This is a genomic window from Streptomyces sp. NPDC046215 (genome assembly GCF_040646215.1).
Lineage (GTDB): Bacteria > Actinomycetota > Actinomycetes > Streptomycetales > Streptomycetaceae > Streptomyces > Streptomyces stramineus.
Genome location: NZ_JBEYZW010000018.1, coordinates 54,462 through 105,793 on the forward strand (window position 1 = coordinate 54,462; position 51,332 = coordinate 105,793).

Annotated in this window: 44 protein-coding genes, 1 tRNA gene and 1 other RNA gene (1 of these 46 only partly in view); 10 read left to right on the plus strand and 36 right to left on the minus strand. The window is 73.0% G+C overall.

All coding sequences use genetic code 11. The features are described from left to right. A protein-coding gene (gene hppD, locus ABZ951_RS10985) for a 4-hydroxyphenylpyruvate dioxygenase (RefSeq protein WP_344095764.1) crosses the window boundary here: on the minus strand, window positions 1-1,111 show its 5' portion. 32 nt of this gene lie to the left of the window's left edge; the window shows 1,111 of its 1,143 coding nt (coding positions 1-1,111); it begins with the start codon at window positions 1,109-1,111; its stop codon lies beyond the left edge, outside the window. 121 nt (window positions 1,112-1,232) lie between these two features. On the opposite strand from hppD, the gene ABZ951_RS10990 reads away from it, so the two are divergent. The 5 genes from ABZ951_RS10990 to ABZ951_RS11010 are packed head-to-tail and all read left to right on the plus strand — an operon-like array spanning window position 1,233 to window position 5,535. After that, window positions 1,233-1,712, plus strand: a complete 480-nt coding sequence (locus tag ABZ951_RS10990; protein WP_344095766.1) for an Lrp/AsnC family transcriptional regulator — start codon at window positions 1,233-1,235, stop codon at window positions 1,710-1,712. Window positions 1,713-1,744: 32 nt separating this feature from the next. Further along, on the plus strand, window positions 1,745-2,392 hold the full coding sequence (locus ABZ951_RS10995; RefSeq protein ID WP_344095768.1) for an ABC transporter permease: 648 nt from the start codon (window positions 1,745-1,747) through the stop codon (window positions 2,390-2,392). Then, window positions 2,385-3,662, plus strand: a complete 1,278-nt coding sequence (locus ABZ951_RS11000; RefSeq protein ID WP_344095770.1) for a betaine/proline/choline family ABC transporter ATP-binding protein — start codon at window positions 2,385-2,387, stop codon at window positions 3,660-3,662. The genes ABZ951_RS10995 and ABZ951_RS11000 overlap by 8 nt, the downstream gene beginning before the upstream one ends. Beyond that, window positions 3,659-4,549 carry an ABC transporter permease gene (locus ABZ951_RS11005; protein ID WP_344095772.1) on the plus strand — a complete coding sequence of 297 codons (891 nt, stop codon included), beginning with the start codon at window positions 3,659-3,661 and terminating at the stop codon, window positions 4,547-4,549. Before ABZ951_RS11000 ends, ABZ951_RS11005 begins: the two co-directional genes overlap by 4 nt. Beyond that, window positions 4,549-5,535 carry a glycine betaine ABC transporter substrate-binding protein gene (locus ABZ951_RS11010; RefSeq protein ID WP_344095774.1) on the plus strand — a complete coding sequence of 329 codons (987 nt, stop codon included), beginning with the start codon at window positions 4,549-4,551 and terminating at the stop codon, window positions 5,533-5,535. The genes ABZ951_RS11005 and ABZ951_RS11010 overlap by 1 nt, the downstream gene beginning before the upstream one ends. Before the next feature lie 27 nt (window positions 5,536-5,562). Here the strand turns inward: ABZ951_RS11010 and ABZ951_RS11015 are convergent, their stop codons facing one another. The 7 genes from ABZ951_RS11015 to ABZ951_RS11045 all read right to left on the minus strand — a co-directional run bounded on the left by ABZ951_RS11015 (window position 5,563) and on the right by ABZ951_RS11045 (window position 13,789). Continuing rightward, window positions 5,563-6,372 (minus strand): S16 family serine protease, encoded by an 810-nt coding sequence (locus ABZ951_RS11015; RefSeq protein ID WP_344095776.1) that lies wholly within the window; start codon window positions 6,370-6,372, stop codon window positions 5,563-5,565. A 215-nt stretch (window positions 6,373-6,587) separates the two neighbouring features. Then, on the minus strand, window positions 6,588-7,229 hold the full coding sequence (locus ABZ951_RS11020) for a helix-turn-helix domain-containing protein (protein ID WP_344095778.1): 642 nt from the start codon (window positions 7,227-7,229) through the stop codon (window positions 6,588-6,590). A gap of 413 nt (window positions 7,230-7,642) precedes the next feature. After that, on the minus strand, window positions 7,643-9,430 hold the full coding sequence (locus ABZ951_RS11025) for a DEAD/DEAH box helicase (protein WP_344095780.1): 1,788 nt from the start codon (window positions 9,428-9,430) through the stop codon (window positions 7,643-7,645). Window positions 9,431-9,513: 83 nt separating this feature from the next. After that, window positions 9,514-10,983 carry an MFS transporter gene (locus tag ABZ951_RS11030; protein ID WP_344095782.1) on the minus strand — a complete coding sequence of 490 codons (1,470 nt, stop codon included), beginning with the start codon at window positions 10,981-10,983 and terminating at the stop codon, window positions 9,514-9,516. A 164-nt stretch (window positions 10,984-11,147) separates the two neighbouring features. After that, window positions 11,148-12,218, minus strand: coding sequence for a putative sulfate exporter family transporter (locus tag ABZ951_RS11035; RefSeq protein ID WP_344095784.1), 1,071 nt, complete (start codon window positions 12,216-12,218; stop codon window positions 11,148-11,150). Continuing rightward, window positions 12,218-12,772 carry a cysteine dioxygenase family protein gene (locus ABZ951_RS11040; protein ID WP_344095787.1) on the minus strand — a complete coding sequence of 185 codons (555 nt, stop codon included), beginning with the start codon at window positions 12,770-12,772 and terminating at the stop codon, window positions 12,218-12,220. The genes ABZ951_RS11035 and ABZ951_RS11040 overlap by 1 nt, the downstream gene beginning before the upstream one ends. Window positions 12,773-12,883: 111 nt before the next feature. After that, window positions 12,884-13,789, minus strand: a complete 906-nt coding sequence (locus ABZ951_RS11045; RefSeq protein WP_344095789.1) for a LysR family transcriptional regulator — start codon at window positions 13,787-13,789, stop codon at window positions 12,884-12,886. Between the two features lie 87 nt (window positions 13,790-13,876). Here ABZ951_RS11045 and ABZ951_RS11050 point away from each other — a divergent pair, with 87 nt between their 5' ends. Together ABZ951_RS11050 and ABZ951_RS11055 are read left to right on the plus strand one after the other, a co-directional pair. Continuing rightward, the gene (locus ABZ951_RS11050) at window positions 13,877-14,749 is read left to right on the plus strand and encodes an alpha/beta hydrolase (protein ID WP_344095791.1); all 873 of its coding nucleotides are present in this window, start codon (window positions 13,877-13,879) and stop codon (window positions 14,747-14,749) included. 88 nt (window positions 14,750-14,837) lie between these two features. Beyond that, window positions 14,838-14,909 (plus strand) — tRNA-Cys (locus tag ABZ951_RS11055). Window positions 14,910-14,968: 59 nt separating this feature from the next. Here ABZ951_RS11055 and mycP read toward each other — a convergent pair. The 12 genes from mycP to ABZ951_RS11115 all read right to left on the minus strand — a co-directional run bounded on the left by mycP (window position 14,969) and on the right by ABZ951_RS11115 (window position 30,834). Next, window positions 14,969-16,174 (minus strand): type VII secretion-associated serine protease mycosin, encoded by a 1,206-nt coding sequence (gene mycP / locus ABZ951_RS11060; RefSeq protein ID WP_344095793.1) that lies wholly within the window; start codon window positions 16,172-16,174, stop codon window positions 14,969-14,971. Between the two features lie 29 nt (window positions 16,175-16,203). Then, window positions 16,204-17,778, minus strand: a complete 1,575-nt coding sequence (locus tag ABZ951_RS11065; protein ID WP_344095795.1) for a hypothetical protein — start codon at window positions 17,776-17,778, stop codon at window positions 16,204-16,206. A gap of 18 nt (window positions 17,779-17,796) precedes the next feature. Continuing rightward, the gene (locus ABZ951_RS11070; RefSeq protein ID WP_344095797.1) at window positions 17,797-18,264 is read right to left on the minus strand and encodes a hypothetical protein; all 468 of its coding nucleotides are present in this window, start codon (window positions 18,262-18,264) and stop codon (window positions 17,797-17,799) included. A gap of 104 nt (window positions 18,265-18,368) precedes the next feature. Continuing rightward, complete coding sequence (locus tag ABZ951_RS11075) at window positions 18,369-20,705, minus strand: molybdopterin cofactor-binding domain-containing protein (RefSeq protein WP_344095801.1); 2,337 nt, start codon at window positions 20,703-20,705, stop codon at window positions 18,369-18,371. A 23-nt stretch (window positions 20,706-20,728) separates the two neighbouring features. Next, entirely contained in the window at window positions 20,729-23,128 is a 2,400-nt protein-coding gene (locus ABZ951_RS11080; RefSeq protein WP_361279668.1) for a 2Fe-2S iron-sulfur cluster-binding protein, read from the minus strand. After that, window positions 23,125-24,018, minus strand: a complete 894-nt coding sequence (locus tag ABZ951_RS11085) for an FAD binding domain-containing protein (protein WP_344097249.1) — start codon at window positions 24,016-24,018, stop codon at window positions 23,125-23,127. Before ABZ951_RS11085 ends, ABZ951_RS11080 begins: the two co-directional genes overlap by 4 nt. Window positions 24,019-24,313: 295 nt before the next feature. Continuing rightward, window positions 24,314-25,960 (minus strand): beta-N-acetylhexosaminidase, encoded by a 1,647-nt coding sequence (locus ABZ951_RS11090; RefSeq protein ID WP_344097247.1) that lies wholly within the window; start codon window positions 25,958-25,960, stop codon window positions 24,314-24,316. A gap of 4 nt (window positions 25,961-25,964) precedes the next feature. Continuing rightward, window positions 25,965-26,834 (minus strand): carbohydrate ABC transporter permease, encoded by an 870-nt coding sequence (locus tag ABZ951_RS11095; protein ID WP_344097245.1) that lies wholly within the window; start codon window positions 26,832-26,834, stop codon window positions 25,965-25,967. Then, window positions 26,831-27,781 carry a sugar ABC transporter permease gene (locus ABZ951_RS11100; protein ID WP_344097242.1) on the minus strand — a complete coding sequence of 317 codons (951 nt, stop codon included), beginning with the start codon at window positions 27,779-27,781 and terminating at the stop codon, window positions 26,831-26,833. Before ABZ951_RS11100 ends, ABZ951_RS11095 begins: the two co-directional genes overlap by 4 nt. 4 nt (window positions 27,782-27,785) lie before the next feature. Further along, on the minus strand, window positions 27,786-29,081 hold the full coding sequence (locus tag ABZ951_RS11105; RefSeq protein ID WP_344097240.1) for an extracellular solute-binding protein: 1,296 nt from the start codon (window positions 29,079-29,081) through the stop codon (window positions 27,786-27,788). A gap of 261 nt (window positions 29,082-29,342) precedes the next feature. Then, complete coding sequence (locus ABZ951_RS11110) at window positions 29,343-29,636, minus strand: DUF3039 domain-containing protein (RefSeq protein ID WP_116212048.1); 294 nt, start codon at window positions 29,634-29,636, stop codon at window positions 29,343-29,345. Further along, complete coding sequence (locus tag ABZ951_RS11115; RefSeq protein WP_361279672.1) at window positions 29,623-30,834, minus strand: MFS transporter; 1,212 nt, start codon at window positions 30,832-30,834, stop codon at window positions 29,623-29,625. Before ABZ951_RS11115 ends, ABZ951_RS11110 begins: the two co-directional genes overlap by 14 nt. A gap of 107 nt (window positions 30,835-30,941) precedes the next feature. Between ABZ951_RS11115 and ABZ951_RS11120 the strand changes: the two genes are divergently transcribed. Beyond that, window positions 30,942-31,784, plus strand: a complete 843-nt coding sequence (locus ABZ951_RS11120; RefSeq protein ID WP_344097233.1) for a LysR family transcriptional regulator — start codon at window positions 30,942-30,944, stop codon at window positions 31,782-31,784. 21 nt (window positions 31,785-31,805) lie between these two features. Here the strand turns inward: ABZ951_RS11120 and ABZ951_RS11125 are convergent, their stop codons facing one another. After that, the gene (locus tag ABZ951_RS11125; RefSeq protein ID WP_344097231.1) at window positions 31,806-32,408 is read right to left on the minus strand and encodes a YqgE/AlgH family protein; all 603 of its coding nucleotides are present in this window, start codon (window positions 32,406-32,408) and stop codon (window positions 31,806-31,808) included. 221 nt (window positions 32,409-32,629) lie between these two features. Here ABZ951_RS11125 and murA point away from each other — a divergent pair, with 221 nt between their 5' ends. Further along, on the plus strand, window positions 32,630-33,970 hold the full coding sequence (gene murA, locus ABZ951_RS11130) for a UDP-N-acetylglucosamine 1-carboxyvinyltransferase (RefSeq protein WP_344097228.1): 1,341 nt from the start codon (window positions 32,630-32,632) through the stop codon (window positions 33,968-33,970). 294 nt (window positions 33,971-34,264) lie between these two features. On the opposite strand, the gene ABZ951_RS11135 is transcribed toward murA, so the two are convergent. The 13 genes from ABZ951_RS11135 to ftsE all read right to left on the minus strand — a co-directional run bounded on the left by ABZ951_RS11135 (window position 34,265) and on the right by ftsE (window position 47,986). Beyond that, on the minus strand, window positions 34,265-34,546 hold the full coding sequence (locus tag ABZ951_RS11135) for an HU family DNA-binding protein (RefSeq protein WP_004951951.1): 282 nt from the start codon (window positions 34,544-34,546) through the stop codon (window positions 34,265-34,267). A 273-nt stretch (window positions 34,547-34,819) separates the two neighbouring features. After that, entirely contained in the window at window positions 34,820-36,253 is a 1,434-nt protein-coding gene (locus ABZ951_RS11140; protein ID WP_344097226.1) for an NAD-dependent malic enzyme, read from the minus strand. 420 nt (window positions 36,254-36,673) lie between these two features. Next, entirely contained in the window at window positions 36,674-39,034 is a 2,361-nt protein-coding gene (locus ABZ951_RS11145) for a UvrD-helicase domain-containing protein (RefSeq protein WP_361279683.1), read from the minus strand. A 191-nt stretch (window positions 39,035-39,225) separates the two neighbouring features. After that, a complete protein-coding gene (locus ABZ951_RS11150) occupies window positions 39,226-39,963 on the minus strand; it encodes a zf-HC2 domain-containing protein (protein WP_344097980.1) in 738 nt (245 codons plus the stop codon). Continuing rightward, window positions 39,960-40,505, minus strand: coding sequence for a sigma-70 family RNA polymerase sigma factor (locus ABZ951_RS11155; protein WP_344097981.1), 546 nt, complete (start codon window positions 40,503-40,505; stop codon window positions 39,960-39,962). Before ABZ951_RS11155 ends, ABZ951_RS11150 begins: the two co-directional genes overlap by 4 nt. Window positions 40,506-40,805: 300 nt before the next feature. Continuing rightward, a complete protein-coding gene (locus ABZ951_RS11160; RefSeq protein ID WP_344097982.1) occupies window positions 40,806-41,402 on the minus strand; it encodes an ABATE domain-containing protein in 597 nt (198 codons plus the stop codon). Between the two features lie 115 nt (window positions 41,403-41,517). Next, window positions 41,518-42,525, minus strand: coding sequence for a LysR family transcriptional regulator (locus ABZ951_RS11165; protein ID WP_344097983.1), 1,008 nt, complete (start codon window positions 42,523-42,525; stop codon window positions 41,518-41,520). Window positions 42,526-42,712: 187 nt separating this feature from the next. After that, entirely contained in the window at window positions 42,713-43,897 is a 1,185-nt protein-coding gene (locus tag ABZ951_RS11170) for a hypothetical protein (protein WP_344097984.1), read from the minus strand. Between the two features lie 138 nt (window positions 43,898-44,035). After that, window positions 44,036-44,406: a transfer-messenger RNA gene (gene ssrA, locus ABZ951_RS11175) on the minus strand. Window positions 44,407-44,517: 111 nt separating this feature from the next. Beyond that, window positions 44,518-45,018: an SsrA-binding protein SmpB gene (gene smpB, locus ABZ951_RS11180; protein ID WP_344097985.1), complete on the minus strand. Its 501-nt coding sequence runs from the start codon at window positions 45,016-45,018 to the stop codon at window positions 44,518-44,520. An 18-nt stretch (window positions 45,019-45,036) separates the two neighbouring features. Further along, window positions 45,037-46,302 carry a S41 family peptidase gene (locus tag ABZ951_RS11185; protein WP_361279677.1) on the minus strand — a complete coding sequence of 422 codons (1,266 nt, stop codon included), beginning with the start codon at window positions 46,300-46,302 and terminating at the stop codon, window positions 45,037-45,039. 67 nt (window positions 46,303-46,369) lie between these two features. Next, window positions 46,370-47,287: a permease-like cell division protein FtsX gene (gene ftsX / locus ABZ951_RS11190; protein WP_344098105.1), complete on the minus strand. Its 918-nt coding sequence runs from the start codon at window positions 47,285-47,287 to the stop codon at window positions 46,370-46,372. A 9-nt stretch (window positions 47,288-47,296) separates the two neighbouring features. Next, a complete protein-coding gene (ftsE, locus tag ABZ951_RS11195) occupies window positions 47,297-47,986 on the minus strand; it encodes a cell division ATP-binding protein FtsE (protein WP_344098104.1) in 690 nt (229 codons plus the stop codon). A 276-nt stretch (window positions 47,987-48,262) separates the two neighbouring features. Here ftsE and ABZ951_RS11200 point away from each other — a divergent pair, with 276 nt between their 5' ends. Further along, window positions 48,263-48,457 (plus strand): hypothetical protein, encoded by a 195-nt coding sequence (locus ABZ951_RS11200; RefSeq protein ID WP_344098103.1) that lies wholly within the window; start codon window positions 48,263-48,265, stop codon window positions 48,455-48,457. Window positions 48,458-48,572: 115 nt separating this feature from the next. Here the strand turns inward: ABZ951_RS11200 and ABZ951_RS11205 are convergent, their stop codons facing one another. Together ABZ951_RS11205 and prfB are read right to left on the minus strand one after the other, a co-directional pair. Further along, window positions 48,573-49,664 (minus strand): LPXTG cell wall anchor domain-containing protein, encoded by a 1,092-nt coding sequence (locus ABZ951_RS11205; protein WP_361279680.1) that lies wholly within the window; start codon window positions 49,662-49,664, stop codon window positions 48,573-48,575. A gap of 223 nt (window positions 49,665-49,887) precedes the next feature. Further along, window positions 49,888-50,994 (minus strand): peptide chain release factor 2, encoded by a 1,107-nt coding sequence (gene prfB, locus ABZ951_RS11210; RefSeq protein WP_344098101.1) that lies wholly within the window; start codon window positions 50,992-50,994, stop codon window positions 49,888-49,890. Between the last annotated feature and the right edge of the window lie 338 nt (window positions 50,995-51,332).

A 51,332-nucleotide genomic window follows, 5' to 3' on the forward strand; every position in this document is an offset into this window, starting at 1 on the left:
CGATCGCCTCGAAGAGCGCCTTGAAGTTGCCCTTCCCGAAGCCCATCGAGCCGTGCCGCTCGATCATTTCGAAGAAGACCGTGGGCCGGTCCTGCACCGGCTTGGTGAAGATCTGCAGCAGGTAGCCGTCCTCGTCGCGGTCGACGAGGATCTTCAGCTCGCGCAGGGTCTCGACGGGGACGCGCGTCTCGCCGGCCCACTCGCCGAGGGTGTCGTAGTACGAGTCGGGGGTGTCCAGGAACTGCACGCCGGCCGCGCGCATGGCCCGTACGGTCGCGACGATGTCGTTGGTCGCGAGGGCGATGTGCTGGACGCCGGGGCCGCCGTAGAACTCCAGGTACTCGTCGATCTGGGACTTCTTCTTGGCGATGGCGGGCTCGTTGAGCGGGAACTTCACCTTGCGGTGGCCGTCGGCGACGACCTTCGACATCAGGGCGGAGTACTCGGTGGCGATGTCGTCGCCCACGAACTCCTTCATGTTCGTGAAGCCCATGACGTTGTTGTAGAAGGAGACCCACTCGTTCATCTTGCCGAGCTCGACGTTGCCCACGCAGTGGTCGATGGCCTGGAAGCGGCGCGGGCCGGGCTCGACGACCGGGTCGGCGGCGGCGTAGCCGGGCAGGTACGGGCCGGTGTAGGCGGAGCGGTCGACGAGGGTGTGGCGGGTCTTGCCGTAGGTGGCGATGGCGGCGAGGACGACGGTGCCGTGCTCGTCCGTGAGCTCGTAGGGCTCGCTCAGCCCGGTGGCTCCGTGCTCGACGGCATAGGCGTACGCGGCGCGGGCGTCCGGCACCTCGATGGCGAGGTCGACGACGCCGTCGCCGTGCTCGGCGACGTGGTCCGCGAGGAAGCGGCCGTGCTCGGTCGTGGGCTTGATGACGGTGGTGAAGACGAAGCGGGCGCTGCCGGACTCCAGGACGTAACTCGCGGTCTCGCGGCTGCCGTTCTCCGGTCCCGCGTAGGCGACGCGCTTCATGCCGAAGGCGGTGGAGTAGTAGTGCGCCGCCTGCCGGGCGTTGCCGACGGCGAAGACCACCGCGTCCATCCCCTTGACCGGGAAGGGGTCGGCCTGCCGTGCGGTGTGAGGGGTGTGATCCGTGGTCTGAGTCATGGCCGCAGGTTCCCGCCGATCCACAGGTTGCGCAATAGTTCGAGTATTTCCTGGGCAATATGTAGAGCAGTTGCTGGAGTTTCCCGGGCGTTCTGTACACGATGACCACCAGGAGAGGGCCATGGCGATCGATCGTTTGGACGGCAGGCTGCTGGAGCTGCTCGCCGAGGAGCCCCGCATCGGGGTGCTGGAAGCCTCTCGCCGCCTCGGGGTGGCTCGCGGTACCGTGCAGGCGCGGCTGGACCGTCTGCAGTCACAGGGGGTGATCCGGGGGTTCGGTCCCGACGTGGACCCGGCCGCGCTCGGTTACCCCGTCACCGCCTTCGCGACCCTGGAGATCAAGCAGGGCCAGGGCGCGGACGTACGGACCCATCTGGCGACCGTCCCGGAGGTACTGGAGCTGCACACCACCACCGGCCACGGCGACATGCTCTGCCGCCTGGTCGCACGCTCGAACGCCGACCTCCAGCGTGTGATCGACCGGGTTGTGGGTTTTGATGGCATCGTGCGGGCTTCCACAGCGATCGTGATGGAGAACGCGGTACCGCTGAGGATCATCCCGCTGGTGAAGCAGGCGTCGGAGGACTCGCACCGGCCCTGACAGCGCTCCGCCGACGGCTTAAGGAGTAGCGGGTGTCCTTCTGGGAGTACGTCGGCAACCGGCACGCGCAGCTGCTGGTGGACACCTACCAGCACGCCAGCGCGGTCTTCCAGTGCATGGTCGTCGCGACGCTGATCGGCGTGGCCGTCGGGGTGCTGACCTACCGCAGCGAGTGGGCCGGCAATCTCGCCGTCACCTCGACCGCGACGATCCTCACCGTGCCCTCCCTGGCCCTGATCGGCCTGCTCATCCCCATCACCGGCCTGGGGGTGGCGCCGACCGTCACCGCCCTGGTGCTCTACGGGCTGCTGCCGATCGTGCGCAACTCCGTCGTCGGGCTGCGCGGGGTCGACCCCGCGCTGGTCGACGCCGCAACGGGCATCGGGATGTCGCGGATCGCCCGGCTGTTCCGGGTGGAACTGCCCCTGGCCTGGCCGCCGATCCTCACCGGCATCAGGGTCGCCACCCAGATGCTGATGGGCATCGCCGCGATCGCCGCGTACGCCTCGGGCCCCGGCCTGGGCAACGAGATCTTCCGCGGCATCTCCTCGCTGGGCAGCGCGAACGCGCTCAACCAGGTGCTCGCCGGCACCCTCGGCATCATCGTCCTGGCCCTGCTCTTCGACGCCGTGTACGTGCTGATCGGACGGCTGACCATTCCGAGGGGGATCCGTGCCTGAGTCCGCCGAGCCCGCCCGCGCCACCGCCGGCCGGGGAACGCTCTCCGGGGCCACCATCCAGCTGGAGAACCTGACCAAGCGCTACCCGGGCACCACGGCCCCGGCCGTGGACTGCGTCAACATGGAGATCAAGGCCGGGGAGCTGGTGGTCTTCGTGGGCCCGTCGGGCTGCGGCAAGACCACCACCATGAAGATGATCAACCGGCTGATCGAGCCGACGTCCGGCCGGATCCGGATCGACGACGAGGACGTCACCGACATGGATCCGGTCAAGCTGCGCCGCAAGATCGGCTACGCGATCCAGTCGTCGGGCCTCTTCCCGCACATGACGGTCGCTCAGAACATCGCGCTGGTACCGAAGATGACCGGCTGGCCGAGGGCGCGGATAGCCTCGCGGGTGGCGGAGATGCTCGACCTGGTGGGGCTCGACCCGGGCGAGTTCCAGGGGCGCTACCCGCGGCAGCTCTCCGGCGGGCAGCAGCAGCGCGTCGGCGTCGCCCGGGCGCTGGCCGCCGACCCGCCCGTCCTCCTGATGGACGAGCCCTTCGGGGCCGTCGACCCCATCACCCGCGACCACCTCCAGGACGAGCTGATCCGGCTCCAGCACGAGCTGCACAAGACGATCGTCTTCGTCACCCACGACTTCGACGAGGCCATCAAGCTCGGCGACCGGATCGCGGTCCTCCGCGAGCGCTCGCACATCGCCCAGTTCGACACCCCCGAAGCCATCCTCACCAACCCCGCCGACGACTTCGTCTCCGGCTTCGTCGGCGCCGGCGCGGCGCTCAAGCGGCTCAACCTCACCCGCGTCCGCGACGTCGAGGTGGTCGACGTCCCCACCGCCACCGTCGACGACCCCCTCCAGTCGATCTTCGACAAGCTGCGGTCCGGGGCCACCAACGAGGTGCTGCTGCTGGACAGGCACCGCCGCCCCTACAAATGGCTGCGCCGGGGCGACCTGATGCGCGCCCGGGGCTCGCTGGCCCGGGCGGGCACCCTCGTGCACGACACGGTCACCCGCGACGCGACGCTGCGCGACGCGCTGGAGGCGGTCCTCACCGACAACGCCGGGCGGGTGGCGGTGACCGGGCGCCGCGGCGAGTACGAGGGCGTCGTCGACATGGAGACGCTCATGAAATCCGTGCACGAACTGCTGGAGGCCGACCGGCTCGACGCCGTCGAGCACCAGCACCTGCTGGAGGAACAGCGCGCCCAGCAGACCCGGCAGGAGCAGGAGGGCACGCTCCCCGGCCACGGAGACCCCGCGTGAGCGGCCGGGACGGGCGGCCGGCCCGGCGCCGGCGGCCCGCGGGCGAGCACGAGGTGCGGGGCATCGCCTTCCGCGACGACGAAGCCCCCGAGCCCGGCGAGGCCCGCCCCGTCGAGCCGGCCCCGCCCGCGCCCGTGGCCGCGGCCCGCCGCCGGATCAGCTGGCCGCAGCTCACCGTACTGCCGGGGATCCTGCTCGCGTCCCTGCTCGCCACCTGGCTGTGGTTCCGCGGCGCCGAGCTGGACTCCATCGCCCGGAACTCCATCGCCGACGGCAACGTCTGGCTCCGGCTGCGGCAGCACATCAGCCTCACCGTCATCTCGACCTTCTTCGTCCTGATCATCGCCATCCCGCTGGGCGTCCTCCTCACCCGCCGCCGGCTGCGCCCCGCCGCGCCCGTGGTGATGGCCGTCGCCAACATCGGCCAGGCGACGCCCGCGATCGGCCTGCTGGCGCTGCTCGTGATCTGGATGGGCATCGGGACGCGCGCCGCGCTCGTCGGCATCATCGCCTACGCCGTGCTGCCCGTCCTGTCCAACACCATCGCGGGGCTGCGGGCCATCGACCCGACGCTGGTGGAGGCCGCGCGGGGCATCGGCATGTCCGCCGTCGGGGTGCTGCGCAAGGTCGAACTGCCGCTGGCCGTGCCGCTGATCCTCGCGGGGGTGCGCACGGCGCTCGTCCTCAACGTGGGCACGGCCACGCTCGCCTACTTCGGCGGGGGCGGCGGGCTGGGCGATCTGATCGCCTCCGGCATCACCAACCAGCGGATGCCCGTCCTGGTGCTGGGGTCCGTGCTGACGGTGGCGCTGGCGCTGCTGGTGGACTGGCTGGCGGGGCTGGCCGAGCTGCTGCTGCGCCCGCGCGGCCTGGAAGGGGGCGCCTGATGGCCCGGCGCACGGCACTGCCGGCGGCGGCCCTCGCCGGCGCGCTCTTGGTCCCGCTCGCGCTCGGCGGCTGCGGGCTGACGAGCGGCTCCCCCATGGTCGACGACGTCGGGCCCGGGTCGATCGGCCGGGGGCGGCCGCTCAAGGGCGCCGACCTGACGGTCACGTCCAAGAACTTCAGCGAGAACATCATCCTCGGCCAGATCATGGGCCTGGCCTTCCGGGCCGCCGGCGCGACCGTCCTGGACCGGACCAACATCCAGGGGTCGTTCGGCGCCCGGGAGGCCGTCAAGTCCGGTGGGGCGGACGCGATGTACGAGTACACCGGCACCGCCTGGATCACCTACCTCGGGCACGACAAGCCCATCCCCGACCCGGCGGCGCAGTGGCGGGCCGTGGCCGAGGCGGACGCCCGGAACGGCATCACCTGGCTCCCGCCCGCCGCCCTCAACAACACCTACGCGCTGGCGCTGAGCCGGGCGAAGGAGCGGAAGTACCGCACGAAGACGCTCTCGGACGTCGCCCGGCTGTCGAAGCGGGACCCGTCGGCGGTGACGCTGTGCGTGGAGAGCGAGTTCGCGGCGCGCAACGACGGGCTGCCGGGCATGGCGAAGGCGTACGGCATGACCATCCCGGCGGCGCGCATCCGGAAGATGGACGGCGGCATCGTCTACACCCAGGTCTCGGGAGGCGGCTCCTGCACCTTCGGCGAGGTCTTCACGACCGACGGGCGGATCAAGGCCATGAACCTCGCCGTGATGGAGGACGACAAGCACTTCTTCCCCAACTACAACGCCGCCCCCGAGATCAACAGCAAGGCGATGAAGAAGTACCCGGCGATCAAGGCGGTGCTGGACCCGATCACGGCGAAGCTGACCGACGACGTCGCCCGGGAGCTCAACGCGCGGGTCGACGTCGAGGGGAGGGACCCGCACGTGGTGGCGAAGGAGTGGCTGGTGGACGAGGGCTTCATCACCGAGGGCTGACCGGGGGCCGGTCCGGGCTCAGCCGGCTCAGCAGGAGGGGACCTTGTCCTGCTGCCCGGCGGAGAGGGCGCGCAGCGAGGCGACCGCGTCCTTGAGCTCGGTCACCGGCACCAGGCGCAGCCCCTTGGGCAGGTTGGCCTGTGCCTCCGAGCACTCGCTCTTGGGCACGAGGAAGACGGTGGCGCCGTCGCGCTTGGCGGCCTGCGTCTTCAGCGGGACGCCGCCGACCGCGCCCACCGTGCCGTCCGGCTCGATGGTGCCCGTGCCGGCGATGGTGCGGCCGCCGGTGAGATCGCCGCCGCGGCCGTCGCCGTCGACCTTGTCGATGATCCCGAGGGTGAAGAGCAGGCCGGCGCTGGGGCCGCCGATGTCACCGGAGCTGAGGCGCACCTTCACCTCGTCGGGGGACTTGCGCAGATAGCGCAGGGCGGCCTGGGTTGCGTCCCCCTGGGACGCCTTCATCTCCGCGAGGTTGTGCTCCGAGACCTCCTTGTCGGAGTCGCCGACCGGGTAGACGGAGTCGCGCGGCATGACGGCGCGGTCGGTGCGGAACCAGCCGCTGACGACGTCGGCCAGGCTCACGCTCACGTGCGGCCCGGTGGCCACGATGGTGGTCATCCGCAGCTCGCCGCTGGTGCGGCGGCTCTTCGTCCCGTCGAGGGTGATCACCGGTGCGCCCTTCTCCGTGCCCAGGACGTCGACGGTCGAACCGGGCTGCGCGAGGGAGAACGGCAGCGGTACGAACGCGGCCACCGCGAGCAGGGCGACGACGGGCACGGCACAGGCCGCGAGGGTCCGGGCGCGACGGGACCGGGCAGGCAGAGTCGGAGCTGGCATGCAGCGAATCTAGTTCACGGGGGCCCTCCGGGCTGGGTGTGGGGGTGCACCTCCGCTGCGCGGCGGTGCCCTCAATCGCCGGACGGGCTGATTTGGCTGGGCTCAGCTGCCATCAGCCCGTCCGGGGGTGCCCCCAGCGATGGCTGGGGGAGATTGAGGACGCGCCCGCAAGGCGCTCCCCGCCGCAGGTGGCAACGACAAGCCCCGCACCGCGGTCAGCGCAGCGCGTCCGCCACCTCCTTCGCCGCCTCCATCACGCGGGGGCCCACCCGTTCCGGGACCGAGTCCGAGAGCATCACCACTCCCACGCTCCCCTCGATTCCCAGGACGCCCAGCAGGGGGGCCGCCGCCCCGCTCGCCCCGGCCTCCAGCTCGCCGTGGGTGAGCGCGTAACCGGGGTGGTCCGTGTCGCCGCGGCGGGCGGCGAGTATCGCCCGGCCCGCCGCGCCGCGGTCCAGGGGGTGACGGAACCCGGCGCGGTAGGCTACGTGGTAGTCCGTCCACGTCGGCTCGACGACGGCGACCGCGAGCGCCTCGGTGCCGTCGACGAGCGTGAGGTGGGCGGTGGCCCCGATGTCCTCGGCCAGGGACCGCAGGGCGGGCAGGGCCGCCTCGCGGACCAGCGGGTGCACCTGGCGGCCCAGCCGCAGCACCCCCAGGCCGACCCGGGCGCGGCCGCCGATGTCACGGCGCACCAGGGCGTGCTGTTCCAGTGTGGCGAGCAGTCGGTAGACGACGGTCCGGTTGACCCCGAGCTTGGTGGAAAGCTCGGTGACGGTCAGCCCGTGATCGGTGTCGGCGAGCAGTTTGAGGACGCGCAGTCCCCGGTCGAGCGTCTGCGAGGTCTCCGCGGTCACGACGCCCCTCCTCCGATGAGTGGCGGCTTCCCGACGCGGTGGGGTACGCCACCGGTCCCGTCCGGCAGCGCGCGAGGAGAGGCCGCCGGCCGCTTGACGCAATGGCACCGGCTGCGCTCCGCGGCGGCGCTGCCACGGGGCGTGTGCGTGACCGGCACCGTAGCGCCGCCGGTCCGCTCAGCGGAAGAGTCTGCCCACAATCCGGGCAGCGCGTGGCGATTTTCCGAGAATCGGTGCACGTTGTCCCGGCATGCGGACACCTCAGGGGCGCTGAAGGCGCCGTGCGGGCCGGCGAACCGGTCCGCACGGCGCCTGAGCGCGCCGCTGGGAGCCGGGGTGCGCCGGCTGCGGGCACATCGCGGCTGGTCGCGCAGTTCCCCGCGCCCCTTCGGGCGCAACTGCGGCCGCGCGGCTCACTTCATCCGCGTCGCCCACTCGCGGACCTTGTTGATCCGCTCGGTCAGCTGCCCCGCCGTCGCCTCCGCGCTCGGCGGGCCGCCGCACACCCGGCGCAGCTCGGTGTGGATCACGCCGTGCGGCTTGCCGCTCTGGTGGACGTACGCCCCGACGAGGGTGTTGAGCTGCTTGCGCAGCTCCAGCATCTCCTTGTGGGTGACCACGGGCCGCCGCTCGGCGGGCAGTTCGAGGAGGTCGGCCTCCGCGTCCGGCCGCTTGCGGCTGTGCGCGATCTGCCGGGCCTGCCGCTTCTGGAGCAGCATCTGGACCTGGTCCGGCTCCAGCAGGCCGGGGATGCCGAGGTAGTCCTGCTCCTCCTCGCTGCCGGCGTGGGCCTGCATGCCGAATTCGGCGCCGTCGTAGAGCACGCGGTCGAAGACGGCGTCGGACTCCAGCGCCTCGAAGGAGAGCTGGTCGTCCTCGCCGGTGTCCTCGTCCTGCTGGCGCTCGGCCTCGGCGAGGAGCTTGTCCTCCTCGGCGTAGGGGTCGTCCTCGCCGTCCTTCTTCGGCCGGTCCAGGACGTGGTCGCGCTCGACCTCCATCTCGTTGGCGAAGGTCAGCAGCGTGGGGATGGTCGGCACGAACACCGACGCGGTCTCGCCGCGCCGGCGGGAGCGGACGAAGCGCCCGACGGCCTGCGCGAAGAACAGCGGGGTGGAGATCGTCGTCGCGTAGACCCCGACCGCGAGCCGGGGCACGTCCACGCCCTCGGACACCATGCGGACGGCGACCATCCAGCGGGCGTCGGAGGCGGCGAAGTCGTCGATGCGCTTGGAGGCCCCGGTGTCGTCGGAGAGCACGACCGTGGCCGCCTCGCCGGTGATCTCGCGGATCAGCTTCGCGTACGCGCGCGCCGCCTCCTGGTCGGCGGCGATGACGAGGGCGCCGGCGTCGGGGATGGCCTTGCGGACCTCGCTCAGCCGCCGGTCGGCGGCGCGCAGGACGTTCGGCATCCACTCGCCGCGCGGGTCCAGGGCGGTGCGCCAGGCCTGCGAGATCGCGTCCTTGGTCATGGGCTCGCCGAGGCGGGCCTCGATCTCGTCGCCCGCCTTGGTGCGCCAGCGCATGTTGCCGCTGTAGGAGAGGAAGATGACCGGGCGGACGACGCCGTCGGCGAGCGCGTTGCCGTAGCCGTAGGTGTAGTCGGCGGCGGAGCGGCGGATGCCGTCGTTGCCCTCCTCGTAGGTGACGAAGGGGATGGGGTTGGTGTCGGAGCGAAAGGGCGTGCCGGTCAGGGCGAGGCGGCGGGTCGCCGGCTCGAACGCCTCCAGGCACGCCTCGCCCCACGACTTGGAGTCGCCGGCGTGGTGGATCTCGTCGAGGATGACGAGGGTCTTGCGCTGCTCGCAGCGGTTGCGGTGGAGCATGGGCCGGACGCCCACGCCCGCGTAGGTGACGGCCACGCCGTGGTACTCGCGGCCGAGGGGGCCGGCGCTGTACTCGGGGTCGAGCTTGATGCCTATCCGGGCGGCGGCGTCCGACCACTGCTTCTTCAGGTGCTCGGTCGGCGCGACCACGGTGATCTGCTGGACGACGTGGTGGTGCAGCAGCCACGAGGCGAGGGTGAGGGCGAAGGTGGTCTTTCCGGCGCCGGGGGTCGCTACGGCGAGGAAGTCACGCGGCTGTTCCTGGATGTACTTCCCCATCGCGCCCTCCTGCCAGGCGCGCAGCTTGTTGGCGGTACCCCAAGGGGCCCTGCCGGGGAAGGCGGGCGAGAGGTGGTGATGGGCGGTGGTAGTAGTCACGGTCTCCGTCGGCTGGCTCGGCGATCGGCAACCGCGTCAGCCTACCCGCGTCACGGTTCACGCTCCGGGGTTACGCACCGCGGTCACCCGGCGGTGGGACTGACGTCACACCCCTCCCGGCTGTCCGCGACCACCCCGACCTGCGGCTTGAGGCGCGTGGTGACGTACGCGCCGACGAGGGCGACCGCCGCCATGGTGAGGAAGACCACCGCGAAGGCGGCCGGCGGCGCGGCCGCGTCCGTGGTGTGCGCGCCGGCGTCGGTGGCGCCGCCGCCCAGGGCGACGAAGAGGACGCCGCTGACCCCGACGAGGGCGATGTTGCCGAGCGCGTCGGAGATCTGCAGGGAGGCCGCGTTCGAGCCCTCCTCGCCGGGGCGGGAGAGCTTGAGCAGCAGGACGCTGCCGCTGGAGATCGTCAGGCCCATGCCGTAGCCGCCGACGACCCAGGAGGCGGCGACGGCCCACACGGGCACGCCGTCGATCAGCACCGTCGCGGCCAGCGCGATGGAGGCGGTGATCAGCAGCATGCCGAGGCCCATCAGCCGCTCGCGGTAGGGCTCCAGGCGGGCGCGGCTCTGGGTGAACGAGCCGAGGGCCCAGCTCAGCCCGCCGCCGGTGAGGGAGAGTCCCGCCATCGTCGCGGACAGGCCGCGCTCGGTGACCAGCATCAGCGGGATGAAGCTCTCCGCACCGAGGAACGCGCCCCCGGCGATGCCGCGCAGCAGGACGACGGACGGCAGGCCACGGGCGGCCCGGAAGGTGCCCCTGGGCAGGAGCCGCAGGATCGAGGGGACGAGCAGCGCGAGCCCGGCGGCGGCCGGCAGGAGCGCCGTCCAGGCGAGGTCCTGCCCGGCGAACTGCAGCAGTCCCGCCCCGGCGGCGACGGCGAGGGCGAGGAGGATGCGGCGGCGGTCCATGCTCGTGGTGCGCTCGTCGGCGGGGAGGGCGCCCAGCGCCGGGAGCATCACGGCCAGCGGCAGCAGGATCAGCACCGGGATGGAGAGGAAGACCCAGCGCCACCCGATGTGCTCGGTCACGCTGCCCGCCACCAGCGGTCCGACGATCACGGGCAGCACCCAGGCCGCCGAGAAGGACGCCATGACCGAGGGCCGCAGCCGCTCGGGGTACGCCCGCCCGACCACGACGTACAGCGCGACGATGACCAGGCCGCCGCCGATCCCCTGTACCCCGCGCCCGGCCACGAACATCCACATCTCCTGCGCCGAGCCGGCGACGACGAGGCCGGTGCCGAAGGCCGCTATGCCCGTGAAGAGGGGGATCAGCGGGCCGGCCCGGTCGCACCACTCCCCGGAGAGGGTCATCGCGAACAGGCTTGCGGTGAAGTAGGCGGAGAAGGCGAACGCGTAGAGCTCGATGCCGTCCAGCGAGCGGGCCGCGACGGGCATCGCGGTGTTGACCGCGCTGGCCTCGAAGGCGATGAGGGAGACGACGGAGATGATGCCGAGGGTCAGGGCCCGGTGTCGGCGGCCCAGGACGCCTTGTGCGGTGTCCTGGGCGGTCGGCTCGGTGGCGAGGGATTCGGCGGCAGTCATTGGCTCAGCGTAAGAGGCAAAACCGCTTTTGGCCCCTGTCGCGGGGACCAGATCGCGTCGGTCTCGCGACGTAGGCGTCCCGCTGGTTCCGGATGTCTCGCCGGCGGGTGCGTCGTGGCTGGTCTCGCCGTTCCCCGCGCCCCTTTGCGTCCCTTCACTTCCCTTTACGTCGTGAGCAGCACGCCCCCGTACGAGGCTCCCGCGATCACGACCCAGGAGCACAGGCCCAGCGCGGCGACCCGTCCACCGGTGCGCGTCAGCGTAGGCAGGTGCACCGCGCTGCCGAGCCCGAACAGGGCGGCGGCCAGCAGCAGCTCCTGGGCGTGCTGCGCGAGGTCGAGCGCGCTGCCAGGGACCCGGCCGGTGCTGCGCACGGCGACCATGGCGAGGAAGCCGAGGACGAAGAGGGGGACGAGCGCGGGGCGCTTGCCGGTGGCGGCGGCGGAGCCGGCCGGTGCTGCCGGTGCGGCCCGGCGCGCCCGTACGGACATCGCGACGGCGGCGACGAGCGGCGCGAGCATAGCGACGCGCATGAGCTTGACGAGGACGGCGTCGGTGAGGGCGGTCGGCCCGGCGGTCTGCGCGGTGGCCACGACCTGCCCCACGTCGTGGACGCCCGCGCCGACCCAGCGGCCGAACTGCGCGTCGTCGAGCCCGAGCGGGTGGTGCAGGAGCGGCAGGACGGCGATGGCGAGGGTGCCGCAGAGCGTCACGAGGGCGACGGAGGTGGCCACGTCCTCCTCGTCGCTGCCGGACACCTCGCTGACCGCTCCGATCGCGGACGCGCCGCAGATCGAGTAGCCGGTGGCGATGAGCAGCGGCTGGTCGCCGCGCAGCCCGAGGCGGCGGCCGAGCCACAGCGTTCCGAAGAAGGTGGCGGCGACGACGGCGCAGACCATCACGACCGTCGCCCAGCCGAGGCCGAGCACGTCGTCGAGGCTGAGCTTGAGCCCGAGCAGCACGATGCCGACGCGCATGAGCCGCTTGCCCGCGAGCGTCAGCCCCGGCCGGCCCGCGCCGCGCACGCGCTCCCGGACGGCGGGGGTGTGCGCGGCCGCGATGCCGAGGACGACGGCGGCGGTGAGCAGGGGAACGGCGGGGACGAGCCGGTGCACGGCCCAGGCGGCGGCGACGCCCCCGGCGGCCATGGCGAGGCCGGGGAGCTTGCCGGGGGCGGGGGCCTTGCCGGTTCGGGTCGGTCGCGGGGGGCTGGTACGGGCGGAGAGGAGCGCCATCACAGTTCGTCGGCCGGCAGGTCGTAGACGCGCCGGACGCTGGAGCCGAGCCGGGCGACGTCGGCGCCGTAGACGTGGATCGAGATGGCCTTGTCGGTACAGGAGTTGCGCACGCGGTGGATGTCGCCGGGCGGTGCGAAGCCGCAGATGTCGCCCTGGTGGTTGACCACGTCGCCGGTCGCGACGAGGCGGGCGGTCGTGCCGTCGGGGACGAGCCGGTAGCGGCGTTCGCTCTCCGTGCCCTCGTGGACTCCGGTGACGCACCACGAGACGTGGTCGTGGATGGTGGTCTGCTGGCCGGGCAGCCAGACGAGGGCCACGACGGAGAAGCTGCCGTCGCGCTCGGCGTGCAGGATGTGCTGGCGGTAGCGGTCGGGGTGGCCCTCGCGCTGCTCGGGGGTGAGCAGGTCGTCGGTGCCGAGGTGGGCCGCGAGCCGCTCGCCCACGAGGTAGGCCGTCGTGTCGGGCGGCAGGCCACGGCCTACCGCCTCGCGGACGTCGTCGACGAGCTGGCCGAGGCGTGCGGTCGTCGGAGCTGCGGTGGGTGTGGTCATGAGTGCAGCGTCGGACCGGGTGATCCATCGGTCCAACGACAGTTTGTTGACGGGTTCCCAAAGCCCGCTTATGGACGGCCGTCCGTGGGGCGCCGCCGGAGACCCCGCCCGTCAGCAGCCGACGCGGCGCGCGGCAACGGCCTTCAGCTCGTCCAGGACGAGGGCGGTGGCGGGGATGCGCAGGTGCTCGCGGAGCACGTAGGCCGAGACCTGGCGGCGCGAGGCCGGGTCCAGGGCCCGGCCGGTGATCTTGTCGTGGCGCAGGAAGGACAGGACGAGCCCCGGCATCATGGCCACCCCCAGCCCCTCCGCGACCAGCGACTGCACCACCAGGTTGTCGTCCGTGGTGAACGCGATGTCGGGGGCGAAGCCGAGCTCGGCGCACTCGTGGAGGAAGTTGGTGCGGCAGCGCAGACAGCCCGCGATCCAGCGCTCGTCGGCCAGGTCGGCGAGCTTGACGGCGCGGCGGCGGGCGAGCGGGTGGCCGGTGGGCATCAGGACCGTCAGCTGGTCCTCCAGGAGCGGCGTCTCCACCACCTCGTCCGGGATCTGTTCGTGCAGGCCGGGATAGGTGAAGGCGAGGGTGATGTCGCACTCGCCGCGCACCAGGCGGTGTATCGACTCCGGGGGTTCGCCCTCCAGCAGTTCCACGCGCACGCCCGGGTGGTCGGCGGCGAGGCGGGCCAGTGCCTCCGGTATCAGGGTGGCGCTGGCGCTGGGGAAGGCGCAGACCCGCACCCGCCCGGCGCGGAGCCGGGTGAGGGAGCTCATCTGCTGCTGGGCGGCGGTGAGGCTGTCGAGGATGGTCTCGGCGTGCCGGGCGAGCGCCTCACCGGCCTCGGTCAGCCGCATCCGGCGGCCGACCCGGATGAAGAGCGGAGTGCCCACCGACCGTTCGAGGGCCTTCATCTGCTGGGTGATCGCGGGCTGCGTGTACCCCAGCGCGCGGGCGGCCGCCGAGTAGGAACCGGCCGCGACCACCGCGTGGAACGTCTTGATGTGCCGCGAGTCGAACACCCCGGAATCATAAGCGGAATTTGGGATAGACGAGAGAGGGCGGGGGGTTGCTTTTGGATCAACGGGCATTTCAGGCAGGGTGGACTTATGACGCGATACACCTCGTACGACTCGGCCGAACTGTCCTACCGGGTCCTACGGGCGCGGGACGGCTCGGCGGGCCCGCCCCTGGTCTGCCTCGCCGGCGGCCCCGGGCGGGACGCCGCCTACCTCGGCGACCTCGGCGGCCTGGACGCCCACCACACCCTCGTCATCCCCGACAGCCGGGGCACCGGCGACTCCCCGCCGGCACCCGACCCCGCCGGCTACGCCTTCCCCGCCCTCGCCGAGGACCTGGAGGCGCTCCGCCGCCACCTGGGCGTGGACCGCTTCGCCCTCCTGGCCCACGACGCGGCGTGCGCGACGGCCCAGGCGTACGCGGCGTCCCACGCCCACCACCTGTCGCACCTGATCCTGGTCACCCCCGGCTCCCGGCTACAGGGCGAGCTGCCCACGGACGCCGAGGAGATCTTCGAGGCGCGCGCCACGGAGGACTGGTGGACGGACGCCTACGTGGCCGTCCACACCCTCCCCTCGGCCACCGGCCTGGACGAGGTCCGCGACCTGCTCCGCCGCGCGGCCCCCATGGGCTACGGCCGCTGGGACGCCCCGCAGCGCGCCCACGCGGCCGAAGAAGGCGCCCAGTTGGGCCCCGTCCCCCGCGCCGGCTTCTGGCAGGGCGTCGACGAACCGGCCCGCCGGGCCCTCCTGGAGCGCCTGCGCGAGGTGAGCTGCCCGACCTTGGTGGTCACGGGCGACCGCGACGCCCTGGCGGGCATGCGCGCGGGCGAGATCGTCGCGGCGTCCATCCCCGGAGCGATCCTGCGCCCGCTGCACGAGGTGGGCCACTACCCCTGGGTGGACGAGCCGGAGATGCTCCGCCCGCTGGTGGAACAGTTCCTGCGCACGGGGGCGGCGTGAACGCGGCGTGTCAGTCGTATGGCAGGGGACGCGGGACCGTTGCCGCGGCGGGCGGCCGACCCTAGGTTCGTGGGGGAAGGCACAACGTGGCCGTGTGCCCGAGTGGTTGAGGGGCTCGCCTGCAAAGCGAGTTACGCCGGTTCGATTCCGGTCACGGCCTCTTGGCGATGACGGGGACGCCTTGACTACCGGCATGCCCATCGGGCCGAGACCATGTGATCAAGGCCTGCGGCGGCGGATGACGACCAGGGGAATGACGACTGCCGCCGTCGCTGCGCCGCCGATGCCGATCCACATCAGTGTGTCGTCGTCGTCCGCATTCTTGCCCCTCGGTGGCATGCCGCCCGTGGCCTTGGTCGCGGAAGGCTGCGGCGCACCGGCACCCAGCAGGCCCGGTTCCGGCAGCGGATTCACGTCGGCCGGGCCCGGGTCGCCCGGGTCTTTCAGGGCGATGCGGGGGCGGACGACTCCGTAGCCGATGTAATCCGTGCGCTCCTTGCCGCTGCGGGGGCCGCCGGCCGTATTGATGAGTACGCGCGTCACCTGGTTCGCGGTCCAGTCGGGGTGCGCGGACCAGATGAGGGCGGCTGAGGCGGAGGCGAGGGCGGTGGCATCGCTCGTGCCGTGCGTCTTGCAGAGCTCGGTGTCGCCTCCGCAAGCGGAGACGATCTCGTCGCCGGGTGCCGCCAGGTCGACTTGGGGGCCGTGCACCGATTCGGCGGTCGATTTGTTATCCCGGCCGGTGGCCGCTACGCCGATTACTCCTGCGGTCGCTGACGGATACTGAGCCGTGTTGTCCTTGTCACCGCGGTTACCCACGGCGGCAAAGATCAGCTTCCCCTTCGCCACGGCATATCGCACAGCGTCCACGAGTTCCTGGCTCTCGCTGTCCTGTCCCATCGAAATGTTGAGGATCTTCGCATCCGTATCGGCCGCGTATCGGATAGCGGCACTGAGTTCCGTCAAGAAACTCTTAGAACCTTCGACATCATTCTTGGCCAGCTCCCAATCCGCCACTCGCAAGGGCAGGATCTTTGCCCCGGGCGCCAGGCCGAACGACCCATTTCCCCCCGTGCGCTTACCTGTGGCTGCGATGATCGCCGCCATCGAGGTCCCGTGGCCGGGGTTGTCAGCGTGCGCCCCACCCTCCTGATGCGAGAAACTCTTTCCTTCCAGCACCTGGCCACGGAGATCCGCCAGCGTCGGGTCCACGCCACTGTCGATCACCGCCACGGTGACGCCCTGACCGGTACTGACCTGCCACATCTCGTCCGCACGCATGGCGTCTAGGTGCCACTGCTGTTCACGAATCGATGCCGCGTAGGACGGTGAGGCCGTCACACCGACCAGCAGGCAGGCGAGTGTCCAGCCCGCGCCCCGCACCGTCCACGTCCGCTGACGATCTGCCCTGACCCGCATGTTCATTCCCCTCGAACGTGACCTCAGCCGCGAGGTCACTCGATGACCGGCGGGACCACCCGGCGGCTGCTCTGGCTCCATGTCTCCTCGTCCTCGACGAGGTAGGCGGGCCTCTGTCCGCCGTTCCGCCGCTGAGGAGTTGCGCCTGCCGCTCCGTGCACAGGGCCCATGCCGACCGCGCCGCCCCCGGCCACCGGGTGGCCGGCTCGCGGCAGACCAGTGCCACCCGGCGTGAACGTCCCGCCCGACGACGCTCCGGGACGGCTCCCGGGCCGTCCGCCCACCACTCCACCGGGCTCCGAAGCGAAAGTCCGGCCTCGTGCGCCGGCCGGCGGCGCGGCAGGGCTCGCTCCGCCGAAGCCCCCGACAGGACCGGGGCCGTGCCCCATGGCCGGATTCCGATTCCCCGCGTGACCCGGCTGCTCCGTACCGATGACCGTGCCCCGCGGGACCGGTGCAGTGGGCCCGTTCGCACGTGGGGGCAAGGGCTGCCCGCCGACGATGCCCGGGTCGTGCGGGCGCGGCAGCGGCAGGGAGGGGCGCGTGCTCGACGGGCCCTGCCGGGGCGGCACGGACGGTCGCGCCTCCCCAGGGAGGCGGCCGCCGATGACCGGGCCTGTGCCTGAGGGACCCGGGTACGGGAGGGGCGGTACGGGATAGCGCTGTGGCGGTGCGGTGTCCCCTACCGGACCACCACTGGGTGGGCCGGTAGGCACCGGGGCCGGGGCCGTAGGAAGCTGCGGGCCGCTGTCGATCCCCGTGCCGACGTGACGGTCGGGAGAGGGTTGCACAGCACCCCTCGAAGGAGATCCCGGCAAGTCAGGCACCTCAGCCCGGGGTGACGCCACCCCGGGCCCGCTCCCCGGCGACACAGACGCGCCGGGGAGCGCTACGGACTCACCTTCCCCACCGTTCCCCTGGGCACCCCCGGCTCCGACAGGCTGAATGTGCTCCACATCCGAGTACCAACCGTCATGCCGCGGCATCATCTCCCCCGGCACCACCGGAAACTTAGGCCGCTCCGCCTTGGCGATCTGCACCCCCGACTCCTGGTACGACTCCGCCAGCGCCTTCATCAGCTCCGCCGCCGCCGCGTGGTTCTTCTCCAGGCGCTGCTGGGCGTCGTACGCCTGCTTCTGTGTCGGGCCGCCCAAGTTGATGCCGTGGTCCACATCCGTCACGAACGGCGACGGGACCTTGCCTACCAGCAGAGGGCGGTTCTTCAGGTACGCGTCCACCGTCGCCTGGTCCGCCGCCGAGTGCTTAGGCATCCGCGTCGCGCCGCCCAGGGTCGTCGCCGCGTAGTTCAGCCACGTTCCCGCCGTCCCCGCGTACTCGCTCAGGCGTATCGTCGCCAGGCCCATGTCGTCGCCCCATTTGCGGAACGCCTCGCCGCCCTGGCCGTCCCACGTGACGCGCTTCATGTGCCGGATGAGGTCGTCGCCGATCTTCTTGATCGTGGTCGACGCCTCGTGCAGCTTGAGAGCCGTCACCGTGACGCGGTGGACGTCCGCCCGCGCGACCATCTGCTCCAGTTGCTGGTGCGGGAACGCGTGGAAGTCGTTCGCGGCGAACCCCGGGGTGCCCGCCGGTCGGGACGCTTCAGCCATCGGTGCTCCTGCTCCTCGTCACAGAGAACCCTGGTCGTCACCGGACGCCTTGACGCGTTCACCGGGCCGCCGTACGACCGGGGCCGGCTGCGCGTGGCGGTCCTTGTGGGGGTCGTGGTGCTGCCGCAGTTTCTCCTGGATCGCCCACATGCGGTCCCGGACGTCGGCGTCGGTGCCCTCGTAGCCGCCGTGGGCGTCCCGCACCGCCACGGTCAGCGCCTCGATCTGGTCGCCCAGCAGCTGAGAGAGCGTCATCAGATCGGCGTGCACGCCGTCGTAGACGTCGTAGAAGCGCTTCGCCGCCGTGAAGCCCTCTCCGAGGTGCGCCTGTTCCAGGCGGTCGTCGGCGATGCGGGTCGGCGTCGCCTCCGACTCGCCGAAGGTGGTGAGCAGTTCGTCGACCCGGCCCTGAAAGACCTTCAGCGAGGCCAGTTCGGCCTTGATGCGCTCCCGCTGGGATGCCGGTGCCGATGCGTTCTCAGCCACGTACGCGCCTCTTCACTGCCTTCGCCCCCACCACTCCGACCCCGGATGTAACTTCACGCTACACACTACTGCCGGGCAGTGACACGACGCCTGAGTACCCCTACTCAGGCCCCCGTCGCCACCGCCGCCTGCGGCCGGATCGGAAGGCGGTTGCAGGGGCGGCCCGTTGCCGCGCGGACGGCCGCGGCCACGGCCGCCGGGGACGTCACGACCGGGACCGCGCTGATCGCCTTGGCGCCGAAGGGCGCGACCACGTCACGCTCCTCGACCAGCTTCACGATGCGGATGTCCGGGGTGTCCAGCGACGTCGGCAGGGCGTAACCGGTGAGGTCCGGGCGGCGGACGAGGCCCGCGCTGGTGCGGAGGTTCTCCGAGAGGGCCGCGCCCACGCCCTGGGTGATACCCGCCTCGATGCGGGTGCGGGCCTGGCCGGGGTTGAGGACGCGGCCGACGTCCTGGGCCACGGCCATCTCCACCACGCGCACCGAGCCCAGCTCGACGTCGACGTCGACGACCGCCCGTACGGCGCAGAAGGCGAGGCCGACGAACGCGTCGCCCTGGCCCGTCTCGTCCAGGGGCTCGGTCGGGTGGGGGCGGCACTGGGCGGTGGCCCAGAGTTCCTTGCCGGCCAGGGCCTCGGCGACCGTGGTGCTCAGCACCCCGTCGTACGACGTGATCTTGCCGTCGGCGATGGTCAGGAGCTCGGTCGACATGCCGAACTGGTGGGCCAGCGGCTGGAGGAGCTGGGTGCGCACCATGCGGGCCGCGCGCTCCACGGCGCCGCCGGAGACCCAGGTGTGACGGCTGTGCGCGCCGGGTCCGGAAGGCGGCTGGTCGGTGTCGACCGGTGCGACGTAGACCTCTTCGAGGCCGAGGATCTCCTGGACGATCTGGCGGGCGAGGGTCGCGAAACCCTGCCCCGTCTCGACGGCCGCACAGATGACCGTGGCCACCGGGCCAGTCACCTTGACGGTGGCCGTGGACACCTCGTCCGCGCCCTCCGCGCCGAGCATGTGGACCATGCCGAGGCCGTAGCCGACGCCGCGCCGCACGGCGCCGGGCTCCCCCGCGCCGTCGAGGCCGCCGGGCAGCAGCCACTGCTCCTCCGGGTCGCTCATGGGGAGCGGCGGGAGGGGGAAGTCGCGGACGGAGCGCAGGAGTTCGGCGACGGGGGCGGGACAGGTGACCGTCTGGCCGGTGGGCAGCAGGTCGCCGGTGGCCATGACGTTGCGCAGGCGCAGTTCGGCGGGGTCGAGGCCGAGCCGGGCGGCGAGCTTGTCCATCTGGCCCTCGTAGGCCGCGCAGACCTGCATGGCGCCTTCGCCGCGGACATGGCCGGAGGGGGGGTTGTTGGTCCGTACGGCCCAGCCCTCGATGAAGGCGTGCGGGACGACGTAGGGGCCGCAGGCGAAGGACACGGCCGCCGCGAGGGCCTCGGAGGAGGAGTCGGCGTAGGCGCCGGCGTCCAGCAGGATCTGCGCCTCGACCTTGACGAGCTTGCCCTCGGCGTCCGCGTGGTGGCGGTAGCGGAGCAGCGTCGGGTGGCGGTGCGGGTGGCTGAGGAAGGACTCCTCGCGGGTGGCGGCGAGCTTGACGGGGTGGCCGGTGCGCAGGGCGAGCAGGCCCAGCGGCAGCTGCATGCCCGGGTCCTCGCGGTCGCCCATCGCGCCGGGCACGCCGGTGACGACGACCTTCACGCGCTCGGGCTCCAGGCCGAAGCAGGCGGCGGCCAGGTCGCGGTCGGCGTGCGGGTCGGTCGAGGCGGTGTAGATCTCGACGCCGCCGTCGGGGCGGGGGACGGCGAGCCCGGCCTCGGCGCCGATGGGGGCGGGGTCCTGGCGGCCGATGCGGTACAGGCCCTCGACCACGACGTCACCGGTCGCCTCGGGGTCGCCGAAGCGCAGCGGGATGTGGCGGATGAGGTTGCCGTCGGGGTGCAGCGGCTCGGCCGAGAACGCCTGTTCGGGGTCGGTGACGGGCTCCAGCACCTCGTACTCGACGGCGATCGCGGCGGCGGCGAGGCGGGCGGTGTCGGGGTGGTCGGCGGCGACCGCGGCGATCGGCTCGCCGTGGTGGCGCACGATGTCGGAGGCGAAGACGGGCCGGTCGGCGATGCGGCGGCCGTGGGCGGCGTCACCGGGGACGTCGGCGTGGGTGATCACGGCGTGGACGCCCGGCATGCGGGCGGCCTCGGTGGTGTCGACGGAGCGGATGCGGGCGTGGGGGTGCGGCGAGCGCAGCACGGCCGCCCACAGCAGCCCCTCGGCCCACAGGTCGGCGGCGTAGGGGTAGACGCCCTGGGTCTTGGCGGGCGCGTCGGCGGGGGTGAGGGTGACGCCGAGGCCGTGCGGTGCCGGTTCGGCGGAGCCCGCCGCGGGGGGCGGGGTGAGGGTGGGCACGGTGGCGGCCCCGTGGCTCCCGGCCGTCCCGGCCGTGCCCATTCCGCCCATGCCGCCCGTTCCCGTCATGCCGTTGCCTTTCCGCTGCCGCCGCCGTGCGGGCCCGCCTGGTGCGGGATGCGTGCCTGGTCCGCGTCCGGCTGCGCTTCTTCCTGTGCTGCGGCGCTCTCCGCGCGCTCCTCGACGACCTGGCGCACCGCGTCGAGGACCCCCCGGTAGCCGGAGCAGCGGCAGAGGTTGCCGCAGATGGCCTGGCGGGTCTCCAGCTCGGTCGGGGCGTGGTTGCCTTCGAGGAGGTCGTGCATGGTCATGGCCATTCCCGGCACGCAGAACCCGCACTGCACGGCGCCGCAGTCGACGAGCGCGCGCTGGACGTCCGAGGGGCAGCCGTCGGTCGCGAGGCCCTCGACCGTGCGCACCTCCGCGCCGGCGGCGGTCGCGGCGGGGACGAGGCAGGAGGCGACGAGCCGCCCGTCGACCTGGACGGAGCAGGCGCCGCACTCGCCCTGGGAACAGCCGTCCTTGGCCCCGGCGAGGCCGAGGCGCTCACGCAGGACGTAGAGGAGGGACTCCCCGATCCAGGCGTCGGTGACGGGCCGGTCGGTGCCGTTGACGCGCAGGACGTACGAGGCACAGGGGTGCTCGGTGTGGGGCGCGCCGAGCGGGTCGGGCCGGGGCTCCGGTTGCGGCTCCGGCCGGGGCTCGCCGGCGTCGCCGGCCGGGGCCGCGGCGGCGGGCTCGGTGAGGGGTTCGGCGGCGGCCCGGGGCTCCGGCTCGGGGGCGGCCGCCGGTTCGGCGGGCTCGGCCTGGTGCTCGTGGTGGCCCGGGGGGTACGCCCGGTCCTCTTCCGCCGGTGGCTCGGCGGGCTCCTCGGCCGGTGTCCACGCGTCGGCCGGGGTGTCGCCCGTACCGGTGACGCCCGTGGGGTGCTGCCGGCCGGTGAACGGCTCCCGCGCGTCGACGGGCCCGGCCGGGGCGGGGGTGCCGGAGGCGGCGGGAGAGTCTGCCGCGGGCACGCCCTGGGCCGCGCCGGGGAAGGCGGCACCCAGGGTGTACTCGCCGGACTCGTCGGGCGCGTCCTCCGCGATGACGGGGATCGACCACTGGCCGGTGGAACCGGTGTCGTCGGCCCGGGGGGCGTCCGCGGCGGGCTGCTCCCACGCGTGGCCGGCGTCGGCGGCCGGCTGCTGCCACTGGTCCATGCCGTGCAGCCCGCCGTGGCCGTGCGGGTCGGTGTGGATGTGCAGGCCGTCGTGGACGTGGTGGTCCGCCGGGCCGTGCGCGGGGTATCCGCCGGACGCGTCCGGCGTGCCGTCACCGGAGGTCGGGACGGTCCAGTGCCCGTGCGCCCGGGCCTGACCGGCCGGGTCCTCGTGGAGCGGGGTGCCGGACGTGCCTGCGGCCCCGTAGACCGGGGTGCCGTGCGCGGGCGTGCCGTGTGCGGCGGGCTCCCGCGCGTCGTGGGCCTGGGTGCCGCCGCCGTCGGCGGACGCGCCGTGACCGGCGGACCCGTAGAGCGGCGTGCCGTGCGCGGGCGTGCCCTGAGGCGGCATGCCGTGGGCGGCGGAGTCCCGCGCGTCGTGGGCCGAGCTGCCGGACGTGCCCTCGGGGGCAGCCCCGTAGAGCGGGATGCCGTGCGCCGGCGTGCCGTGCGCGGTGGCCTCCCGCGCGTCGTGGGCCGAGCTGCCGGACGTGCCCTCAGGGGCAGCCCCGTAGAGCGGGATGCCGTGCGCCGGCGTGCCGTGCGCGGTGGCCTCCCGCGCGTCGTGGGCCGAGCTGCCGGACGTGCCCTCGGGGGCAGTCCCGTAGAGCGGCGTGCCGTGCGCCGGCGTGCCCTGGGACGGCACGCCATGCGCCGCGGAGTCCCGCGCGTCGTGCGCCGGGCCCCCGTCGCCGGACGCTCCATGGCCCGCCCCGTAGACCGGCGTGCCGTGCGTCGGCGTCCCATAGACCTGCGTGCCGTGCGCGGGCGTGCTGTGCCTTGGCCGGGACTGGTCCGTTCCGGCCGCCGGGACCCCCTCCGCCGGCGTGGCGGAGCCGAACGGCATGGCCCACTCCGCCGTCGCCTGCGGATCCGCGCCGGATTCCCGGGCCTGCTCGTGCGAGGCCTGCCCGTGCAGCGGATGCTCGTGAGAGAGCTGCCCGTGCGACGGCTGCTCGGGCTCGTACTCGTAGGACGCCGCCGGGGCGCCCCACTCCCCCGGCCACTGCTCCGGCGCGGGGGTGCCCGCCGGTGCGGGGGCGGGCTGCTGCCACGCCTCGACCGTGGGCGGGGTGTAGCCGCCGGCGCCGGTCGCGGCCAGCGGGTCCCAGGTGCCGCTGCCGGTCAGCGCCACGCCCGGGTGGGCGAGCAGCTCCGGCGGCAACTGCACGAACGCCGTGCCCTCGTCGTACTCGCCACGCGGGATCGGCTGCCAGCCGCCCTGGCCGGCGGCCCCGGCGTGTCCCTGCTGTTCGTCACTCACGCGAGTGCCCTCCCCAGTGCTCGGCGGGCCAGAGTCGCCACCGTACGACGCAGGTGCAGGGCGGCGGGCGGCAGGGTGCCCGGCGCGCCGTCGAGCGTGGGCCCCGGGTCGGGGATGCAGGCCGCGGCGACGTAGTCGCCGAACGCGGCGCACGCCTCCGGCGCGAGCGTGCGCTCGCCGTCCCAGTCGATGAGCGAGGCGACCCAGCCCTCGGCGTCGAGGGGGCGCAGCGGCATGGGCGCGACGGCGCCCACCGCGCAGCGCACGTTGCGGCGGGCCGGGTCGAGGACGACGGCCACGGAGGCGACGGCCCGGCCCGGGCCCGTGCGGCCGGTGGCCTTGAGGAAGGTCTGGGGGGCGTGCAGCAGCGGCACGCGGACGTAGCCGATCAGCTCGCCGGGCCGCAGCATGTCGAAGCCGGTCAGGAGGTGGCCGATGGGGACCTCGCGGCGCGTGCCGCCGGGGCCCGCGATGACGAGCGTGGCTTCGAGGGCGGCGAGGACGGGCAGCGCGTCGCCGGTCGGGGCGGCGGAGGCGATGTTCCCGCCGAGGGTGCCGGCGTTGCGGATCTGGGGCGGGCCGGCGGCGCGCGCGGCGGTGGCGAGCGCCGGGATGAGGGCGGCGAAGTCGGGCCTGCCCATCCGGGCGTGGGTGAGTCCGGCGCCGAGCAGGGCGTGGCCGTCCTGGTACTGCCAGCCGCGGATCTCGTTGATGCGGCCGAGGCCGACGAGGGCGGCGGGCCGCAGCAGCCCGGAGTTGACGGCCGCCATCAGATCGGTGCCGCCCGCCACGGGCACGGCGGCGGGCATGGCGGCCAGCGCCGCCACGGCCTCGTCGAGCGAGCCCGGCAACGTCACCGTGTGCGCCGCCTGCGGTGCGTGCGTGGTCAACCCAGCTGCCCCTTCCCCGGAAGGTCCCGGTGGTCCGGCTGTTCCGCCTGATCCCGCCGTACGGTACGTGCTGTCGGCCCGGACGTGGCAACTCTGGCACATCTTCCGAGTCCGCCGTCGCGAGGGTCCGCGAACCGCCGGTCCGTCCCCGGCATGGCGAATGGTCCGATTCTCCCGCAGAGTCGCCGCTGTGTGCGGATTGCCATTGTTCGGTAGTCCTTGCGCGGCTTACGGCGTTGTGTGAACGACCACCGTGTCAGGGAGGCGTCCTGACGGCGCGCAGCTCGGCCGGGCCTCACACGATCGGGGGCGGCCCCTCGATCGGGCGTCCGAGGACCCCGGGGCGGCGCTGCCAGGGGTGGGGTCCGGCGGGCGGGCGGTAGTCGACGCCGAGGGCGTCAAGCCGGGCGTAGTGGGCGGTCATTCGGCGGGAGAAGTCCTGGTAGTCGCGGTCTTCGGGGGCGGGCAGGGCGGACCAGGCGACCTCGGCGAAGGCGGCCAGGCGGGGGAACGCCTGGTAGTCGACGCGCTGCTGGGTCTCCGTCACCTCGGACCAGAGGTTGGCCTGCGTCCCGATGACGCGGGCGGCCTCGGCCCCGGTGAGCTCCGGGGGGACGGGCTCGAAGCGGTAGACGTCCTCCAGGGTGCGGACGTAGCCGATGGGCACGGGCTCGTCGGCCCCGGCGGCCTGCCGGTGGTCGAGGTAGACCTGCTGCTCGGGGCACATGACGACGTCGTGGCCGGCCCGGGCGGCGGCGATGCCGCCCGCGTAGCCGCGCCAGGAGGAGACGGTCGCGCCCTCGGCCAGGCCGCCCTCCAGGATCTCGTCCCAGCCGACGAGGCGCCGGCCGCGCGCGGCCAGCCACCGGTCGAAGTGGCGGATGAACCAGCTCTGCAGCTCGTCCTCCCCGGCGAGGCCCTCGGCCGCGATGCGGGCCTGCGCGGCCGGGGACGCCTTCCACTGGTCCTTGGGGCACTCGTCGCCGCCGATGTGGACGTAGCGCGAGGGGAAGAGGTCGAGGACTTCGGTGAGCACCTGCTCGTAGAAGGCGAGGGTGTGGTCGGTGGGGGCGAGGACGTTCGGATTGACGCCCCAGGTGTCCCAGACGGTGAGCGAGGCGGTGTCGACGACGTCGGTGTTGCCCAGTTCGGGGTACGCGGCGATGGCGGCCTGCGCGTGGCCGGGAAGGTCGATCTCCGGGACGACGGTGATGTGCCGCTCGGCGGCGTACGCCACGATCTCGCGGATGTCGTCGCGCGTGTAGTAGCCGCCGTGCGGCCGCTCGTCCCACAGCGGGGAGGCCCGGTGCCCGTGTTTGGTGCGGGCGCGCCACGCCCCGACCTCGGTCAGCCTGGGGAAGGCGCGGATCTCCACGCGCCAGCCCTGGTCGTCCGTCAGGTGCAGGTGGAGGACGTTGAGCTTGTGGGCGGCGAGCAGGTCCACGTAGCGCAGGACGCCGTCCTTGGGCAGGAAGTGGCGGGCCACGTCGAGGAGGACGCCGCGCCAGGCGAAGCGGGGCGCGTCCTCGACGGTGGTCGCGGGCAGCTCCCACGCGCGCCCGCCGGTGACGGGCGCCCGGCGGAAGGCGGCCGGGCCGAGCAGCTGACGGAGGGTCTGCGCGCCCCAGAACACCCCGGCCGCGCTCGCGCCCTGCACGCTGACGCGGCGGTCGTCGACGTGCACCCGGTACGCCTCGGGGCCGTGCTTCTCCCCCAGCGCGGGGAGGACGCGCAGTTCGACGGGGTTACCGCCGGTGCCGTGGTGGGGGTGCAGCGGCAGGCCGGTGGCCGCGCCGACGGTGGCGCGCAGCCAGCGGGCGACGCCCTCGGTGCCGGGGCCCGCGTCCAGGGTGGTGTGTTCGTCGAGCGTGCGGCCCGCGCCGGGCGGTGCCTGGCCGGTGCGGCGCGGCGCCGGGATCAGGTCCGTGCGGAAGTCACTCATGGCGTTACTCCTTTACCGCTCCGCCGAGGCCCGAGACGAGCCTCCGCTGGACGAGGACGAAGAAGACGAGCACCGGGAGGGTCATGAGGGTCGACGCGGCCATGATGCCTCCCCAGTCGTTGCCCTCGTCCTTGAAGAAGACGAGGAGCGCCATCGGCAGCGTCGAGTTCTCGGTGGCGCTGATGATGAAGGACTTCGCGAACAGGAAGTCGTTCCAGGTCGAGATGAAGGAGAAGACGCTCGTCGCCACCAGGCCGGGGAGGACGAGCGGGAAGAGGATCTGCCACAGGAAGCGGGTGCGGCTGGCCCCGTCGAGGTACGCGGCCTCCTCCAGGGATTCCGGCACGGCCTTGACGAAGCCGCGCAGCATCCAGATCGCGAAGGGGAGGGAGAAGGCGAGGTGCGGCAGGATCAGCGAGCCGAGGGTGTTGAGGCCGACGCCGGGCACGGTGTCGCCGAGGTCGCGCATCAGGAAGAACAGCGGGATGGTCAGGGCCTCGACGGGCACCATCTGCGCCACCAGGAACATGACGAGCAGCGTCGTGCGGAACCGGAAGCGGAAGCGGGTCACGGCGACGGCCGCGAGGAAGGCCACGAGCGCGGAGGCGACGACCACGACGGCCGCGACGAGGAGGCTGTTGAGGAAGTACCGCCCGAAGTCCTGCTGGCCGAGGACGCGCCGGAAGGCGTCGAGCGAGGGGTGCAGGGTCCAGGGGCGCGGCCTGGCCGACTGCACCTCGCCCGCCGGCCGGAAGGCGGAGAGGACCATCCAGTAGAGCGGGAAGGCCACCACGGCGGCGACGAGCAGGGCCGCGGCCTCGGCGGCGAGCCGCCACGGCCTGCGGACGCGGGCACGGGTGCGGATGCCGGTCATATTTCCTCCCCCTGACGCTTCAGCAGCCTCAGGTAGCCGAGGGTGACGGCCAGCAGGATCAGCAGCATGACCACGCCGATGGCCGAGCCGAGGCTGTACTGCGAGGAGGCGAACGCCTTCTGGTAGGCGTAGACGTTGAGCGTGAGGTTCTGCCCGGCGACGCCGCCGCCGTTGGTCATCACATAGATCTGCGTGAACACCTTGAAGTCCCAGATGACCGACTGGATGGTGACGACGACCAGGATCGGCCGGAGCATCGGCGCCATGACACCGCGCCAGATCCGCCACTGCGAGGCGCCGTCGAGGGCCGCCGCCTCCAGGACCTCGCCGGGAATGGCCCGGATCCCGGCGTAGACGGTCACCATGACGAAGGGGAATGAGCACCAGACGACTTCGAGGAGGACGAGCGCGAAGGCGCTGTAGCGGTCGTAGGTCCAGGAGTGGCCGGCGAAGCCGGACAGCCCGGCCCACGCCAGCACCTTGTCGACCGGGCCGAAGTCGGGGTCGAAGAGGAAGAGCCACACCGTGGAGCCGGTGACCGCGGGCGTCGCCCAGGCGCCGAGCGCGGCGACCGTCAGCGCCAGGCGCGGCACGGCCCGGACGCGCGTCAGCAGGACGGCCAGCGCGCAGCCGACGGCCAGGGTCGCCAGGACACAGGCCGCGGCGAAGACGACCGTCGCCGCGAGGACCTCCCGGAACTGTCCGTCGCGGAAGAGCTCCGTGTAGTTGGCGAACCCCTGGAAGGACGTGGGTTCGCCGCCGCTGACCTGCGCTTGGGTGTACTCCAGGAAGGAGATGAGGCCGAGCTGGTAGACGGGGTAGACGAGCAGCCCGCCGAGGACGACGAGCGCGGGGGCGAGGTACAGCCAGGGGGTCCAGCCGCCGTGCCGGGCGGGACGCGTGCGCCGCGCGGGGGCGGCCGTGGCGGGGTGCGGTGAAGAGGCCATCGGTTCAGCCCGCCGCCGCGAAGGCGTCGTTCATCTTCCGGGCCGCGCTCGCGGCCGCCGCGTCGACGCTCCTGCGGCCGCTCACGACCTCCTGGAAGAGGGTCGGCAGCACCTGGGCGGCGTCGATGGCCGCCCAGGCGGGCGTGGCGGGCACGGACCGGGCACCGGCCGCGAGGGTCCGCACGAACGGTTCGACGAAGGGCTGCTCGCGCGCCGCGTCCCGCCGGACGTCGGTGTAGGTGGGCAGGAACCCCATGGCGTCGAAGAACTCGGCCTGGGCGCGCTTGCCGCCGAGGGTCTTCATCAGGTCCACGGCGAGGGTGCGGTGGGAGCTGCTCTTGAGGACGCCGAGGTTGTTCCCGCCCGCGAAGGCCGGGGCGATGTCCCCTTCCTCCACCCCGGGGAGCGGCACGACCGCGTAGGAGCCCTTGACCTTGCCGCTCTCGACGGCCCGGTGGCTGAAGTCACCGCCGATGGCCATGGCGGCCTTGCCCGCCGCGAACGCTTCGACCGTGGCGTTGCCGCCCAGCTGCGCGCAGGTGCTCGCCGGGCAGTTGTCGTCACCGAAGAGGGCGGTGTAGGCCGCGATGCCCTTCTTCGCCGCCTCGCCGGTGAGCCCGGAGGCGTACGTCCTGCCCTTTTTCTCCGCCAGTGCGCCGCCGTGGGCCCAGAGGAAGGGCAGGGCGCCGTAGGTGTACGCGCCTCCGACCGCGAGCCCGTAGAGCTGCGGGCGCTCCTTGCGGATGTGCCGGGCCGTGGCGGCCAGCTCGGCCAGGGTGCGCGGGGGCCGCAGGCCGAGCTCCTTGAAGACGTCGGTGCGGTAGTACAGCGCCCGGACGCCCACGAACAGCGGTGCCCCGTAGACCTTCCCGTCCACGGTGACCGAGCGCCGGGCGACCGGGTCGGTGTCCTTGGCGTCGGGCCACGCCGCGAAGTCGGCCGTGACGTCGGCGAGGCCGCCGTCCTTCACATAGCCGGCGGTGTCGGTGTTGCCGTACTCGATGAGGTCCGGGGCGCTCTTCGGGTCGTTGAAGGCGGCCTTGATCCGCTGGGCACGGGTGTCGACGGGGATGTAGGTGACGTCCACCGTGACGCCCCGGTGGTTCCGGGTGAACGCGGCGACGGCCCGGTCGACGACGGCCGCCTTGGGTTTGTTGTCGACCTCGCGGAAGAGCCAGATCCGCAGCTTCCCGCTGCGGTCGTCGCTCCTGGCGCTGTTGTCGGAGGTCGAGGGAGCGCAGGCGGTGAGGGCGGTGAGCCCGGCCAGTAAGAGGGCGGCCATGCGGGCGGACAGGGTCATGGGGGTGGTCCCCTCCCGATTGAGCGTTGCAACATACGCAATGAGCGTTTCGCTTTGCACAACTGGCAGGAGGCTACGGCCGGGCGGCGGGCCCCGACAAGGCCCGGCCGGAGGTCTCCACCACTCCGTGATCAACACGAGCGCTCCGTGCAACGCGAACGGCCCCCGGGACGCGCGTCAACGCGTCCGGGGGCCGTTCGGAAGCCGGAGAAGGGCCGTTAAGGGCCGGAGAAGGGAGAGGGAAGGGCCGGGCGGGCCGAGTTACTTCTTGTCCCCGCCCTTGCCGCCCTTGTCCTTGTCGCCGCCGGCGCCCATGCCTTCGAAGATCTCCTTGCACATGGGACAGACCGGGTACTTCTTCGGGTCGCGCCCGGGGACCCAGACCTTGCCGCAGAGGGCCACGACCGGCGAACCGGAGAGCGCGCTCTCCATGATCTTGTCCTTCTGGACGTAATGGGCGTAGCGCTCGTGGTCGCCGTCGCCGTGCGACACCTGTGGCGTCGGCTCTACGAGGGTGCCGGTCCCTGCCCCGCGCTCGGGCTCAAGAGTGCTCATGGTTTCCAAGAGTACTGGGGCAGGGCGCCGTCGGCCGAGCCCCGGTCGGCACGGCCCGCGGCCGTCCCCGGCGGGCCGTCGCCGAGGCGTGGAGCAGCAGTCCGGCGCCCGCGACCGCGGCGGCGGCCCACGGGAGCGCGGCGGGGCGCAGACCGGCGGACAGGGCGAGGCCGGCGAGCGCGGAGCCGACGGCGCTGCCGAGGTAGAGCGCCGAGTTGTTGAGGGCGAGGACGACCGGGCCCCGGCCGGGGCGCAGGGCGAGCAGCCGGTGCTGCTGCGGCACCTGGAGCGCCCAGCCGCCCGCCCCCCACAGCACCAGGGCGGCCCCGGCGGCGAGCGGCGCGGGCGCCAGGGCGGGCAGCAGCGCCTGCGCCAGGACGATCGCGGCCAGCACCGCGCCCACCAGCACCGGCGTCCGGGCGCCCCGGTCCACGAGCGGCCCGGCGGCGAGGCTGCCGAGGACCCCGCCGACACCCCACGCCCACAGATAGGGGGTGATCCCGTGGACGCCGCCCGCCGACCGCAGGACCGGTGCCAGATAGGTGTAGAGGCCGAGGCTGGCGACGGCCGCGAGGAAGGAGACCCCGACGACGGGGGCGACGGTGCGGTCGGCGAGGGCGGCCAGCCGCTCCCGTACGGGGGTCTGCGGCTCGGCGGGCAGCGGGGGCAGCAGCGTGGCCAGGCCGGCGAGCGCGGCCGCGCCCAGGCCGGTGACCAGCCAGAGCGTGGCCCGCCACCCGGTGTGCTCGGCGAGCAGGACACCGAGCGGGACGCCCAGCACCGTGCCCGCGCTCATCCCGCCCATGACGAGGGCGAGCGCCCGGCCGCGCCGCTGCGGCCCGGCCGTCGAGGAGGCGGCGGCCGTGGCCAGCGCCGAGTACAGGCCCGCCCCCGCCCCGGCAGCCACCCGGGCGGCCAGCAGCGCCCCGAAGGAGGGGGCGAGCGCGGTGAGCCCGTTGGCGGCGGTGAAGACCGCGAGGGCGCCGATCAGCGCCCCGCGCGGCCGGCGGCCGGACAGCAGGCTCGCGAAGAGCGGCGCGGAGACCGCGTAGGCGAGGGTGAAGACGGTCACGAGCTGTCCGGCGAGGGCCACCGTCGTGCCCGTGTCGTCGGCGATGGCGGGCAGCAGCCCGGCCATCACATAGGCGTCCAGGCCCAGGGTGAAGGACCCCAGGGCCAGCAGCAGGACCTTGCGCACGGTTGTCGCCCCGATCTGTCGGTTCTCGCCAGGTGATGGGCGGGACGCTAGGCAGCCGGGCCCGGGGCGGGGAAATGCCGCCGGGGGCCTATTTATGCTTGCTGCGCATGAATGATCTGAGCGGGATCGGACTCCGGCAGCTGCGCTGCTTCACCGCCGTGGTCGAGGAGCGGAGCTTCACCTACGCGGCCGCCCGTCTCGCCGTCGGCCAGCCCGCGCTGACCCGGGCCGTTCAGGCGCTGGAGGAGGCGGTCGGGGCGCGGCTGCTGGAGCGCACCACCCGCCGCGTCGAGCCCACCCCCGCGGGGCAGCGGCTGTACGAGGAGCTGGCCGGGCTCCTCCCCCGGCTGGAGGACGCCCTGCGCGCGCCCTGCCGGGGCGCGGTCCTGCGGCTGGGATTCACCTGGCTGCTGCCTGCGGAGGGCGCCCGGCTGGTCGAGCGCTTCAAGGCGGCGACGGGCGCGGGCGTACGGCTCGTGCGCCGGGACGCGCCCCTGGCGGGGCTCGACACCGGGGAGACGGACGCGGCCGTGCTGCGCGGCGACGAACCGGCGGGGGTGCGCAGCCGGGTCCTCTTTCACGAGGAGCGCGTCGCGGCCGTCGCCCGCTCCTCCCCCCTGGCCCGGCGCCGGGTCCTGGCCTGGCCGGAACTGGCCGCTCTGCCGCTGGTGGTCAACACGGTGAGCGGGACGACCCGCCCGGAGCTGTGGCCGGAAGGGGCACGTCCGGCGGTGGCCTGCACGGCCGGGAACTTCGACGAGTGGGTGGAGTCCGTAGCCGCGGACCACGGCGTCGGGGTGGCGCCGCGCTCCGCCGCCGAGCGCTACACGCACCCGGGGGTGCGGTTCGTCCGGCTGAAGGGCGCGCCGCCGGTGCCCGTGCGCGTCGCCGCGCCCACCCGGGGCGCGCACCCCCTCGCGGACCGGTTCCTGGCGCTCGCCGGGGGGTGAATCCGGCCGGGATCGCGTGAATCAGTTGAGACTGGGGTCGTCGGGGTAGGTGGCGACCATGGCCAGTTCGTTGCGCTGCCGCCGCAGGACCGCCCGCCACAGCTGCCCCGGGTCCGGGGAGGAGACGTCGCCCGGCTCGGACTCCACCACGTACCAGGCGCCCTCGACCAGCTCGTCCTCCAGTTGCCCGGGCCCCCAGCCCGCGTACCCGGCGAAGATCCGCAGCGAGCCCAGGACCGTCGCGAGCAGCTCGGGAGGGGCCTCCAGATCCACCAGCCCGATGGCGCCGTGCACCCGGCGCCAGCCCAGCGGGCCGTCGCCGGGCGGGGCGGCCGCGCCCTTCGCCCCGGCGTCGTGGGGCTCGCCCGGCACGACGCCCACGCCCAGGGCGGAGTCCAGCGATACGGGCCCGCCCTGGAAGACCACCCCCGGCTCCCCGGCCAGCGCGGCCCAGGACTCCAGGATGTCGGCGACGCCGACGGGCGTGGGACGGTTGAGGATCACGCCGAGGGAGCCCTCCTCGTCGTGGTCGAGGAGAAGCACCACCGCGCGGTCGAAATTGGGGTCGGCGAGCGCCGGTGTCGCCACTAGCAGCCGTCCTGTGAGCGAGGACACCTCGGACATGCGCACATGATCCCGCATTTCGGGCTCGTCCGGGGGGTGGACCGCGACTCCGGCACGAACACGACGGCCCCGCAGATAACCGGTAGCGACCATTCCATAAACGCAGCGTGTTGTTGCGAAGCCATGACACGGCCCAGGGCCCCTTACACCGGCAGGAGGGCCCTCCGGTCGCATTACCCTTTCTTCTTGCCCCCCTGCCCAACTCCAGGAACGCGAGATCCATGACCGGCCCTGACGATGTACTGCTTGTCCACGGCGGCACCCCGCTCGAGGGCGAGATCCGTGTCCGCGGCGCGAAGAACCTCGTGCCGAAGGCCATGGTCGCCGCCCTGCTCGGCAGCGGACCCAGCCGGCTGCGCAACGTCCCCGACATCCGCGACGTGCGGGTGGTCCGGGGCCTGCTCCAGCTGCACGGGGTCACGGTGCGCCCCGGCGACGAGCCCGGCGAGCTGATCATGGATCCGTCGCACGTGGAGAGCGCGAACGTCGCCGACATCGACGCGCACGCGGGCTCCTCGCGCATCCCGATCCTCTTCTGCGGCCCGCTGCTGCACCGGCTGGGCCACGCGTTCATCCCGGGTCTGGGCGGCTGCGACATCGGCGGCCGGCCGATCGACTTCCACTTCGAGGTGCTGCGCCAGTTCGGCGCGACGATCGAGAAGCGCGAGGGCGGCCAGTACCTGGAGGCCCCGCAGCGGCTGCGCGGCTGCAAGATCCGCCTGCCGTACCCCTCGGTCGGGTCGACCGAGCAGGTGCTGCTCACCGCCGTGCTGGCGGAAGGCGTCACGGAGCTGTCCAACGCGGCCGTCGAGCCGGAGATCGAGGACCTCATCTGCGTACTGCAGAAGATGGGCGCGATCATCTCCATGGACACCGACCGCACCATCCGGATCACCGGTGTGGACTCGCTCGGCGGCTACAACCACCGCGCGCTCCCGGACCGCCTGGAGGCGGCGTCCTGGGCGTCGGCCGCGCTGGCCACCGAGGGCAACATCTACGTCCGCGGCGCGCAGCAGCGGTCGATGATGACCTTCCTCAACACCTACCGCAAGGTCGGCGGCGCCTTCGAGGTCGACGACGAGGGCATCCGCTTCTGGCACCCGGGCGGCTCGCTCAACGCCATCGCCCTGGAGACGGACGTCCACCCCGGCTTCCAGACGGACTGGCAGCAGCCGCTGGTCGTCGCCCTGACGCAGGCGTCGGGCCTGTCCATCGTCCACGAGACGGTGTACGAGTCCCGCCTGGGCTTCACGTCCGCGCTCAACCAGATGGGCGCGCACATCCAGCTCTACCGCGAGTGCCTGGGCGGCAGCGCCTGCCGCTTCGGCCAGCGCAACTTCCTGCACTCGGCGGTCGTCTCCGGCCCCACCAAGCTGCAGGGCGCCGACCTGGTCATCCCCGACCTCCGCGGCGGCTTCTCGTACCTGATCGCCGCGCTGGCGGCCCAGGGCACGTCCCGGGTCCACGGCATCGACCTGATCAACCGCGGCTACGAGAACTTCATGGAGAAGCTCAAGGAGCTGGGCGCGAACGTGGAGCTGCCGGGCGGCGCCACCGCCTGACCGGCCCCGCCGCGGCCGGACCACGCGCCGGCCGGGGGCCCGGGGGTTGCCCCCGGACCAGCACAGCATGGAGAAGCTCAAGGAGCTCGGCGCGAGCGTCGAGCTCCCCGGCGGCGCCACCGCCTGACCGGCGAACGGCTCACAGGGCCCTGACGGGCCGTAAGCGCCTGTACTGACCATGAAGGTCCGTACAGGCGCTTACGCGTCTCTATGGGCCCGCACAGGCCCGTACAGGCCCACAGACGCCAAAAGGGCGGCCACCCCCGTGGGGTGGCCGCCCTTCGCGCTGGGGTCTTACTTGCCCTTGGCGGCTTCCTTGAGCTTGGAGCCCGCGGAGACCTTCACGCTGTAACCGGCAGCGATCTGGATCGGCTCGCCTGTCTGCGGGTTGCGAGCAGTGCGAGCGGCACGGTGGGTGCGCTCGAAGGTCAGGAAGCCGGGGATGGTGACCTTCTCGTCGCCCTTGGCGACGACCTCGCCGACGGTCTCGGCGAGCGCGGCCAGAACGGCGTCGGCGTCCTTGCGGGTCACCTCGGCGCGGTCGGCCAGCGCGGCCACCAGCTCACTGCGGTTCATGTTGTACTCCCGTGTTCTTCTTGCCAATGAGGCGTGAGATCGAAGCCGATGCTGCCAGGGCCCTCGGACAGTCCCCGGACCCGGGTCTGTTGCCAGACCCTCGCGCCCGGTTACGCATCCTGCCCCCACCAGTGGCGGGAAAGCCAATCCGGCACCCTGGAGAGTCACACGGAAAGCGGCACAGCCTCGGATACAGCCGCATTTCTGCGGCCTGATTTCTGCCCGTCACCTTATGGGCAGGTCGCGGGCCCGGAGGCCCGCGACGCGCCGTCGTCAGACGGTCGTGGCGCCTGTCACAGCGGCCCCGGCGGCCTTCGCGGCGTCCCGGACGGCACCCGCGACGGCCCCGGCGACCTTGTCGTTGAAGACGCTCGGGATGATGTAGTTCGCGTTGAGCTCGTCCTCGGCGACGACATCCGCCAGGGCGCCCGCGGCGGCCAGCATCATCTCGGTGTTGACGGTGCGGGACTGGGCGTCCAGCAGGCCGCGGAAGACACCCGGGAAGACCAGCACGTTGTTGATCTGGTTGGGGAAGTCCGAGCGGCCGGTGGCGACCACGGCGGCGGTCTGCCGGGCGATGGCCGGGTCCACCTCGGGGTCGGGGTTGGCGAGCGCGAAGACGATCGCGCCGTCCGCCATCGCGGCCACGTCCTCGCCGCCGAGCACGTTGGGGGCCGAGACGCCGATGAAGACATCGGCGCCGCGCACGGCCTCCTTCAGGGTGCCCGTGATGCCCTCGGGGTTGGTGTTGTCGGCGATCCAGCGCAGCGCGGAGTCCGGGCTCGCCGCGACCAGGTCGTGGCGGTCGGCGTGCACGACACCGTGGATGTCGGCCACCACGGCGTGCTTGACGCCGGCCGCGATCAGCAGCTTGAGGATGGCCGTACCGGCCGCGCCCGCACCGGACATGACGACCCGTACGTCACCGATGCCCTTGCCGACGACGCGCAGCGCGTTGGTGAGCGAGGCGAGGACGACGATGGCCGTGCCGTGCTGGTCGTCGTGGAAGACGGGGATGTCGAGGGCCTCGCGCAGCCGGGCCTCGATCTCGAAGCAGCGCGGCGCGGAGATGTCCTCCAGGTTGATGCCCGCGAAGCCGGGGGCGATGGCCTTGACGATCTCGACGATGGCGTCGGAGTCCTGGGTATCCAGGCAGATCGGCCAGGCGTCGATGCCGGCGAAGCGCTTGAAGAGGGCCGCCTTGCCCTCCATGACGGGCAGCGCCGCCTTGGGGCCGATGTTGCCCAGGCCCAGGACGGCGGAGCCGTCGGTGACCACGGCGACGGAGTTGCGCTTGATGGTCAGGCGCCGGGCGTCCTCGGGGTTCTCCGCGATGGCCATGCACACCCGGGCGACACCCGGGGTGTAGATCATGGAGAGGTCGTCACGGTTGCGGATGGGGTGCTTGGACGCCATCTCGATCTTGCCGCCGAGGTGCATCAGGAACGTACGGTCCGAGACCTTGCCCAGCGAGACGCCCTCGATGCCGCGGAGCTTCTCCACGATCTCGTCGGCGTGCGCGGTGGAGGTGGCGGCGACGGTGACGTCGATCCGCAGCTTCTCGTGGCCCGAGGCGGTGACGTCCAGGCCGGTCACCGATCCGCCGGAGGACTCCACGGCCGTGGTGAGCTGGCTGACCGCGGTCCCGCTGGCGGGTACCTCCAGTCGGACCGTCATCGAGTACGAGACGCTTGGCGCCGTTGCCATGGCCGACTTCCTCTGCTTTCCCTTGTTTCACTTCGTGCGCGTACCGCGGGGGTCGCCCCGGTATGCGATGACCGATGGTCCCACCTACCCGCCAGTAGCGGGTAACCAGTCCCCGATTCCGGAAGTGATCTTCCGGTATACGGGACGGAAAGGGACGGTAAAACGCCACGGGCGCCCTCCTCCGCGTGGAGAAGGACGCCCGTGGGACGGTCGAGGTGGCACCGACCCGCCATGCTCGCCTCGCGGCAAGTGGTCGCTCGAAGCGACTAAGGTTGGGCCCGGGGGCTTGGATCGAGCCGGTGCCACACCCAGGCTAACAAACCCTCCCGGGAAGTCATTCCCGTCGCGGAAGTTCGCCCCGCGGAAGCCCCGGCCGCCCCCGCGGAAGGGCGGCCCGGCCCCCGGCACCGCCCCCGGCCTTCAGTCCCTGAGCAGGTCCGGCACCCCGGCCGCGTCCGGGTCGTCCCGCTCGCCCGACAGCACCGTCAGCCGCTGCGTGGCCCGCGTCAGCGCCACGTACAGCACCCGCAGCCCCGCCGGGGACTCGTCCGCGATCTCGGCGGGCGTGACGACGACGGTGGCGTCGTACTCCAGGCCCTTGGCCTCCAGGCTGCCCAGCACCACGACCCGGCTCCCGTGCCCGGCCAGCCAGCGCCGGGCCTCCGCGCGGCGGCCCATCGGCACGACCACGCCCACCGTGCCGTCCACGTCGTCGAGGAGGCGCTGCGCCTCCTCCCGCACGGACGCCCCCAGGTCGCCCTGGGCCACCGCGAACCGCGGCACGACGCCCGTGGAGCGGACGGCCGCCGGGGACTCCATGCCGGGCATCGCCAGGGCCAGCACCCTGGCCGCCAGCTCGGCGATCTCCGCGGGGTTGCGGTAGTTCACCGTGAGCCGGAAGCGGCGGCGCGGGCGGGCGCCCAGCGCCTCGTCCCGGGCGGCGCCCGCCTCGTCCGGGTCGGACCAGGAGGACTGCGCCGGGTCGCCGACGATCGTCCAGGTGGCGGTGCGGCCCCTGCGGCCCACCATCCGCCACTGCATGGGCGTCAGGTCCTGCGCCTCGTCGACGATGACGTGCGCGTAGTCCCGGCGCTCCTGCGCCAGCCGCTCGGCCCGCTCCCGGCGGCTCTCGGAGCGGGTGGGCATCAGCTCCTCCAGGCCCGTCAGCTGGTCGAGGGGGTCCAGCTCCCGCGGCTGCTTCGGGCGCGCCGGGGCGCCGAGCAGCGTCTCCAGCTCGTCCAGCAGCGCCACGTCGTGCACGGACAGCGGGCCCTTCCCGCGGGCGTCGAGACGCCGCAGGGAGCGGGCCAGCTGCCGGACCTCGCGCGGGTTGAGCACCCGGCGCGCCCAGCGCGAGAGCCGCCGCTCGTCGGCCATCGCGGCCAGCACCCCGCGCGGGGTGAGCTCGGGCCACCAGGCGGCGAGGAACTCCAGGAAGACGTCCTCGGTCGAGACGTCCTCGTCGAACGCCTGGCGCGCCTCCGCGGCCAGCTCCGGGTCCGTGTAGCGCTTGGGGCCGCCGGCCCGGGACCACAGGGCGTCCAGGATCAGCCTGCGGGCGCGCGGGCGCAGCAGGTTGATCGGCGCGGTGCCGCCCAGGGCGGTGTTGCGGATGCGCTTGAGGTCCTCGGGGCCCAGCTCCAGCCGGGCGCCGAAGGCGACCACGCGCAGCCGGTCCGGCGGGCCGGGGGCGGCGGCCGGCTCGGGGTCGCCCAGCGCGAGCTGCCCGCCGGGCGCGGCCGCCGGCCCCGCCGGGGTGTCCAGCGCCCCCCGCGCGGCCTTGCGCAGCACCGGGAGCATCCGCGAGGAACCCTTGATCCGGGCGACGGCCGGCTCGTCATAGGTGTCCGCCTCCGCGCCGTCCACCAGCGAGCCGACCGCGCGGATCGCGACCTGCCCCTCCTCGCCCAGCGAGGGCAGCACGCCCTCGGTGTAGGCGACGAGCAGCGGCGTGGGCGAGACGACGAGGATGCCGCCCGCGTAGCGGCGGCGGTCCTGGTAGAGCAGGTAGGCGGCGCGGTGCAGGGCGACGGCGGTCTTGCCGGTGCCCGGGCCGCCCTCGACCTCCGTCACCGAGGCCGCGGGGGCCCGGATGACCATGTCCTGCTCGGCCTGGATGGAGGAGACGATGTCGCGCATCGTGTGGCTGCGGGCCTGCCCGAGGGCGGCCATCAGCGCGCCGTCACCGACCACCGGCAGGGTCTCGCCCCGCAGCGTGGCCGTCAGCTCCGGGCGCAGCAGGTCGTCCTCGACCCCGAGCACCCTGCGCCCCTTGGAGCGGATCACCCGGCGGCGCACGACCCGGCCGGGCGCCACCGGCGTGGACCGGTAGAAGGGCGCGGCGGCGGGTGCCCGCCAGTCGATGACGAGCGGCGAGTAGTCGGCGTCCAGGACGCCGATCCGGCCGATGTGGAGCGTCTCGGCGATCTCGGCCCGGTCCTCGCGCACGGCGTCGTCGGCGGGCTCGACGGAGGTGTACGCGCCGTCCGGGCCCTTCTTGCCGTCCTTGCCGAGCAGCAGGTCGATCCGCCCGAAGAGGAAGTCCTCGAACTCGCTGTTGAGCCGGTTGAGGTGCACGCCGGCGCGGAACACCTGGGCGTCCCGCTCGGCGAGCGCGCCCGGCGTGCCGACCTGGCCGCGTTTGGCGGCGTCGTCCATGAGGAATTCGGCCTCGTGGATCTTCTCCTCGAGGCGCCGGTACACCCGGTCCAGATGCTGTTGTTCGGTACCGATCTCACGGTCGCGGACCCCGTCGGGTTCCGTCGCCGGTCCTGTCGCCACCTGCGCGTCCGTGGCGTTCTGCGCGGCCACCCAAGCCCCCTTCTGCTGTGCCTAGGGCAGCCGTCAACCGTACGCGAACAGAGGTACCGAGCGCACCTGTCATGACATGACCGTTTTACTACGACTGGAGGTGCGGTGCCCGGCCCGCCACCGGGGCACCTCCGGCCGCTCCCGGGGTCACGCGCTCGCTCTCACACGGGGACGGACGCCAGCCGCTTCCCGTCGAGGGTGCGCACCTCGAAGTGGTCGATGTCCTTCCGGTTGAGCGCGGCGCCTCCGTGGGTGTAGAGCGGCTCCTTGTTCCACTTGTCGCCGCCCTTGCCCGCCGCGTTCTTCAGCCCGTAGCCCCCCGGCGGGACGGCCCAGGTGGTGACGGTCTGCTCCTCGCCGCCGCGCCCCACGGCCACCAGGGCGCAGGACCGCGGGCCCCGGACGTTGCCCAGCTTGAGGGCCACGTGGGTGCCCCACGGCTTCTCCTGGAGGGACACCGTCGCGTCCACCCCGGTGGCCGGGTCGACGGCGCCGATCTTCTCGCCCTCCTCGTACATCTCCTTGGCCGCGCTCACCGTGCTGTGGCTCGGCGCGTCCTCGGACAGCAGGGCGGCACCCGCCAGGGGCCCGGCGACGATCAGGGCGGCGGCCGCGGCGGCGAGGCAGAGCCGGCGGGTGCGGTGCGCCCGGCGGGTGGCGGAGACCTCGCCGAGGAGCCGGTCCAGGAGCACGGGGTCCGGCCGTGCGGCGAGCACCCCCGGGTCGGGGGTGGCCTCCTTGAACTCGGCGAGGAGCGGGGGCATGTCCATCAGGCCGTCCAGCTCGGCACCGCACTGCTCGCAGCCGGCGAGGTGCTCCTCGAAACGTTCCGTCTCCGCGTCGTCCAGGACGCCGAGCACGTACGCGCCCACGTCCGTGTGCCGCGCCGGCCCCGTCATGCCGTCACTCCCCGTTCTTCGAGCGAGAGCTTCATCGAGCGCAGCGCGTAGAAGACCCGGGACCGTACGGTCCCGGCCGGTACGCCCAGCGCCTCGGCCGCCTCGCTCACCGTGCGTCCTTTGAAGTAGGTCTCTATCAACGCCTCTCGATGGGCCTCGGACAGGTCACCCAGCGCGTCGGAAATGGTCATCAGGCGCAGCGCCCGGTCGATCTCGTCGGCCGCCGGAATGAGCTCCAGCGGCCCCGGGTCGACCTCCCGGGGGCGGGCCTGGCGGCTGCGGTGGCCGTCGATGACGATGCGCCGGGCGACGGTCACCAGCCAGGGCCGCACCGAGCCCGGGGAGCCGCGCAGCCGGTCGGCGTTGCGCCAGGCGCGCAGCAGGGTTTCCTGGACGACGTCCTCCGCCCGCTGACGGTCGCCCGACACCTGCCGGAGCACGAACGCGAGGAGCGGGCCCGCGTGTTCGTCGTAGAGGGCACGCATCAGCTCCTCGTCCGGACTCGTTCTGTCAGCCACGGCGGCATCCTTGCGCACAGTCATCCCCCCGGTCGATAGCGCACGTTGACGGTTGTGCGGACGGCCGCCCCGCCCGCCTGAGTGGTCGGTGGCCGCTGTCCCGGTCTCCCCTGCGCCCGCGGGGCGTCCGCGGGCAGCGGGCCTGCGCCTGGGGGTACGGGCGGGAGGTCCGCGGCGTTCAGCCCGGCCTCTCTTTTCCGGCCGGGTGCGGCGGTCCGGCCGGTCGGAAAAGCGAATCATGGGGGTTTCGGACGCTACGGACTCCGCCCCCGCAAAGGCCCTGCGCCCCCTGCTCATCGACCGGCCGGGTGACCGCCCCGCTCCTCAGCCGCGGGCACCGACCGTGCGGCGCCGGTGCCGGGCCACGCGCTCGCGGTTGCCGCAGACCTCGCTGGAGCACCAGCGGCGCCTGCGGCCCCGCGAGGTGTCGAGGTAGACCAGCGAGCAGGTCTCGCCCTCGCACCGGCGCAGCTGGCCGCGGGCCACGGGGTCGGTGAGCAGCTCCACCGCGTCCCGGGCGAGCCGGCCGATGAGCGCGCCGCAGTCGGGGGTGCCGGCGACGGCACGGATCAGGGTGCCGTCGGCCGTCCGCACGGCCCGTGGCGCGGGGGGTGCCGTGGCCGCGAGGGCGTTGAGCCGCTCCAGATCGGGGTCGGCCGCCCGGCCGTCGACCTCCGCGTGGACGACGCGGTGCAGCAGGTCGCGGGCCGCGTGGAAGCGCCCGAGCCACGCGGTGTCCACCGCGTCGAGCGGGGTGCCGGAGGGCACGGCCCCGGCCCCGACGAGCCAGGCCCGCAGCCGCTCGGGGGTGCCGAGGCGCTCGACCGGCTCCTCGCTGAACCGCCCGCCGACCGTGGCCACCAGGTCCAGGCAGAGCCGCCCGGCATCGAATCGCAGGTCATAGGAGGCCGTCGCCGCCATGCGCCTGTCACCTTTCCCCTGTCGCCCTACGGGTGTCGCATTTCCGCGGGATTGCCCCTGTGGGTGCCGTCATCTCCAGGGTGCCCCGCCGGACGGGCACCTGTAACCCCCGGATTCACGGGAGTCGCGAACGGGTGGTGCCCGGCGGGGGCGTGGCACCGCCGCCCACGCGCATCGCGGCCTCGTCCGCGGCCGGCAGCCACGCCCCGGGCGGGCGCTCCCGCCAGCCGTGCCGCGCGGCCAGCTCCGCGGCCGCCGCGCGCAGCGCGTCCAGCCCCGGGTGGCGCAGGCCCCGGCGCCACACCAGCGAGACGGGCGACAGCGGGACGGGGTCGGTCAGCGGGCGCAGCACCATGCCCGGCACGTCGAGGAACTCGGCACTCGCCAGCACCGACCAGCCCCGCTTGCGGATGACGCGGACGAACTCCTCCTCGCCCTCGATCTCCGGGAAGGGCGCGGCGACGGCGATGTCCCGCCCCTCGAAGAGCCGTTCGGCGAGGTCGGTCCACTCCGCGGTCGCGGGGTTGCCCGCGGCCGCGTACAGGGTCTCCCCGGCGAGCGCGGCCACCGGCACCTCCGGCAGGGCCGCCAGCCGGTGCCCGGCCGGCAGGAGGACGGCCATCGGCTCGTACCGCACGGGCAGGTGGTCCAGGGCGGCCCGGACGGCCGGGGTGAGCCCGGCGACGCGGCCGAAGGAGACGTCCAGCCGCCCGGCCAGGATCTCCGCGGCCGCCCCGGTGAGCCCGGTGTGGAAGCGGGCCACCAGCTCGCAGTCGGCCGCCGCCTCCCGGGCGGCCGTCAGCACCCGGTGCGCGGTGCCGGCCCGCGCGCCGACGTCCACGAGCAGGGGGCGTTCCTCGCGGCCCCAGGCCGCCGTGAGTTGGTCGTGGGCGGCCAGCACGCGCCGGGCGTACGGCAGGAGCCGCGCACCCTCCGGGGTGAGGGCGACCTGCCGGGTGGTCCGGGTGAACAGCTGGGCGCCCAGGCGCACTTCGAGGCGCCGGATGTCCCGGCTGAGGGCCTGCTGGGCGAGGTGGAGGCGGGCGGCGGCTCGGGTGAAGTGGAGCTCCTCGGCGACGGCGGCGAAGGCTCGCAGCAGGCGCGGCTCTATGTCGTGCGGCACGTCCGGCAGTTAACAACACAGGTGCGTCAATGGCCAGTGATCAGGTGTTGGACCGCGACGGGCGGGCGCGGCGAGAGTGGGCCCATGCCGCATTCGCCCTCTTCGCCCACGCCGCTCCTCGCCGTCAGCGGCGCGACCCTCGTCGTCCTGTCCACCGCTCCCGCCCCACGGCCGCGCACCGGCCCGCTCACCCGGCTGGCGCGGGCCCTCGCGAGCCGGCGCCCCGCGCCGCGGCCCGCCGCCTGATCAGCAGCACCCCGGCCCCGGCCGTGAGGGCCGCGCCACCCGCTCCCGCGGCGACGACCGGCCCCGTGGGGCCGCCGCCCTCCGGCGCGGCGGCGGACGAGCCGGTGACCTGGAGGTGGCCGGTCCTCTCCACCCGGCCGCGGTGGCTGACCACGGTGACGGGGTAGCGGCCCGCCTCCAGACCGCGCCGGACGCGGGCCGGGCCGAAGTACCGCGGGTCGTCGCCGTCCCCGGCCTTGCTGACGTCACGCCGGAGCCGGACCGGGTGTTCGAAGGCCGGGGAGGTGGCCGTCAGCCGCTCCTCCTCACCCGGATCGGGGGCCTTGTCCCGCCACAGCACGTTGACGCGCCCACCGGCCGGAACCCGGTGGGCGGGACGGGCCGCACCGGGCCCGTCGGAGCGGCCGAAGAACGCGGGACCGCTCGCCCTGCCCAGGTAGTCGGGGTCACCGGGGCGGGCCGCCCGGACCACGAACGGCCGCTCCTTCACCGTGCGCCCGTCGGCGCCGGTGAGCGCCGCCTTGTACGTGCCGTCCTTCAGGGCGGGGGGCAGCGCCACGACCGCCGAGAAGAGCCGGGGGTTGTTCCAGTCGGCGCCCTCCGGGTCGTGGGCCAGCCGCACCGGCGCGCTGAAGGCCGGGGAGCGCACGGTGAAGGACGTGCCGGTCTCGCCCGGGTACAGGTCGTCGTAGGACATCCGCAGCCGCTCCCCCGGGCGCAGCACCTCCTGCGGGGAGGCCACCGTGAATGCCGGCCGCTGTGCCGCGACGACCTCCACCCGCTCCTCGGCGACGACCTTGCCGCCGGCCTCGGCGATCAGCGGGTACGAGCCCGGCTCCACGCCCGGGGCGACGGCCGGACGGGCGTGGTGGCCGCGCTCCGGGACCGGCTTCTCGTGCGCGTAGGGAGCGAGCCGGACGCGGCCGGGGAAGACGGGCGAGGAGACGGTCACCTCGTCCTCGGCGCGGACGCCCCGGAGGTCGATGTCGATCAGTGCGCCGGGGCGGGCGCCGGTGGCGGCGTTGAGCAGCAGGTGTGCCCCGCCCGGCCCGTCGTCGGCCACCGCCGCCCCGGCCGAAGACCACAGCAGCAGCCCCACGGCCACCACCGCCCGAGTCCGGATCACCGCGTACCCCCTTGGTCGGCTGCCCGTCCGCCACTGGAGAAGAGGGCCGCTCCGCGGTGCCGGTTGCCGCGGAGGGGGAGGCAAACGGCGAAGGCCCCACCGCCTGACGGCGGTGGGGCCTTCGCCTCACATGGGATGAAGTGGAGATGGCGGGAATCGAACCCGCGTCCAACGGTGCAGAATCAGGGCTTCTCCGTGTGCAGTTCGCTGCGCTTTTCTCGGCCCCGGTGATCACGCGAACAAGTCTCCGACGGGCCCAGCCACTGTTTGATTTCCCGCCGACCCCCGTGGCCGGGATCGGCGGTTTAGTCCCCTCAATGATGCCAGGATCCGGGTCGGGAACACTCCCGGGCTGACACTTCGCTAAGTCGCTACTTAGGCAGCGAGGGCGAAGGAATCGCGCTTGGTGTTGGCGATTATTGGTTGCGACATATGGTTTACGAGATCATTGCCGCTTCCTCGACACGCTTCCCCTGCTTCGACATCCGCTGTCGAAACCGATCATCCCCATGTTGATTTTTCAAAGTGCACACCCGGCACCACCCGGTGGTGTGTGTAGCCATCGTACGTGACCAACGTACGACGGTGCCAGCGTATTCCCTCCGGGGAGGGAGCGGCCGCTACGGACGCTGCTGGGCCCGCTGCCTGCGGCGCGCGGCCGCGATCGCGCGGTTCGACTCGCGGGTGTCCTGCTTCTCGCGCAGCGTCTGCCGCTTGTCGTACTCCTTCTTGCCCTTGGCCAGGGCGATCTCGACCTTGGCCCGGCCCTCCTTGAAGTAGATCGCCAGCGGCACGATCGTGTGGCCCGTCTCCTGCGACTTGGAGTCGAGCTTGTCGATCTCGGCGCGGTGCAGCAGCAGCTTGCGCTTGCGGCGCGCGCTGTGGTTCGTCCACGTCCCCTGGGCGTATTCGGGGATGTGGGCGTTGTGCAGCCACGCCTCACCGCCGTCGATCTGCACGAAGCCGTCCACCAGCGAGGAGCGGCCCTGGCGCAGCGACTTGACCTCGGTGCCCGTCAGGACCATGCCGCACTCGTAGGTGTCCAGAATGTGGTAATCGTGGCGCGCCTTCTTGTTCTGCGCGACCAGCTTGCGACTCGTGGACTCTTTCTGTTTAGCCATAGCGCGGTCATTCTCGCACTACGACCCACCCCCGAGGCCACTCAATACATTGCGGGCCCGCCCCTCGGCATCGCCGCGTACGACCACGTCGGGGGTGATGCCCCGGCCGTCGACCGCACGCCCGGCCGGGGTGCGGTAATGGCCGACGGTCAGCTCGGCGACCGAGCCGTCCGCGAGGCGGCGGGGCATCTGCACGGACCCCTTGCCGAAGGTCCGGGCACCGACGACGACCGCCCGGCCCCGGTCCTGAAGCGCGCCCGCGAGGAGCTCGGCGGCGCTCATCGTGCCGCCGTCGACCAGGACGACCAGCGGGCGCCCGGTCGCACGGCCGGGCCGGGCCTCCAGGGAGCGCTGTCCGCCGTGCACGTCATAGGTGGCGACGAGACCGCCGTCGAGGAAGGCGGAGGCCGCGGTGACGGCCTCGTCGACGAGGCCGCCGGAATTCCCGCGCAGGTCCAGCAGGATGCCTTCGCTGCGCGCCGCGCTCCGGGTGGCGCGCAGGACCCGCTCGCCGCTGCCCCGGGTGAAGGAGTCGACCTTGATCCGGGTGGCCGCCGGCCCGTCGGCCTCCACCTCGCCGAGGCGCCGGACCGCGACGCTCTGCGTGGTCAGCCGCTCCCGGTACAGCGTCCGGTGCCACGCCCGCCCGGCCCGCTCCAGGCCGATCCGCACGGGCGTGCCGGCCGCCGCGGCGCCCGGCGCGGTCCAGGACTGCCGGCCGACGTGGCCGCCGGCCCCGGCGTCGCCGCGCAGCCGGGCGACGACCTCGGTGACGGGGCAGCCGTCCGCCTCCGTGCCGTCGACGGTGCGGATCCGGTCCCCGGGGTGGATGCCCGCCCGCTCGGCGGGGCTGCCGGGCCGGACGGCGTCGACCTCCGTCCGGCCGCCGCTGCCGCGCCGCGCGGAGAGCCCGACGCCGATGTAGGAACCGGCGAGGGCCCGCTCGAAGCCCTCGTACTCGGGGGCGGTGTAGACGGTGCTCCAGCGGTCGCCGCTGCGGCCGAGGACCTCGGCGGCCGCCTCCGCGCCGGACTTGCCGTCCTGCACGGCCTCCGCCGCCGCCGACTCCACGGCGCGGTGGTCCGGGGGCCCGGGGACGCCGTCCCCCGGCCCGGCGGGTCTGGCGGCCGTACGGGAGGGCGCGCGGCCCTCCGCCGCCGCCCCGCCGTCCGCCCCCCAGGTGCCCGCCGCCGCGCCCGTCGCCAGCACGCCCGCGAGGACCAGGGTCAGGGCGGCACCGCGCCGGGCGCGGCGCTGCGGAAAGAACATCGACGGGCCGGGCATGCGCGTGAGTCTAGGACACAAGGAGGCGCCGTACGGGGAGTTGACCGTACGGCGCCTCGGGCGCATGTCAGACCTTGAGATACTTCCGCAGGGCCGCGAAGGCGGCCAGAGCGGGCATCAGCAGACCGATGGCGAGCACCAGCGGCAGCTTGGCCACCACCGCGTCCCAGCCGATGAACTGGATGACGTCGATGTGGTGCACCAGCCAGTTGTTCACCAGGAAGTACTGCCCGCAGACCAGCAGGACGCAGGCGAATCCCGCACCGAGCAGCCCCGCGAAGGCGGCCTCCATGATGAACGGGATCTGGATGTAGAAGCTGGACGCGCCGACCAGCCGCATGATCCCGGTCTCCCGGCGGCGGCTGAACGCCGACACCCGGACGGTGTTGACGATCAGCATCAGCGCCACGACGAGCATCAGGCCCATCACGCCGAGCGCCGCGTAGTTCATGCCGTTGAGCAAATTGAAGAGGTTCGACAGCACGTTCTTCTGGTCCTGCACCATCTGGACGCCGGGGCGCTGGGAGAAGGCGCTGGAGATGACCGCGAACTTGGCGGGGTCCTTCAGCTTGACCCGGAAGGATTCCTGCATCTGGTCCGCGGTCAGGGAGCTGGCGATCGGCGAGCTCTTGCCGAACTGCTCCTTGTAGTGTTTGAACGCCTCATCGGCCGTCTCGAACTGGACGCTCTGGACGAGCCCCTGCATCTTTTCGAGGTCGGCGCGGATCTCCTTCTTCTGATCCTCCGTCGCCGCTCCCTTGGCGCAGGAGGGGAAGGACTCGGCGTCGGTCTTGTTGCAGAGGAAGATCGAGACGTTGACCTTGTCGTACCAGTAGCCCTTCATCGTGCTGACCTGCTCGCGCATGAGCAGTGACCCGCCGAAGAGCGCGAGCGACAGAGCGACGGAGACGATGACGGCGAAAGTCATCGTGAGATTGCGGCGGAGACCGACGCCGATCTCCGACAGGACGAACTGGGCGCGCATGGCGTCCTTTCAGTGCTGGTAGCCGTAGACGCCGCGCGACTGGTCGCGCACGAGACGGCCCTTTTCCAATTCGATGACCCGCTTGCGCATCTGGTCGACGATCTGCTGGTCATGGGTGGCCATGATGACGGTGGTCCCCGTCCGGTTGATCCGGTCCAGCAGCTTCATGATGCCGACGGACGTCTGGGGGTCGAGGTTGCCGGTCGGCTCGTCCGCGATCAGCAGCATCGGGCGGTTGACGAACGCGCGGGCGATGGCCACGCGCTGCTGCTCGCCGCCCGAGAGCTCGCCGGGCATCCGGCTCTCCTTGCCGCCCAGGCCCACCAGCTCCAGGACCTGCGGGACGGCCTTGCGGATCTCGCCGCGCGGCTTGCCGATGACCTCCAGGGCGAAGGCGACGTTCTCGCTGACCGTCTTGTTGGGGAGCAGCCGGAAGTCCTGGAAGACGGTGCCCAGCTGGCGGCGCATCTGCGGCACCTTCCAGTTGGAGAGCCGGGCGAGATCCTTGCCGAGCACGTGGACCTGGCCGACGCTGGCCCGCTCCTCGCGCAGCAGCAGCCTCAGGAAGGTGGATTTGCCCGAGCCGGAGGAGCCCACCAGGAAGACGAACTCGCCCTTCTCGATCTCTAGCGAGACGTCGCGGAGCGCCGGGCGGTTCTGCTTGGGGTAGGACTTGGAGACGTTGTCGAATCGGATCACGAGTGCACCACGCGTCGACCTGGATAGGGGCACGGAACACCGCGCACGCGGCTCCCGTCGGTGTGCGTGACCATACGCGAACGACCCGTGCACGCGCAGTCGGCGTCCGGCCTTGGCGCGTTTGTCACCGGTGGCCCGGGGGACAAAACAAGGACAATTGCCCCGCACCGCCGTTGTCCGCCGACCGGTCGCGCCGAACGGCACGGAAGCTGGCACAGTGGTAGGGGGAACCGCTCGGCTCTCTCAGGCGTTGGACGTACCGGAGGAGGAGATCGCATGACATGCGACCGACTGGTGTGCGCCAACTGCGCGGCCCCCGTCAACGAGGGCCGCTGCCCGGTGTGCCGGGCGAGCCGGGAGCGGCTGCAGCACCAGGAAGGCGTCTTCGCCGGACTGACCCCGGCCACCCTGCTCGCGCTGCTGGTGGCGCTGATAGCGGTGGCCGTAGTCGCACATAACTTCGCCGCGTAATCAGTCGAGCGCGCAGGCATATCGACGGATAGCAGCACAAGGGCCCGGAGCGCTGCAGCGCTCCGGGCCCTTGGCGTGCGGTGTGACGTGCGTGTGCTGTGTGGCGTGGTGCGGGTCAGGCCGCGGTGCCGCGGGCCATCATCCGCGGCAGCAGCCGGAAGCCGATACCGCCCGCGATCATCGTCGCGGCGCCGACCAGCAGGAAGGTCGTCTGCCCGGCGCCGGTCTCGGCCAGCTGCTCCTTGGGCTTGGCCTGCTGCACGGGCTTGGCGTCGCCCGCACTGTCGGTGTCGGTGTGGGAGCAGTTGCCGGCGGTGTCCACTGGGCAGGCGCGGCCGGCGTCGCTGTCGCCGCCCTTGTCGCCGCTGCCGGTGGAGCCGGTGCTGCCGCTGTGGTCGGCACCGCCGCTGCCGCCGGTGGAGCCGCTGCCGCCGGTGGAGCCGGTGCCGGACGTGCCCTCTTCGCCGCCGGTCGAGCCGCCGCCGGTGGTGCTGCCGCCGGACGTGCTGCCGCCACCGGTGCTGCCACCGGAGGTGCCGCTGCCGCCCGTCGAACCGCCGCCGGTCGTGCTGCCGCCGGTGTTACCGCCCGTGTTGCCGCCGATCGTCGTGCCACCGCCGGTTGTCGGCTCACCGGACGTGCCGCCACCCGTGGTGTTTCCACCGCCGGTGTTGCCGCCGCCGGTCGTGCTGCCGCCACCGGTCGTGGGCTGACCCGACGTACCGCCGCCGGTCGTGCTGCCACCGCCGGTCGTGGGCTGGCCCGACGTGCCACCGCCGGTGGTGGGCCCGCTGCTGGTGCCGCCGCCGGTCGGGCCGCCCGTGGAGGTCTCACCGGTGGCGCCACCGCTGGTGGGGCCGCCGGTCGTCGTGTCACCGCCGGTGCCGCCACCGGTGGGGCCACCCGTGGTGGTCGCACCGCCCGTACCGCCGCCGGTCGGGCCTCCGGTCGTCGTCTGGCCGGACGTGCCGCCGCCGGTCGGGCCGCCGGTGGTGGTGTCGCCTCCGGTCGGAGGCTGCGGGATCTCGTTCGGGTCGACGTCGGTGGCGACGCGGGTGACGGTCTTGACCGAACCCGACTCCGTACCGACCCCCGCGACATGGACGCCGGCGGCCGAGGCCGCACCGGCCGCCGTCAACGAAGCGCCCGCGGCAACCACCGCACCGGCGGCTATGCGCGCGACGCGCATCCGCGTCTTCTTGGTCATATGCCTGCTACCCCCAGTAGCCGATCTCGTCATTGGAGCAGCTGTGCACGGGGCGGTGGCGCTCTGGGGATCAGGAGCGGCTCACCGGCCGTTCCGGCCGGGCCGCTCGCCCCCCGCCACACGCACCCCAGTGATTCGCATGCCGCTCGTCACCCTTGCCAGTTTTTGAGGCAGCGTCAAGTGACTTACGTGCGGGACTGTCCGGCTACGCAGGGGTTTGGGGTTACTTCTCCTGCTGCTTGCGCCAGCGGATCCCGGCCTCCAGGAAGCCGTCGATGTCGCCGTCGAGCACGGAGGTGGGGTTGCCGACCTCGAACTCGGTGCGCAGGTCCTTGACCATCTGGTACGGGTGCAGGACGTACGAACGCATCTGGTTGCCCCAGGAGCTTCCGCCGTCACCCTTGAGGGCGTCCATCTTGGCGCGCTCCTCCTGGCGCTGACGCTCAAGGAGCTTGGCCTGGAGGACGTTCATCGCGGTCGCCTTGTTCTGGATCTGCGAGCGCTCGTTCTGACAGGAGACGACGATGCCGGTCGGCAGGTGGGTCAGGCGCACCGCGGAGTCCGTGGTGTTGACGCCCTGACCGCCGGGGCCCGAAGAGCGGTAGACGTCCACGCGCAGGTCGGACTCGTCGATCTCGACGTGGTCGGTCTGCTCGACGACCGGCAGCACCTCGACGCCCGCGAAGGAGGTCTGGCGGCGGCCCTGGTTGTCGAAGGGCGAGATGCGGACGAGGCGGTGGGTGCCCTGCTCGACGGAGAGCGTGCCGTAGGCGTACGGGACCTGCACGGCGAAGGTGGTCGACTTGATGCCGGCCTCTTCCGCGTACGAGGTCTCGTAGATCTCGGTCTTGTAGCCGTGGCGCTCGGCCCATCGGAGGTACATGCGCTGGAGCCGCTCGGCGAAGTCGGAGGCGTCGACGCCGCCGGCCTCGGCGCGGATGTTGACGAGCGCCTCACGAGAGTCGTACTCGCCGGAGAGGAGGGTGCGGACCTCCATCTCGTCGAGCGCCTTGCGGACCGCGGCCAGCTCCGACTCCGCCTCGGCGAGGGTGTCGGCGTCGTCCTCGGCCTCGGCGAGCTCGAAGAGCACCGCGAGGTCGTCGATGCGGCCGCGCAGCGTCTCGGTCTTGCGGAGCTCGGCCTGGAGGTGCGACAGCTGGCTGGTGATCTTCTGCGCCGCGTCGGGGTCGTCCCACAGGGAAGGGGCGGCCGCCTGCTCCTCGAGCACGGCGATGTCAGCCCTCATCTTGTCGAGGTCCAGGACGGCCTCGATCGACCCCATGGTCGAGGAGAGGGACTTCAGCTCTTCGGATACATCAACGACTGCCACGCACCCAGCCTAACGGCTGCGCCGGGCGGCATGCCCCTAAGCGGTGCGCTGATGCGATGGGGGCCCTGCCATTCCGGGTGATACCGGGACTAACCGGGCTGCCGTTGCCGCCTGCGGCGGGGCGCCCTGCGGGCGCGTCCTCAAACTCCCCCGGCTACCGCTGGGAGGTGCCCCCGGACGGGCTGATTCGGCTGAGCTCAGCCGCCGGCCCCGGCCGGGAGCCACTGGGCTTTGGCCGGACTGCAACTGCGGGCCGTCGTTGCCGCCTGCGGCGACGGGCGCCCTGCGGGCGCGTCCTCAATCGCCGGACGGGCTGGTGTGGGCTGAGCTCAGCCCAC

Excerpts from the sequence above, each read along its gene's own strand:
- ABZ951_RS10990 (WP_344095766.1), top strand. The coding sequence starts at position 1,233 with ATGGCGATCGATCGTTTGGACGGCAGGCTGCTGGAGCTGCTCGCCGAG.
- ABZ951_RS11010 (WP_344095774.1), top strand. The coding sequence starts at position 4,549 with ATGGCCCGGCGCACGGCACTGCCGGCGGCGGCCCTCGCCGGCGCGCTC.
- ABZ951_RS11015 (WP_344095776.1), bottom strand. The coding sequence starts at position 6,372 with ATGCCAGCTCCGACTCTGCCTGCCCGGTCCCGTCGCGCCCGGACCCTC.
- ABZ951_RS11030 (WP_344095782.1), bottom strand. The coding sequence starts at position 10,983 with ATGACTGCCGCCGAATCCCTCGCCACCGAGCCGACCGCCCAGGACACC.
- ABZ951_RS11035 (WP_344095784.1), bottom strand. The coding sequence starts at position 12,218 with ATGGCGCTCCTCTCCGCCCGTACCAGCCCCCCGCGACCGACCCGAACC.
- ABZ951_RS11040 (WP_344095787.1), bottom strand. The coding sequence starts at position 12,772 with ATGACCACACCCACCGCAGCTCCGACGACCGCACGCCTCGGCCAGCTC.
- ABZ951_RS11050 (WP_344095791.1), top strand. The coding sequence starts at position 13,877 with ATGACGCGATACACCTCGTACGACTCGGCCGAACTGTCCTACCGGGTC.
- mycP (WP_344095793.1), bottom strand. The coding sequence starts at position 16,174 with ATGAACATGCGGGTCAGGGCAGATCGTCAGCGGACGTGGACGGTGCGG.
- ABZ951_RS11065 (WP_344095795.1), bottom strand. The coding sequence starts at position 17,778 with ATGGCTGAAGCGTCCCGACCGGCGGGCACCCCGGGGTTCGCCGCGAAC.
- ABZ951_RS11075 (WP_344095801.1), bottom strand. The coding sequence starts at position 20,705 with ATGGGCACGGCCGGGACGGCCGGGAGCCACGGGGCCGCCACCGTGCCC.
- ABZ951_RS11090 (WP_344097247.1), bottom strand. The coding sequence starts at position 25,960 with ATGAGTGACTTCCGCACGGACCTGATCCCGGCGCCGCGCCGCACCGGC.
- ABZ951_RS11095 (WP_344097245.1), bottom strand. The coding sequence starts at position 26,834 with ATGACCGGCATCCGCACCCGTGCCCGCGTCCGCAGGCCGTGGCGGCTC.
- ABZ951_RS11100 (WP_344097242.1), bottom strand. The coding sequence starts at position 27,781 with ATGGCCTCTTCACCGCACCCCGCCACGGCCGCCCCCGCGCGGCGCACG.
- ABZ951_RS11105 (WP_344097240.1), bottom strand. The coding sequence starts at position 29,081 with ATGACCCTGTCCGCCCGCATGGCCGCCCTCTTACTGGCCGGGCTCACC.
- ABZ951_RS11110 (WP_116212048.1), bottom strand. The coding sequence starts at position 29,636 with ATGAGCACTCTTGAGCCCGAGCGCGGGGCAGGGACCGGCACCCTCGTA.
- ABZ951_RS11120 (WP_344097233.1), top strand. The coding sequence starts at position 30,942 with ATGAATGATCTGAGCGGGATCGGACTCCGGCAGCTGCGCTGCTTCACC.
- ABZ951_RS11125 (WP_344097231.1), bottom strand. The coding sequence starts at position 32,408 with ATGTCCGAGGTGTCCTCGCTCACAGGACGGCTGCTAGTGGCGACACCG.
- murA (WP_344097228.1), top strand. The coding sequence starts at position 32,630 with ATGACCGGCCCTGACGATGTACTGCTTGTCCACGGCGGCACCCCGCTC.
- ABZ951_RS11135 (WP_004951951.1), bottom strand. The coding sequence starts at position 34,546 with ATGAACCGCAGTGAGCTGGTGGCCGCGCTGGCCGACCGCGCCGAGGTG.
- ABZ951_RS11140 (WP_344097226.1), bottom strand. The coding sequence starts at position 36,253 with ATGGCAACGGCGCCAAGCGTCTCGTACTCGATGACGGTCCGACTGGAG.
- ABZ951_RS11150 (WP_344097980.1), bottom strand. The coding sequence starts at position 39,963 with ATGACGGGGCCGGCGCGGCACACGGACGTGGGCGCGTACGTGCTCGGC.
- ABZ951_RS11155 (WP_344097981.1), bottom strand. The coding sequence starts at position 40,505 with ATGACTGTGCGCAAGGATGCCGCCGTGGCTGACAGAACGAGTCCGGAC.
- ABZ951_RS11160 (WP_344097982.1), bottom strand. The coding sequence starts at position 41,402 with ATGGCGGCGACGGCCTCCTATGACCTGCGATTCGATGCCGGGCGGCTC.
- smpB (WP_344097985.1), bottom strand. The coding sequence starts at position 45,018 with ATGGCTAAACAGAAAGAGTCCACGAGTCGCAAGCTGGTCGCGCAGAAC.
- ABZ951_RS11185 (WP_361279677.1), bottom strand. The coding sequence starts at position 46,302 with ATGCCCGGCCCGTCGATGTTCTTTCCGCAGCGCCGCGCCCGGCGCGGT.
- ftsX (WP_344098105.1), bottom strand. The coding sequence starts at position 47,287 with ATGCGCGCCCAGTTCGTCCTGTCGGAGATCGGCGTCGGTCTCCGCCGC.
- ABZ951_RS11200 (WP_344098103.1), top strand. The coding sequence starts at position 48,263 with ATGACATGCGACCGACTGGTGTGCGCCAACTGCGCGGCCCCCGTCAAC.
- ABZ951_RS11205 (WP_361279680.1), bottom strand. The coding sequence starts at position 49,664 with ATGACCAAGAAGACGCGGATGCGCGTCGCGCGCATAGCCGCCGGTGCG.